This window comes from Cognatilysobacter terrigena, from assembly GCF_004361065.1.
In the GTDB taxonomy this organism is placed as follows: domain Bacteria; phylum Pseudomonadota; class Gammaproteobacteria; order Xanthomonadales; family Xanthomonadaceae; genus Cognatilysobacter; species Cognatilysobacter terrigena.
The window spans coordinates 55,616-111,395 of record NZ_SELT01000008.1; the positions used below are offsets into that span (position 1 = coordinate 55,616).

Annotated in this window: 51 protein-coding genes, 1 pseudogene and 1 riboswitch (2 of these 53 cut by a window edge); of the genes and pseudogenes, 31 read left to right on the forward strand and 21 right to left on the reverse strand. The window is 68.3% G+C overall.

What is annotated here, in order from left to right:
- From rapZ to EVS83_RS06875, 6 genes are all read left to right on the forward strand, one after another.
- On the forward strand, positions 1-85 hold the 3' portion of the coding sequence (gene rapZ / locus EVS83_RS06850; protein ID WP_133500297.1) for an RNase adapter RapZ. The gene continues 800 nt to the left of window position 1, outside the view; 85 of the gene's 885 nt are visible here — the last part of the coding sequence; its start codon lies beyond the left edge, outside the window; the stop codon is at positions 83-85.
- A 55-nt stretch (positions 86-140) separates the two neighbouring features.
- On the forward strand, positions 141-533 hold the full coding sequence (locus tag EVS83_RS06855) for a PTS sugar transporter subunit IIA (protein WP_133500298.1): 393 nt from the start codon (positions 141-143) through the stop codon (positions 531-533).
- 5 nt (positions 534-538) lie between these two features.
- On the forward strand, positions 539-808 hold the full coding sequence (locus EVS83_RS06860) for an HPr family phosphocarrier protein (protein ID WP_133500299.1): 270 nt from the start codon (positions 539-541) through the stop codon (positions 806-808).
- A 4-nt stretch (positions 809-812) separates the two neighbouring features.
- Complete coding sequence (ptsP, locus tag EVS83_RS06865; protein WP_133500300.1) at positions 813-2,525, forward strand: phosphoenolpyruvate--protein phosphotransferase; 1,713 nt, start codon at positions 813-815, stop codon at positions 2,523-2,525.
- 152 nt (positions 2,526-2,677) lie between these two features.
- Positions 2,678-4,039: a magnesium transporter gene (gene mgtE, locus EVS83_RS06870; protein WP_133500301.1), complete on the forward strand. Its 1,362-nt coding sequence runs from the start codon at positions 2,678-2,680 to the stop codon at positions 4,037-4,039.
- A 69-nt stretch (positions 4,040-4,108) separates the two neighbouring features.
- Entirely contained in the window at positions 4,109-5,137 is a 1,029-nt protein-coding gene (locus tag EVS83_RS06875) for an HDOD domain-containing protein (protein ID WP_133500302.1), read from the forward strand.
- A gap of 13 nt (positions 5,138-5,150) precedes the next feature.
- Here the strand turns inward: EVS83_RS06875 and EVS83_RS06880 are convergent, their stop codons facing one another.
- From EVS83_RS06880 to EVS83_RS06895, 5 genes are all read right to left on the reverse strand, one after another.
- The gene (locus EVS83_RS06880) at positions 5,151-6,056 is read right to left on the reverse strand and encodes an aspartate carbamoyltransferase catalytic subunit (RefSeq protein ID WP_208108703.1); all 906 of its coding nucleotides are present in this window, start codon (positions 6,054-6,056) and stop codon (positions 5,151-5,153) included.
- 3 nt (positions 6,057-6,059) lie between these two features.
- Positions 6,060-6,524, reverse strand: a complete 465-nt coding sequence (gene ruvX / locus EVS83_RS15865) for a Holliday junction resolvase RuvX (RefSeq protein WP_208108704.1) — start codon at positions 6,522-6,524, stop codon at positions 6,060-6,062.
- 1 nt (position 6,525) lies between these two features.
- Positions 6,526-7,101 (reverse strand): YqgE/AlgH family protein, encoded by a 576-nt coding sequence (locus tag EVS83_RS06885; RefSeq protein WP_133500303.1) that lies wholly within the window; start codon positions 7,099-7,101, stop codon positions 6,526-6,528.
- 102 nt (positions 7,102-7,203) lie between these two features.
- Positions 7,204-8,373, reverse strand: a complete 1,170-nt coding sequence (locus tag EVS83_RS06890) for a PilT/PilU family type 4a pilus ATPase (RefSeq protein WP_133500346.1) — start codon at positions 8,371-8,373, stop codon at positions 7,204-7,206.
- Between the two features lie 129 nt (positions 8,374-8,502).
- The gene (locus EVS83_RS06895) at positions 8,503-9,540 is read right to left on the reverse strand and encodes a type IV pilus twitching motility protein PilT (RefSeq protein WP_133500304.1); all 1,038 of its coding nucleotides are present in this window, start codon (positions 9,538-9,540) and stop codon (positions 8,503-8,505) included.
- Between the two features lie 118 nt (positions 9,541-9,658).
- Here EVS83_RS06895 and EVS83_RS06900 point away from each other — a divergent pair, with 118 nt between their 5' ends.
- Genes EVS83_RS06900 through EVS83_RS06915 form a run of 4 tightly spaced genes read left to right on the forward strand, consistent with a single transcriptional unit; the run spans position 9,659 to position 11,990 of the window.
- On the forward strand, positions 9,659-10,351 hold the full coding sequence (locus EVS83_RS06900) for a YggS family pyridoxal phosphate-dependent enzyme (protein WP_246022804.1): 693 nt from the start codon (positions 9,659-9,661) through the stop codon (positions 10,349-10,351).
- Positions 10,352-10,354: 3 nt separating this feature from the next.
- Complete coding sequence (locus EVS83_RS06905; RefSeq protein WP_133500306.1) at positions 10,355-10,642, forward strand: hypothetical protein; 288 nt, start codon at positions 10,355-10,357, stop codon at positions 10,640-10,642.
- A 52-nt stretch (positions 10,643-10,694) separates the two neighbouring features.
- On the forward strand, positions 10,695-11,519 hold the full coding sequence (gene proC, locus EVS83_RS06910; RefSeq protein WP_133500307.1) for a pyrroline-5-carboxylate reductase: 825 nt from the start codon (positions 10,695-10,697) through the stop codon (positions 11,517-11,519).
- Positions 11,520-11,528: 9 nt separating this feature from the next.
- Complete coding sequence (locus EVS83_RS06915; protein ID WP_133500308.1) at positions 11,529-11,990, forward strand: DUF4426 domain-containing protein; 462 nt, start codon at positions 11,529-11,531, stop codon at positions 11,988-11,990.
- Between the two features lie 3 nt (positions 11,991-11,993).
- Here the strand turns inward: EVS83_RS06915 and EVS83_RS06920 are convergent, their stop codons facing one another.
- On the reverse strand, positions 11,994-12,800 hold the full coding sequence (locus tag EVS83_RS06920; protein ID WP_208108705.1) for an ABC transporter substrate-binding protein: 807 nt from the start codon (positions 12,798-12,800) through the stop codon (positions 11,994-11,996).
- A complete protein-coding gene (gene pdxH / locus EVS83_RS06925; RefSeq protein WP_133500310.1) occupies positions 12,797-13,399 on the reverse strand; it encodes a pyridoxamine 5'-phosphate oxidase in 603 nt (200 codons plus the stop codon). Before pdxH ends, EVS83_RS06920 begins: the two co-directional genes overlap by 4 nt.
- A 17-nt stretch (positions 13,400-13,416) precedes the next feature.
- On the opposite strand from pdxH, the gene EVS83_RS06930 reads away from it, so the two are divergent.
- The 5 genes and pseudogenes from EVS83_RS06930 to hemE all read left to right on the forward strand — a co-directional run bounded on the left by EVS83_RS06930 (position 13,417) and on the right by hemE (position 17,379).
- Entirely contained in the window at positions 13,417-14,253 is an 837-nt protein-coding gene (locus tag EVS83_RS06930; protein ID WP_133500311.1) for a kinase, read from the forward strand.
- Positions 14,250-14,729 (forward strand): annotated as a pseudogene (locus EVS83_RS16040) (shikimate kinase); the annotation flags it as partial. The gene EVS83_RS06930 and the pseudogene EVS83_RS16040, both read left to right, overlap by 4 nt.
- Before the next feature lie 42 nt (positions 14,730-14,771).
- A complete protein-coding gene (aroB, locus tag EVS83_RS06935; protein WP_246022809.1) occupies positions 14,772-15,881 on the forward strand; it encodes a 3-dehydroquinate synthase in 1,110 nt (369 codons plus the stop codon).
- A gap of 114 nt (positions 15,882-15,995) precedes the next feature.
- The gene (locus EVS83_RS06940; RefSeq protein WP_133500313.1) at positions 15,996-16,247 is read left to right on the forward strand and encodes a WGR domain-containing protein; all 252 of its coding nucleotides are present in this window, start codon (positions 15,996-15,998) and stop codon (positions 16,245-16,247) included.
- 55 nt (positions 16,248-16,302) lie between these two features.
- Positions 16,303-17,379, forward strand: a complete 1,077-nt coding sequence (gene hemE, locus EVS83_RS06945; protein ID WP_133500314.1) for a uroporphyrinogen decarboxylase — start codon at positions 16,303-16,305, stop codon at positions 17,377-17,379.
- Here the strand turns inward: hemE and EVS83_RS06950 are convergent.
- Both EVS83_RS06950 and EVS83_RS06955 read right to left on the reverse strand, forming a co-directional pair.
- Positions 17,366-17,791 carry a TRAP transporter large permease subunit gene (locus EVS83_RS06950; RefSeq protein WP_133500315.1) on the reverse strand — a complete coding sequence of 142 codons (426 nt, stop codon included), beginning with the start codon at positions 17,789-17,791 and terminating at the stop codon, positions 17,366-17,368. The two genes, hemE and EVS83_RS06950, sit on opposite strands and share 14 nt — an antisense overlap.
- The gene (locus tag EVS83_RS06955) at positions 17,788-21,309 is read right to left on the reverse strand and encodes a hybrid sensor histidine kinase/response regulator (RefSeq protein ID WP_133500316.1); all 3,522 of its coding nucleotides are present in this window, start codon (positions 21,307-21,309) and stop codon (positions 17,788-17,790) included. The genes EVS83_RS06950 and EVS83_RS06955 overlap by 4 nt, the downstream gene beginning before the upstream one ends.
- 142 nt (positions 21,310-21,451) lie before the next feature.
- On the opposite strand from EVS83_RS06955, the gene EVS83_RS06960 reads away from it, so the two are divergent.
- Genes EVS83_RS06960 through EVS83_RS06970 form a run of 3 tightly spaced genes read left to right on the forward strand, consistent with a single transcriptional unit; the run spans position 21,452 to position 23,201 of the window.
- The gene (locus EVS83_RS06960; RefSeq protein ID WP_133500317.1) at positions 21,452-22,066 is read left to right on the forward strand and encodes a YceI family protein; all 615 of its coding nucleotides are present in this window, start codon (positions 21,452-21,454) and stop codon (positions 22,064-22,066) included.
- Positions 22,063-22,644: a cytochrome b gene (locus EVS83_RS06965; RefSeq protein ID WP_133500318.1), complete on the forward strand. Its 582-nt coding sequence runs from the start codon at positions 22,063-22,065 to the stop codon at positions 22,642-22,644. The genes EVS83_RS06960 and EVS83_RS06965 overlap by 4 nt, the downstream gene beginning before the upstream one ends.
- The gene (locus EVS83_RS06970; protein WP_133500319.1) at positions 22,641-23,201 is read left to right on the forward strand and encodes a YceI family protein; all 561 of its coding nucleotides are present in this window, start codon (positions 22,641-22,643) and stop codon (positions 23,199-23,201) included. The genes EVS83_RS06965 and EVS83_RS06970 overlap by 4 nt, the downstream gene beginning before the upstream one ends.
- Before the next feature lie 146 nt (positions 23,202-23,347).
- Here EVS83_RS06970 and EVS83_RS06975 read toward each other — a convergent pair whose 3' ends face one another.
- Positions 23,348-23,578: a glutaredoxin family protein gene (locus tag EVS83_RS06975; protein WP_133500320.1), complete on the reverse strand. Its 231-nt coding sequence runs from the start codon at positions 23,576-23,578 to the stop codon at positions 23,348-23,350.
- An 84-nt stretch (positions 23,579-23,662) separates the two neighbouring features.
- On the opposite strand from EVS83_RS06975, the gene EVS83_RS06980 reads away from it, so the two are divergent.
- A complete protein-coding gene (locus EVS83_RS06980) occupies positions 23,663-25,045 on the forward strand; it encodes an L-serine ammonia-lyase (RefSeq protein WP_133500321.1) in 1,383 nt (460 codons plus the stop codon).
- A 60-nt stretch (positions 25,046-25,105) separates the two neighbouring features.
- Positions 25,106-28,195: a ligand-binding sensor domain-containing diguanylate cyclase gene (locus EVS83_RS06985; protein WP_133500322.1), complete on the forward strand. Its 3,090-nt coding sequence runs from the start codon at positions 25,106-25,108 to the stop codon at positions 28,193-28,195.
- 10 nt (positions 28,196-28,205) lie between these two features.
- On the opposite strand, the gene EVS83_RS06990 is transcribed toward EVS83_RS06985, so the two are convergent.
- Genes EVS83_RS06990 through metX form a run of 3 tightly spaced genes read right to left on the reverse strand, consistent with a single transcriptional unit; the run spans position 28,206 to position 31,560 of the window.
- Positions 28,206-29,339 carry a homoserine dehydrogenase family protein gene (locus tag EVS83_RS06990; protein WP_133500323.1) on the reverse strand — a complete coding sequence of 378 codons (1,134 nt, stop codon included), beginning with the start codon at positions 29,337-29,339 and terminating at the stop codon, positions 28,206-28,208.
- Positions 29,339-30,535: a cystathionine gamma-synthase gene (metB, locus tag EVS83_RS06995; protein ID WP_133500324.1), complete on the reverse strand. Its 1,197-nt coding sequence runs from the start codon at positions 30,533-30,535 to the stop codon at positions 29,339-29,341. The genes EVS83_RS06990 and metB overlap by 1 nt, the downstream gene beginning before the upstream one ends.
- Entirely contained in the window at positions 30,532-31,560 is a 1,029-nt protein-coding gene (gene metX, locus EVS83_RS07000; RefSeq protein WP_133500325.1) for a homoserine O-succinyltransferase MetX, read from the reverse strand. The genes metB and metX overlap by 4 nt, the downstream gene beginning before the upstream one ends.
- Before the next feature lie 67 nt (positions 31,561-31,627).
- A riboswitch (SAM riboswitch) is annotated at positions 31,628-31,729 on the reverse strand.
- A gap of 106 nt (positions 31,730-31,835) precedes the next feature.
- Between metX and EVS83_RS07005 the strand changes: the two genes are divergently transcribed.
- On the forward strand, positions 31,836-32,933 hold the full coding sequence (locus EVS83_RS07005; RefSeq protein WP_133500326.1) for an NHL repeat-containing protein: 1,098 nt from the start codon (positions 31,836-31,838) through the stop codon (positions 32,931-32,933).
- On the forward strand, positions 32,930-33,847 hold the full coding sequence (locus EVS83_RS07010) for a peptidoglycan DD-metalloendopeptidase family protein (RefSeq protein WP_133500327.1): 918 nt from the start codon (positions 32,930-32,932) through the stop codon (positions 33,845-33,847). Before EVS83_RS07005 ends, EVS83_RS07010 begins: the two co-directional genes overlap by 4 nt.
- A gap of 6 nt (positions 33,848-33,853) precedes the next feature.
- Here EVS83_RS07010 and EVS83_RS07015 read toward each other — a convergent pair whose 3' ends face one another.
- Entirely contained in the window at positions 33,854-34,942 is a 1,089-nt protein-coding gene (locus EVS83_RS07015; protein WP_246022805.1) for an HDOD domain-containing protein, read from the reverse strand.
- A gap of 184 nt (positions 34,943-35,126) precedes the next feature.
- Between EVS83_RS07015 and EVS83_RS07020 the strand changes: the two genes are divergently transcribed.
- From EVS83_RS07020 to EVS83_RS07035, 4 genes are all read left to right on the forward strand, one after another.
- Positions 35,127-36,731 carry a peptide chain release factor 3 gene (locus EVS83_RS07020; protein WP_133500329.1) on the forward strand — a complete coding sequence of 535 codons (1,605 nt, stop codon included), beginning with the start codon at positions 35,127-35,129 and terminating at the stop codon, positions 36,729-36,731.
- Between the two features lie 50 nt (positions 36,732-36,781).
- Positions 36,782-37,462 carry a PAQR family membrane homeostasis protein TrhA gene (gene trhA, locus EVS83_RS07025; RefSeq protein WP_133500330.1) on the forward strand — a complete coding sequence of 227 codons (681 nt, stop codon included), beginning with the start codon at positions 36,782-36,784 and terminating at the stop codon, positions 37,460-37,462.
- A 73-nt stretch (positions 37,463-37,535) separates the two neighbouring features.
- Positions 37,536-37,964: a hypothetical protein gene (locus EVS83_RS07030; RefSeq protein ID WP_133500331.1), complete on the forward strand. Its 429-nt coding sequence runs from the start codon at positions 37,536-37,538 to the stop codon at positions 37,962-37,964.
- A 7-nt stretch (positions 37,965-37,971) separates the two neighbouring features.
- Complete coding sequence (locus tag EVS83_RS07035) at positions 37,972-39,954, forward strand: AsmA family protein (protein ID WP_133500332.1); 1,983 nt, start codon at positions 37,972-37,974, stop codon at positions 39,952-39,954.
- Here EVS83_RS07035 and EVS83_RS07040 read toward each other — a convergent pair.
- Complete coding sequence (locus EVS83_RS07040) at positions 39,951-40,901, reverse strand: glycosyltransferase family 2 protein (RefSeq protein ID WP_133500333.1); 951 nt, start codon at positions 40,899-40,901, stop codon at positions 39,951-39,953. The genes EVS83_RS07035 and EVS83_RS07040 overlap by 4 nt on opposite strands.
- 37 nt (positions 40,902-40,938) lie before the next feature.
- Positions 40,939-41,658, reverse strand: coding sequence for a monofunctional biosynthetic peptidoglycan transglycosylase (mtgA, locus tag EVS83_RS07045; protein ID WP_246022810.1), 720 nt, complete (start codon positions 41,656-41,658; stop codon positions 40,939-40,941).
- An 80-nt stretch (positions 41,659-41,738) separates the two neighbouring features.
- Between mtgA and hslO the strand changes: the two genes are divergently transcribed.
- The 3 genes from hslO (at position 41,739) to EVS83_RS07060 (ending at position 46,677) form a co-directional block, all read left to right on the forward strand.
- A complete protein-coding gene (hslO, locus tag EVS83_RS07050; RefSeq protein ID WP_133500334.1) occupies positions 41,739-42,647 on the forward strand; it encodes an Hsp33 family molecular chaperone HslO in 909 nt (302 codons plus the stop codon).
- Between the two features lie 101 nt (positions 42,648-42,748).
- A complete protein-coding gene (locus tag EVS83_RS07055; protein WP_246022806.1) occupies positions 42,749-43,585 on the forward strand; it encodes an XOO1806 family protein in 837 nt (278 codons plus the stop codon).
- 176 nt (positions 43,586-43,761) lie between these two features.
- Positions 43,762-46,677, forward strand: a complete 2,916-nt coding sequence (locus EVS83_RS07060; protein WP_133500335.1) for a TonB-dependent receptor plug domain-containing protein — start codon at positions 43,762-43,764, stop codon at positions 46,675-46,677.
- 97 nt (positions 46,678-46,774) lie between these two features.
- Here EVS83_RS07060 and EVS83_RS07065 read toward each other — a convergent pair whose 3' ends face one another.
- From EVS83_RS07065 to EVS83_RS07075, 3 genes are read right to left on the reverse strand one after another with little or no spacing between them, the layout of a single operon-like run.
- Positions 46,775-48,322, reverse strand: coding sequence for a tetratricopeptide repeat-containing sulfotransferase family protein (locus EVS83_RS07065; RefSeq protein WP_133500336.1), 1,548 nt, complete (start codon positions 48,320-48,322; stop codon positions 46,775-46,777).
- A 45-nt stretch (positions 48,323-48,367) separates the two neighbouring features.
- On the reverse strand, positions 48,368-50,167 hold the full coding sequence (locus tag EVS83_RS07070; protein WP_133500337.1) for a phosphoenolpyruvate carboxykinase (GTP): 1,800 nt from the start codon (positions 50,165-50,167) through the stop codon (positions 48,368-48,370).
- Between the two features lie 48 nt (positions 50,168-50,215).
- A complete protein-coding gene (locus tag EVS83_RS07075) occupies positions 50,216-50,800 on the reverse strand; it encodes a TetR/AcrR family transcriptional regulator (protein WP_133500338.1) in 585 nt (194 codons plus the stop codon).
- 208 nt (positions 50,801-51,008) lie between these two features.
- Between EVS83_RS07075 and EVS83_RS07080 the strand changes: the two genes are divergently transcribed.
- Positions 51,009-53,483: an acyl-CoA dehydrogenase gene (locus EVS83_RS07080; RefSeq protein ID WP_133500339.1), complete on the forward strand. Its 2,475-nt coding sequence runs from the start codon at positions 51,009-51,011 to the stop codon at positions 53,481-53,483.
- A gap of 63 nt (positions 53,484-53,546) precedes the next feature.
- Entirely contained in the window at positions 53,547-54,017 is a 471-nt protein-coding gene (locus EVS83_RS07085; protein WP_133500340.1) for a hotdog fold domain-containing protein, read from the forward strand.
- A gap of 3 nt (positions 54,018-54,020) precedes the next feature.
- Here the strand turns inward: EVS83_RS07085 and EVS83_RS07090 are convergent, their stop codons facing one another.
- The gene (locus EVS83_RS07090; protein WP_133500341.1) at positions 54,021-54,875 is read right to left on the reverse strand and encodes a metallophosphoesterase; all 855 of its coding nucleotides are present in this window, start codon (positions 54,873-54,875) and stop codon (positions 54,021-54,023) included.
- Positions 54,872-55,780, reverse strand: partial view of an NTP/NDP exchange transporter gene (locus EVS83_RS07095; RefSeq protein ID WP_133500342.1) — the 3' portion only. 399 nt of this gene lie beyond the right edge of the window; 909 of the gene's 1,308 nt are visible here — the last part of the coding sequence; its start codon lies off the right edge, out of view; it ends in the stop codon at positions 54,872-54,874. The genes EVS83_RS07090 and EVS83_RS07095 overlap by 4 nt, the downstream gene beginning before the upstream one ends.

The window sequence follows — 55,780 nt, forward strand, 5'->3', positions numbered from 1 at the left end:
CGTGTTCCTGGCCGAGCGCATGGCCGAACACGCGCGCGAAAAGGGCTGGCCCGAAGTCGCCGTGCATCATCGCGAACTCGACTAGCGACTGTCCCAACGGCCGCTTCCGGGCGGTCACGTGGCTCTGCTAACGTCGGGCCATGGCCGTCGGCATCCTGCTCGTCACCCACGAAGGCATCGGTAGCGCGCTGCGAGGCGTGGCGGAGCGGTTGCTCACGCCGCTGCCGCTGCGCATCGAAGTGTTCGAGGTCGCGTTCGACGCCGATCCCGATGTCGCGTTGCCGCTCGCGAGCGCCGCACTGCGCCGCGCCGACAGCGGCGACGGCGTGCTGATCCTCACCGACCTGTTCGGTGCGAGCCCCGCGAACGTCGCGTCGAAGCTCGCGCGCCTCGGCACGCCGATCCGGCGCGTGTCGGCCCTCAACCTTCCCATGCTGCTGCGCGTCCTGAACTACGCCGAGCTCGACCTCGATGCAATGCCCGCCGTGGCCGTCGCCGGTGGCCGCAACGGCGTACAACTCGACGACGCCTGACTCCGATGATCGAACGCGACCTCACCGTTTCCAACCGCCTCGGCCTGCATGCGCGGGCCACCGCCAAGCTCGTGCAGACGCTGTCGCAGTACCGCAGCGCGTGCACGCTCCTCGCCAAGGGCCGCGAAGTGAACGCCAAGAGCATCATGGGCGTGATGCTGCTCGCCGCGGGCCAGGGCACCGCGGTGAAGCTGCGCGTCGATGGCGACGACGAACAGGCGGCGGCCGACGCCGTGCAGGCGCTGTTCGAGCGCCGCTTCGACGAGGACAGCTGATCGCATGCGACAGAGCCTGTCCGGTCAGGGCGCGTCGCGCGGCACGGTGCTGGGGCGTGCGCGTGTCCGCCTGCCGCATGCCTTGCAGATCGCCGAGCAGCACATCGCACCGGATGCCGCGGATGCCGAACTCGAGCACCTGCATCGCGCGATCGCCACGGTGCGCGAAGAGATGCACGCATTGCGCGCGCGGCTGCACGGCGCGCTGGCGCAGGAAGTCGGCGAATTCCTCGACCTGCACGCGCTGATGCTCGACGACCCGGAGCTGCTGCATGGGCTCGACGAACTCGTCCGCGATCGGCACTACAGCGCGGACTATGCGCTGCGCGTGCAGCGCGATCGCCTCGCCGCCGTGTTCGAGGCGATGGACGACCCGTACTTCAAGAGCCGCGTCGAGGACATCGACCAGGTCATCGGCCGCGTGCACGCCGCGTTGCATCGTCGCGATTGCGAACTGCGCGGTTTCGCCGGCGAGGTCCTCGTGGCCGAAAGCGTGGCGCCCGCGGAAATGGCGCAGCTGCAGGCGCAGGGCGTGATCGGACTGGTGACGACCGGCGGCAGTCCGCTCGGCCATACCGCGATCCTCGCGCGCAGCCTGCACATGCCGCTGGTGGTCGAGTGCTCGGGCGCGCTGGATCGCATCAACGACGGCGATGCGTTGATCGTCGACGGCGGCACCGGCCTGGTCGTCGTCGAACCCGGCGCCGACGACCTGCGCGCGCATCGCGATCGCGAGCAGGTGCACGTGCGCGAGAAGCGCGCCCTCGCCCGCCTGCGTCGCGAACCTACGCGCACGCGCGACGGCGTCGACATCCGCCTGTTCGCGAACGCGGAATCGCAGGAAGACGTGGCCGAGGCGCATTCGCTGGGCGCGGCGGGCATCGGCCTCTACCGGACGGAGTTCCTGTTCCTGCAGCGTGCCGCGCTGCCGGACGAAGAGGAACAGTTCCGCGCGTACCGCGACGTCGTCATGGGCATGAGCGGTCGCCCGGTAACGATCCGCACGCTCGATGTCGGTGCCGACAAAACGGATCGCACCGGCCTCGCGCTGCGCGACGAACCCAATCCCGCGCTCGGCCTGCGCGGCGTGCGACTGTCGCTCGCGCGTCGCGGCCTGTTCGAAACGCAGCTGCGTGCATTGCTGCGCGCGTCGGCGTACGGCCGCATCCGCCTGCTCGTGCCGATGGTGACGTCGGTCGAGGAAGTGCGCCTGGTGCGCAGGGAACTCGATCGGGTGGCGGCGGACCTTCGCAGCGAGGGCCATGAGCTCGGCGAGGACGTGCCGCTCGGCGTCATGATCGAAGTGCCGGCCGCGGCGCTCGCGCTGCCGGCGTTCATCGACGAGGTCGACTTCCTTTCGGTCGGCACGAACGATCTCGTGCAGTACCTGCTCGCGGTCGACCGCAATCACGAAGGCCTCGGGCGGCTCTACACGCCGCTGCATCCCGCCGTGATCCGTGTGTTGCGCGACACCATCCGCCTCGCCCAACGGCATTCGACGTCGATCGCGGTCTGCGGCGAAATGGCCGCGGCGCCGGACTACGCGCCGCTGTTGCTCGCGCTCGGCCTCACCGACTTCAGCCTGCATCCCGGCACGATGCTGGAAGTGCGCCAGCGCATCCGCGACTGCGACTACGCGCGCCTCCAGTCACGACTGCCCGCCCTTCTGCGCGCCCGCGATCGCGACGCCATCGAACGCTGGCTCGCGACCGCCTGATCGGCCCTTCGCGACACAGCGATTGTGGATCGCGCGACGGCGCGGCGATAATGCGGCGATGAACCTCTGACCTCGGTCGCATATCGCGGCGTTCAACGCCGGCGGGTGCGACTCGCCCACGGACCTTCGAGGTCCCCGCCGGAAATCCGCGCATGGCCGAATCCGTCCGCCACGAGAAGACCGCGCGGCAGCTCAGGCTGCTGTCCGACGCGCTCGACAGCGGGCGTCTCGGGCCGGTGCGTCGCCTGGTCAACACGCTCTCGCCCGCCGAGATCGGCAACCTGCTCGAGTCCCTGCCGCCCGCCAAGCGCACGGTGGTCTGGGGCCTGGTCGATGCCGAGGACGACGGCGAAGTGCTGGTGCACGTCGGCGACGAGGTGCGCGAAGGCCTGCTCGCGGAGATGGACCCCGACGAAATCGTCGCCGCGGTCGAGGACCTCGATCTCGACGACCTCGCCGATCTCGTCGAGGACCTGCCGGACGCCGTGATCGAGCAAGTCCTGCTGTCAATGGACCGCGAGAACCGCGAGCGTCTCGAACAGGTGCTGTCGTATCCGGAGGACACCGCCGGCCGACTGATGAATCCGGACGTGGTGACGGTGCGGACTGACACCACCATCGAGGTCGTGCTGCGTTACCTGCGCCTGCGTGGCGAGCTGCCCGAGCACACCGACCACCTGTACGTCGTCAGCCGGCGGCACCAGTACCTCGGCCGCATCTCGATCGCGGACCTGCTCACGCAGGATCCGTCGACGCCGATCAATCGTCTCGTCGACGACGAGCAGCCGGCGATCCGCGTCGGCGAGACCGCGAACGAAGTCGCGCGCAAGTTCTCGGACTACGACTGGATCAGTGCGCCGGTCGTCGACGAGAACAACATCCTGCTCGGCCGCATCACCATCGACGACGTCGTCGACATCATCCGCGAGCAGGCCGAGCACCAGGCGCTGTCGGCCGCGGGTCTCGACGAGGAAGAAGACCTGTTCAGCCCGGTGCCGCGCGCGACCCGGCGTCGCCTGCTGTGGCTGACGATCAACCTCGGCACCGCGTTCCTCGCGTCGTACGTGGTCGGCGAATTCCAGGGCACGATCCAGCAGATCGTCGCGCTCGCCGTGCTGATGCCGATCGTCGCCGGTATGGGCGGCAACGCCGGCACGCAGGTGCTGGCGCTGATGGTGCGCGGTCTCGCGCTCGGCCAGGTCGGCCTGTCGAACTACCTCGCACTGCTGTGGAAGGAGTGCAAGGTCGCGATCCTGACCGCGCTCGGCCTCGGCGTGATCCTTGCCGTGGTCGTGCAGTTGCGCTTCGGGAACTGGGGGCTGACCGCAGTCATCGCCGCGGCGCTGCTCATCAACCAGGTGGCGGCGGCGATCGCCGGCGTGCTGATCCCGGTCACCATCCGGCGCCTCGGCTTCGACCCGGCGCTGGCCAGCAGCATCTTCCTCACGACGGTCACCGACGTGATGGGCTTCTTCTCGTTCCTGGGACTGGCGACGCTGTTCCTGCTCAAGTGACGGCTGCGCGGGCCGTTACCATGTCCGGAAGCCCGGACTGCGTCGACGGACCGGCGAAAGGGGAACAGGATGCTCAACCGACTGCTGCGGCGGCTGCAAGGCCGTCCGACGTCCGCGCCGATCGCCGATGCGTCCAACGAGGACGTTGCCCCTGCCCCGGCTTTCGCAGCGGATGAGGCTGCGGTCGAAGCGGAGTTGCCCGGCGACGCCGTCCTGCTCACTCCGCACGAGCTCAGCGCCCGTTTCGTTCGCCATCTTCTCGGCGCGCCTGCCGATGCGCCGATCGTCGACGGTCTGGCCGACGACATCCTCGATCGCCTCGATACCCAGTCGCAGCGCCTCGATGTGGCGCGCCTGCCCCGCCTGCCCGCGCTCGTGCCGCAGCTGCTCTCGGCGCTGCGTCGCGACGACGTCGATTCGAATGCGATCGCGGCGCTGCTCGCGCGCGATCCGACGCTGGCGGGCGACGTCGTGCGCGTCGCCAACAGCGCGCACTACCGGCGCGGTAGCGCGATCGCAACGTTGCCACAGGCGGTCAACACCATCGGCAGCGATGGCCTGCGTTATGTCGTCCTGACGACGGTGATGCGGCCGATCCTGCAGGCCGATCCTTCGCAGCAGGCGGCGCAGTCCGGCGTACGTCTCGCCGAACAGTCCGAGGCACGCACGTGGCTGTGCGGTGCGCTCGCGCGCGGCGCCTGCGATGTCGGCGAAGCGCAACTCGCGTCCGTTATCGCATCCACCGGCATCGCCGCGCTCATGCGCATGATGCCGCGCCCGCTGATGACGCAGGCCGCTGCCGACGCCGCGTTCGGCCCGCGTTTTCTCGCGCTTGCGGCCGACGTCTCGACGCGCGCAGCAGTGCACTGGCGTCTCGACGAACCGTTGCGCCAGGCGCTGCAAGCGCTCGCTCGGAGCGACGAGGACGCAGCGCCACTGACGCGCGTACTAACGCGCGCCGACCGGCTTTCGATGCTGCGCGTGCTCCGTCAGATCGACGCGTCGAACATCGCCGTCTCCACCGACAGCGCTGAACGCATGCAGGACACGCGACTTCTAGCGTCGATTCCGGGCCTCGCGGAACCCGTCGCAGCCTGACCGCAAAACCGACTCAGCGGCCGAGCAGACGCTCCAGCACCGCCATGCGCACGGCAACGCCGTTCGCGACCTGACGCAGGATCAGCGAACGCGGCCCGTCGGCCACTTCGTCGGTGATCTCGACGCCGCGATTGATCGGCCCCGGATGCATCACCACCGCGTCGGGCGCTGCACGACGCAGGCGCTCGGCGGTGATGCCGTAATGGCGGTGGTAATCCTCGAGCGAATCGACCAGCCCGTCTTCCATGCGCTCGCGCTGCAGCCGCAGCGTCATCACCGCATCGACGCCGTCGAGCGCCTCGTCCACGTCATGGGTGACATTGCAGTCCGCCAGCGTGCCGTCATCGGGCAGCAGCGATGCGGGCCCGCAGACGCGGATGTCGCCCGTGCCGAGCGCGCGCAGCGCGTGCAGATCCGAGCGCGCCACGCGCGAGTGTTTGACGTCGCCGACGATCGCGATGCGCATGCGCGAGAAGTCGTCGCCCTTCGCCTGCCGCAGGGTGAGCATGTCGAGCAGGCCCTGCGTCGGATGGTTGCTGCGGCCGTCGCCGGCGTTGAGCAGCGCAGTCTCCGGACGTGCGGCGTCCGCGAGTCGCGCGACGGCGCCATCGTCGTGATGCCGGACGATGAAACCGCGAACGCCCATCGCTTCGAGGTTGCGCATGGTGTCGAGCGCGGTCTCGCCCTTGCGTGCGGACGAGGTCGACACGTCGAAGTTCAGCACGTGCGCGCCGAGCCGTTGCGAAGCCAGCTGGAAGCTCATGCGCGTGCGCGTCGACGGCTCGAAGAACAGCGTGCAGACGGCGGCGCCCCGCAGTGCATCGAAATCGCCCGGCGTGTCGGCGAAGTGCTGCGCGCGGTCGAGCAGCCCGACGACGGTGGCGCGGGGCAGGCCGTCGAGCGTGAGCAGGTGATGCATGGTCTATCCGGTGAGGGTGGCTTCGAGTTCGACCGCGTCGGCCGGCGCCGCCAGCCAGCGCTCGACGATGATCGCCGCGGCCATGGCGTCGAGGATCTGCGCGTCGCGACGGCGCTTGCCACCCTGCGCGCGCTCGCCGGCGAACCGCTGCGCGGCTTCGACCGAGGACGAACGCTCGTCGACCAGCATCACCGGCTTGCCGAACTTGCGGCCGAGCTCGCGTGCGAAGGAATGCGCGCGCTTGCGGGCCGGCTGGTCACCGCCTTCGAGCGTCATCGGATCACCCACCACGAACGCATCGGGCCGCCATTCGCGCACCAGTCGATCGATCGCCGGCCAGTCCGGGCCGCTCGCATGCACATCGACGACGGCGACCGGGCGTGCGCCCGTGCCGAACGCGCTGCCCACGGCGACACCGATCCTGCGTGCGCCGACGTCGAAACCGAGAACCGTCGTCGCCGCTGTCATGTCAGGCGTGCCCCGTGTAATCGGCCAGGCGCGAGAGGTCGACGCCGATGCGTCCGGCCGCAGCGCGCCAGCGCTCTTCGAGTGGGGTGTCGAACAGCAGCGAAGCGTCGACCGGTGCGGTCAGCCAGCTGTTGTCGGCAACGAGTTCCTGTTCGAGTTGTCCTGCGCCCCAGCCCGCGCATCCGAGCGCGATGACCGCATGGTCGGGGCCGTCTCCATTGGCCATGGCTTCGAGAATCTCTCGTGAGGTGGTGAGGTAAAGATCATCGCCGATGGCGAGCGTGGAATCCCAGCGTGTGCCGCCGTCGTGGATGACGAAGCCGCGCTCGCGATGCACCGGTCCGCCGTTCAGCACGATCTGCGCGCGAAGCGTTTCGCTGCCGCCGTCGAAGCCCATCTGGCTCAGCACTTCGCCGACGGTGTATTCGGAGGGACGGTTCACCACGATGCCCAGTGCGCCGTCCTCGTCGTGCTGGCAGATCAGCGCCACGCTCTTGGAGAAGCTGGATTCGGCCAGCGACGGCAGCGCGATCAGCAGCTGGTTCGCGAGCGGCGTCGGGCTGTCGGGCAATGACATGGACCCATATTGCCCGGGTTCGCCGCGGTAATGGAAGCGCTGCGGGAGCCGGAAACAACGAAGGCGCCCGCAGGCGCCTTCGTTTCGGGACGGGAGCCCGGTTCAGCGGACGTCGGCCACGCCCACGTCGCCCAGACCCGCGGCCAGCGTACGGGCGTCGCCGCCCTGCGCCAGCTTGATGCGCAGGCGCACCTCGTTCTGCGAGTCGGCGAACCGCAGCGCGTCCTCGTAGGAGATCTCGCCGCCCTGGTAGAGCTCGAACAGCGCCTGGTCGAAGGTCTTCATGCCCAGGTTGGTCGATTCCTTCATGACCTCCTTGAGCTTGTGGATCTCACCGTCGCGGATGTAGTCCTGCACCAGCGGCGTGCCGAGCAGGATTTCCATCGCGACGCGGCGGCCCTTGCCGTCCGGCGTCGGAATCAGCTGCTGCGCGACCACGCCCGTGAGGTTGAGCGACAGGTCCATCAGCAGCTGCGTGCGGCGGTCTTCCGGGAAGAAGTTGATGATGCGGTCCATCGCCTGGTTGGCGTTGTTCGCGTGCAGCGTGCAGAGCACGAGGTGGCCGGTTTCGGCGAACGCGATCGCGTGGTCCATGCCTTCGCGCGTACGCACCTCGCCGATCATGATGACGTCCGGCGCCTGGCGCAGCGTGTTCTTCAGCGCGGCTTCCCACGAATCGGTGTCGATGCCGACCTCGCGCTGCGTGATGATGCAGCCCTCGTGCTTGTGCACGAATTCGATCGGGTCTTCGATGGTGATGATGTGGCCGGTGGAGTTCTTGTTGCGGTAGCCGATCATCGCCGCGAGCGAGGTCGACTTACCCGTACCGGTCGCGCCCACGAACATGATGATGCCGCGCTTGGTCATCGCGAGCGTCTTGATGATCGGGGGCAGCTGCAGCTCCTCGACCGTCGGGATCTTGCTCTCGATCCGGCGCAGCACCATGCCGACCTGGTTGCGCTGGAAGAAGCAGCTGACGCGGAATCGGCCGACGTTCGCGACACCGATCGCGAAGTTGCACTCGTGCGTCTTTTCGAACTCTTCGCGCTGCGCCGGGCTCATCACCGACAGCACGAGGTCGCGCGACTGCTGCGGCGTCAGCGGGTTCTGCGTGATCGGCGTGATCTTGCCGTGGACCTTGATCGACGGCGGCATGCCGGCCGTGATGAACAGGTCGGAGGCGCGGTGTTGCGCCATCAACTTGAGATACGACGAGAAGTCGATCGAGCCGCCTGCAGCTGCAGCAGCGGGCGGAGGGGTGCCGGGGGACATGCTCATCGTTGAATCTCCGGGTGACTGCTCGGGTGGGCCGCTCCGCGGCCGCCATCGGATCCGATCCGTTCCGGCGTGCGCGATGGCCCGCGCGCCGGAACGCCCGCCCGCAGACGGGCGACTGCGCCGTTACTCGAACAGGCGCTTGTCCTTGGCGTATTCGCGGGCCTGGTTCTTGAGGATCAGGCCGCGCATGACCAGATCCTGCAGGTGCTGGTCGAGCGTCATCATGCCGACCGCCTGGCCCGTCTGGATCGACGAATACATCTGCGCGACCTTGTCCTCGCGGATCAGGTTACGGATGGCGGGCGTGCCCACCATGATTTCCCACGCTGCGGTACGGCCACCGCCGACCTTCTTCAGCAGCGCCTGCGAGATCACCGCGCGCAGCGACTCCGACAGCATCGAGCGCACCATCGGCTTCTCGCCGGCGGGGAACACGTCGATGATGCGGTCGACCGTCTTCGCGGCCGAGCTCGTATGCAGCGTGCCGAACACGAGGTGGCCGGTTTCCGCGGCGGTCAGCGCGAGGCGGATCGTTTCGAGGTCGCGCAACTCGCCGACGAGGATGTAGTCCGGGTCCTCACGCAGCGCCGAGCGCAGGGCTTCGTTGAAGCCGTGCGTGTCGCGATGCACTTCGCGCTGGTTGATCAGGCACTTCTGCGAGGTGTGCACGAACTCGATCGGATCTTCGACCGACAGGAGATGCGCGTACTCGTTCTTGTTGATGTAGTCGAGCATCGCGGCGAGCGTGGTCGACTTGCCGGAACCGGTGGGACCGGTTACCAGGATCAGGCCCTGCGGCTGCTGGATCAGCTCGCGGAAGATCGGCGGGCAGTTCAGGTCTTCGAGCGTCAGCACTTCCGACGGAATCGTTCGGAACACCGCCGCCGCGCCGCGGTTCTGGTTGAACGCGTTGACGCGGAAGCGCGCGAGGCCGGGGATCTCGAACGAGAAGTCGACCTCGAGGAACTCTTCGTAATCGCGCCGCTGCTTGTCCGACATGATGTCGTAGACAAGCGCGTGCACCTGCTTGTGCTCGAGCGCCGGAATGTTGATGCGACGGACGTCGCCGTCGACGCGGATCATCGGCGGCAGGCCCGCCGACAGGTGAAGGTCCGACGCCTTGTTCTTGACCGAAAAGGCCAGCAGCTCGGCGATATCCATGCTTGTCCCCGTGTAACGATCGAGCCCCGAATCCATGCGGTGTGGCCGCGCGGACCCCCTCAGGGGCAGTATAGGCCCCCGCTCCGCCCCGGCAACGGCCGGTTTCGAGGTCACCGACGTGCTCGCCGACGCCCTCCGCGAGGTCTCCGACAGCCTTTATAGCGCGGCCACCGCGGCCGGCCACCCCGCGCCCGTGCTGGTCGCCGTTTCGAAACTGCAACCTGCGGCTGCGATCACGGAACTCGCGTCGCTGGGGCAGCGCGATTTCGGCGAGAACTACGTGCAGGAGGCCCTGCGCAAGCGGCAGGAGCTCGATGCCGCCGGCCTCCCCGGCCCTGCGACCTGGCATCTGATCGGCCATCTGCAGAGCAATAAGGCGCGCGAGGCCGCGGATCTTTTCGACTGGGTCCAGACCGTCGACCGTCCTTCGATCGTCGACGCCCTCGCCCGCCACCGCGCCGCCGACCGCCCGCCGCTCAATGTGCTGCTGCAGGTCAACATCGACGACGAGACCAGCAAGCACGGCTGCAAGCCGGACGACGTGCCCGCGCTCGCCGCCGCCGTCGCGGCGCACCCCCGGCTCGCCCTGCGCGGCCTGATGATCATCCCGACGCCGCATCCGGACCTCGACGCCCGGCGCCCCGCGTTCCGCAAGGCCCGCCGCCTGTTCGACGATCTGCGCACGGCGCATGCCTCGGTGGATACGCTTTCGATGGGCATGAGCGACGACTTCGCCATCGCGATCGAAGAAGGCGCGACGATGGTGCGCGTCGGATCCGCGCTGTTCGGCGCACGTCCCGCCAAGGGCTGAACCATGACGCACAAACTCCATCGCATCGTCATTCTGTTCTGGAGCGCGGTCGCGTTCGGCGGCGTCGGCCTGCTGGTGCTCACCGCTTCGATCGCCACCGCATCGATCGGCTTCTCGCACTGCGGGCCGAGCGCGCTCGATGCGATGGACGCCGGCTGTCGCGCCGGCGTGCGCCTGCTGATGGTCGCGTTCGCGATGCTGTCGATCGCACTGGTGCTCGGCGCGGTCAGCCTGACGCTGCTCTGGCGCGAGCGCGCACACCGACGCCGCCTGCAACGCCTCGAAAGCTGATGCGCGCGCCGCCGCGCCGCTATCCTGCCGCCATCCACGCAAGGAGTCGCCGATGACGCACGACACGTCCACCCTCGCCTTCATCGGCGGCGGCAACATGGCGCGCAGCCTGATCGGCGGCCTCGTCGCGCAAGGCCGCGACCCGTTGACGATCCGCGTCGCCGAGCCGGTCGATGCGTTGCGCGATGCACTCGCGAAGGACTTCGGCCTTCGCGTCTTCACCCACGCGACGGACGCCGCGGATGGCGCGTCGACGTGGCTGCTCGCGGTGAAACCGCAGGTCATGCGCAGCGTGTGCGAGTCGCTGGTGCCCGTGGCCGTGTCGAACCCGCTGGTGATTTCGATCGCGGCGGGCATCACCGCGTCGCAGCTCGATCGCTGGCTCGGCGGCGGGCGCGCCGTCGTGCGGGCGATGCCGAATACGCCGTCGCTGATCGGCCAGGGCGTGACCGGCCTTTTCGCGACGCCCGCGGTTTCGGACGCGCAACGCGACACCGCCGCCGCGCTGCTCCGCACCGGCGGGCCGACCACCTGGATCGACGACGAAGCGCTGATGGACGCGGTGACCGCCGTCTCCGGCAGCGGCCCGGCCTACGTGTTCCTGCTCGCCGAGGCCATGCGCGCCGCGGCCGAGCGCCAGGGCCTGCCGACCGATACGGCCGACCTGCTCGTGCGTCAGACCATCGCCGGTGCCGCCGCGATGCTCATCCAGGCCGGCGAAGCACCGGACGTGCTGCGTGCGCGCGTCACGTCGCCGGGCGGCACCACGCAGGCCGCCGTCGAAACGCTGCAGGCCGGCGGTTTCGAAACGCTGCTCGACCGCGCGATCACCCGTGCAACCGAACGCGGCCGCGAGCTGTCCGCTGCCAACGACTGAGGAATCGCCATGCGCACTGTCGTTTTAGCTCTCGCCCTCGCACTGCTCGCCGGCTGCGGTCGCGACGCCCCACCGATCACTGCGTCGGCGGCAAGCAGCACGCAGCAAGCGCAGGCGCGCATCGGCGACGTCGTCGTGCACGCGAGTGTGGTGCAGACCTCGACGCTCGACGAAGCGGTCGCGCGCGAGTACGGGCTCGAGCGTTCCGACCGCACCGCGATGCTGCTGATCAGCGCTCGCAATGCGAATGGCGATGCACCGCCGTCGGCGGTCGACATCACGGCGACGGTCGCGCCGGTGAACGGCGTTCCGCAGCCGATCGCACTGCGAGAAGTGCATGTCGGCGATCTCGTCGACCACGTCGGCACCGTCGACATCGCGCCGCCGGAAACGCTGAAGTTCGACGTGACGCTGCGCTACGGCAGCGCGACCTCGAGCATGCAGTTCACGCGCGACTTCTTTCCGCGCTGACGTTCAGGCGCGCTTTGCCGCCCAGGCATGGACGATGCGTGCGATCTCGCGCACGCCGTCGGTCAACGCCGCGGGGCCCGGCTGCAGGATCAGCGGCGACTTGATCTCGTGCAGCTCGCCGTCGCGCACGGCGGGCACGTCTTGCCAACCGGCGCGTGCCATCACGCGTTCGGGCCGGAACTTCTTGCCGCACCACGAGCCGATGATGATGTCCGGCGCGGCGTCGATGATCTCGCGGTCGTCGGCGATGATGCGGTTCTTCGCCAGCGGCTCGATGGCGCGTGCGGGCAGCAGGTCGATGCCGCCGGCGATCTCGATGAGCTCGGCGACCCAGCGGATGCCGGTGATGATCGGCTCGTCCCACTCCTCGAAGTAGACCTTCGGCCGCACCGGGAGCGCGCGCCCGGCTTCACGGATCGTGTCGAGATCGCGAGCGAGCGTGTCCGCATACGCATTCGCGTGATCGGCGACGCCGACGAGCGCGCCGAGGCGACGGATGTAGTCGAGGATGCCGTCGACGCTGCGGTGGTTGCTGATCCACACCTCGACACCGCGACGGATCAGCTCCGATGCGATGTCGGCCTGGATGTCGGAAAACCCGACGACGAAGTCCGGCTCCAGCTTGAGGATCTCCTCGATCTTCGCGCTGGTGAACGCGCTGACCTTCGGCTTCTCCTTGCGCGCCTTCGCCGGCCGCACCGTGAAGCCGCTGATGCCGACGATGCGGTCGTCCTCGCCCAGCGCGTACAGCGTCTCGGTCGGTTCCTCGGTCAGGCAGACGATGCGCTGCGGGCCGGTCCGCGTCGTCACGGATAGAGCATCCGCTTGCTCCAGTCGCCGGCGGCGTCGCGCTCGTAGAACCAGCGCTCGTGCAGGCGGTACTGCGCGCCGTACCAGAACTCGATGCGTCGCGGCTTCACGCGGAAGCCGGTCCAGCGCGCGGGACGCGGTACGTCGCGGCCGGTGAATTCACGCTCGGCCTGCTGAAGCCGCAGCTCGAACGTCTCCACCGAATCCAACGTTTCGGACTGGTGCGACGCCCAGGCACCGAGCTGACTGCCGCGCGGGCGCGACGCGAAATACGCATCGGCTTCCTCATCGGTAACGGTCCCGACGTCGCCTTCGATGCGCACCTGCACGCCGTTGCGCAGGCGCGGCCAGTGGAACAGCAGCGCAGCCTGCGGATTGGCCTGCAGTTCCAGGCCTTTGCGACCGTCCATGTGCGTGTAGAACACGAAGCCGCGCGCGTCGTGCGCCTTCAGCAGCACCATGCGCAGCGACGGACGCGCATCGAGCGCGGCGGTGGCGACCGCCATCGCGGTGGGATCGGGCTCGCCGGCCTCGGCGGCCTGCACGAACAGGCGCTCGAAGGTGGCGAGGGCTTCGGCAAGGAGGGGGTGCGTGTCCATCGCGCTATTGTGGGGCGATGCAGCGCGTGCCGCACGTGCAGGGTCCGGATCCCGCATTCGTCGAGCGGGTGCTCGATATCGCGCTCGCCTCGGGACGCGTGTTCGCGATCGCCGGTGCGCAGGGCTGCGGCAAGTCGACGCTCGCGACGCGGATGGTCGAGGCGGCCCGGTCGCGCGGCGTGCGGGCGGTTTCCGTGTCGCTGGACGACGCCTATCTCGATCGGCCGCAACGCCTCGCGCTCGCACGCGCCGTGCATCCGTTGCTCGCGACGCGGGGCCCGCCAGGCACGCACGACGTCGGGCTGATGGTCGAGATGCTGGATGCGCTGGATGACGGCCGGCCCGTCGCGCTCCCGCGATTCGACAAGCTCACCGACCGACGCATACCCGCGCGCGACTGGCCGCGCGTCGACCGATGCGACCTCGCCATCGTCGAAGGCTGGTGCCTGAAGGTGCCGGCCGAGGACGACGCCGGGTTGCTGACGCCCCTCAACGCGATCGAACGCGACGAGGATGCGCATGGCGTCTGGCGGCGCTGCTGCAACGACGCGCTCCGCCTGGACTACCCGGCACTGTGGTCGCGACTGCCGCGCCTGCTCTATCTGCAGCCCCCATCATTCGACGTCGTGCCGCAGTGGCGTTGGCAGCAGGAATGCGAGGCCCTCGCCGCACGCCCGGGCACCACGGGGATGAGCCGGCTGGAGGTCGACCGTTTCGTGCAGTTGTTCGAGCGTGTGACACGCCGCGGAATGGCGACACTGCCTGCGATTGCGGACCACGTCGTCCGTCTCGACACGCAGCGTTTTCCGGATCCGGACGACGTGGCGCGCCTCACCCCTACACTCGGCGCATGACTCGTTCGCGCAACTGGGTGCTGGTCGGACCGACCGGCGCGGGGAAATCGACCGTGGGCGCGCTGTTCGCCGCGCGACGCGGCCTGCGTTTCATCGATCTGGACGCCACCATCGAAGCGCAGGCGGGCCGACGCGTCGCCGAAATCTTTGCTGAGGATGGCGAAGCGGCGTTCCGTGCACTGGAATCGCAAGCGTTGGCCAACGCGCTGTCGGACGACGGCGTAGTGATCGCAACGGGCGGCGGCATCGTGCTCGATGCGGAGAACCGCCGACGCATGCGCGAATCCGCGCTTGTCGCGCACCTGCATGCGGACGTCGCGACGCAACTCCATCGCCTGCGCGACGCGACGGATCGACCGCTGCTCGCGCGCGGTGATCGGGATGGGGTCCTGCACGCCATGGCTGCGCAGCGCACGCCGCTCTATGCGGGCGTGGCACACGTGCGGATCGATACGACGTCACGCGATGCCGCAGACGTCGCGGATGCATTGCACACCATCACATTCGATCCACCATCAATGCACGCTGCACCGCGACGTCTCGACGTCGACAGCCCGCGCGGTGCGTACCCCATCCATATCGGCGCGGGCCTGGTCGCCGATGGCACCGCGCTGGTCGATGCAGTGCGCGGCCGCCACGCGCTGATCGTCACCGACGCGCACGTCGCGCCGCTGTACTTGCCCGTGCTCGACGCAACGTTGCGCCGCCTGCGTCCGGATCTGCGCATCGGCACCCTCGTGCTGCCGCCCGGCGAATCGGAGAAGACGCTCGATCGCTGGCGCGAAGCCGTCGAGGCCCTCGCCTCGCTCGGCGCGACGCGCGACGCGACCCTCATCGCGCTCGGCGGCGGCGTGATCGGCGACCTTGCCGGTTTCGCCGCGGCCTGCTGGATGCGCGGCATCGACGTGGTGCAGGTCCCGACGACGCTGCTCGCGATGGTCGACTCGTCGGTCGGCGGCAAAACGGCGGTCGACCTGCCCGCCGGCAAGAACCTCGTCGGCGCGTTCCATCCGCCGTCGGCGGTGATCGCGGATACGTCGACGCTGGCGACGCTGCCGCCGCGCGAACTGCGCGCGGGCCTGGCGGAGGTCGTGAAGTACGGCGCGATCTTCGATGCGCGGTTTCTCGACTGGATCGAGCCCAACGCCGCCGCGTTGCTCGCGGGCGAGCCGGGCGTCACCGCCGAGGCGGTCGAGCGCTCGTGCGCCTACAAGGCGGCGGTCGTCGCGCGCGATCCGTTCGAACGCGGCGATCGCGCGCTGCTCAACTTCGGCCACACGTTCGGCCACGCCATCGAGACCGAACAGGGGTACGCCGGCGCGACCGGCGGGCTGGTGCACGGCGAGGCGGTGGCCGTCGGCATGATGCTCGCGGCGCGGCTGTCGGCGGCAGTGGGTCGTGCGTCCGTGGCGGATGCGGATCGACTCGAACGCCTGCTCGGCTCGCTCGAGCTGCCCACGCGCATACCGTCGGGTCTCGATCCGGGCGCCCTGCTCGACCGAATGCGCCTCGACAAGAAGGCCGACGCGTCCGGCCTGCGCTTCATCCTGTGGGACGGCATCGGCCAGGGCCGCATCGTGCGCGACGTGCCGGAATCGCTCGTGGTCGAGGTTCTCGCCGCGCGCTGAGCGGGCCGGCTTGGCGTCCCGGACGCCCCCTTGGAAGCGCGTCCCGTCGCGCGCAGCGGCGCGGTCGACGGGATCGCGGCCGAATATCTACGCGGCGCGGCTACAATTCCGCCGATGCGATTGCTCCTGCAACAACGCCCGGAAGGCCGCGAGGCGCCGCGCTTCGTCCAGCTCATGCTCCAGCCCGATCTCCTCGGCGGGTGGACGCTCGTGCGCGAAACCGGCCAGATCGGCGGCAAGAGCACGGTGCGTCGCGAGCAGTTCCTCGACCAGCAGGCCGCGGTCGCCGCGCTCGAAAGCGCGCGCGACGCGCAGATCAAGCGCGGCTTCCAGCTGATGTTTGCCGAAGGCGCCGCCCCGCGCTGAACCCCCGGGGCTCGCCCCACCCGCCTTCCACGACGCGACGTTCGAGACGACGCCCATGTCCTACGCCCCCCTCCAGAACGATCGCTTCCTGCGTGCGCTGCGCCGCGAGCCCGTCGACCGCACCCCGGTCTGGCTGATGCGCCAGGCCGGCCGCTACCTGCCGGAATACCGCGCCACCCGCGCACGCGCCGGCAGCTTCCTCGCCATGGCGAAGAACCCGGAGCTCGCGTGCGAGGTGACGATCCAGCCGCTCGAGCGTTTCCCGCTCGACGCCGCGATCCTGTTCTCCGACATCCTCACCGTGCCGGACGCGATGGGCCTCGGCCTCTACTTCGTCGAGGGCGAAGGCCCGAAGTTCGAGCGCCCGGTGCGTACGGCGGCGGATATCGAGAAGCTCGCAGTGCCCGACGTCGGCACCGAGCTGCGTTACGTCACCGATGCGGTTTCGCTGATCCGTCGCGAACTGAAGGGCCGTGTCCCGCTGATCGGCTTCTCCGGCAGCCCGTGGACGCTCGCCTGCTACATGGTCGAAGGCGGCGGCAGCAAGGACTTCGCGCGCGTGAAGTCGCTCGCGCTGAACGACCCGAAGGCGATGCACCGCCTGCTCGACGTCACCACCGACGCCGTCATCGCCTATCTCGACGCGCAGCGAATCGCCGGCGCGCAGGCCATGCAGGTGTTCGACACCTGGGGCGGCGTGCTGTCGCCGGCGATGTACCGCGAGTTCTCGCTGCGTTACCTCAAGCGCATCGCCGCCGAGCTGCCGCGCGGCGAAGGCGACGAATCCGCACCGCTGATCCTGTTCGGCAAGGGCAACGGCGCGTACGTCGAGGATCTCGCCGCGACGGGCGCGGAAGGCGTGGGCGTCGACTGGACGATCGATCTCGGCGATGCCGCGCGTCGCACCGGCGGACGCGTCGCCCTGCAGGGCAACCTCGACCCGGTCACGCTGTATGCGTCACCCGACGCGATCCGGGCCGAAGTGGGCCGCGCGCTGGATGCGTACCGCGACGGCAACGGCGGCTCGCGCGACGGCCACGTCTTCAACCTCGGCCACGGCATGTCGCCCGACATGAATCCCGAGCACGTCGCGGTGCTCGTGGACGCGGTGCATACGCTCAGCGCGCGCTAAGCGTCAACGCGCGTACGTAGGGCCAGAACATCAGGCCGCAGGCGGCGACGAACATCAGCATGGAACCGACCTGCGCGCGACGCCACGCGCGCAGGAACGCCTGCGGCACACCGGCGTCGCGCATGCGGCGGTAGCCGCGCTGGGCCGTCAGCACCGAGCCGAGGACCAGCAGCACTGGCGTCGCGGCAACGATCGGCGCGCGATGCTCCGGACGCGCCATCTGCATGAGCGCGAACAGCGCGGCACCCAGCAGTAGGACCGGCAACGTCGCCACCAGTGGGCTCTGCCCCGCACGTTCGATATGCACCAGCGTGTCGCCGTCTAGCCCGCGCCGCGCACGCGCGATCACGGAGGCAGCGAGCAACATGCTGCCGATGAGCAGGCAGAGGCCGATCAGTTGTGTGGTCGTCATGCCGGTAATCCTGCGGTCGCGCGTGACAGCGTGGCGGCGAGCATCGCGCCGCTGACGGGTTTGCGGACGAAATCGTCGAAGCCCGCTTCGCGCGCACGCGGTTCCGATTCGGCATCCGCGCGCGCCGTGACGGCGACCAGCGGTGCGCTGAAGCCGTGCGCACGCAGCTGGCGCGCGAGCGCGAAGCCGTCGAGCCCCGGAAGATCCAGATCGAGCAGGCCGATGTCGAATTCCGCGACGCCCGCTTCCGCGAGTGCGGCCAGCCCATGCGGAACGTGCTGAACGCGGTGACCTTGCGCGCGCAATAGCCCGCACATGACTTCGGCGACGGTGGGATCGTCTTCGACCAGCAGGATGGACAGCGGGCGCTGCGACGGACGCGCGACATCGTCGTGCATCGGCGTTTCGGGGAGCGCGGTCTCCGGCAACGGCAGGTCGACATGGAACGTCGAGCCTTCGCCCGGGACGCTCTCCAGCCCGATGCGCCCGCCCATGGCTTCCGCGAGTTCCATGCTGATCGCGAGACCGAGGCCGCTGCCGCCGTAACGTGCGGCGGTGCGCGCGCCGTCGGCCTGTTCGAAGCGACGGAACAGCTTGGCGCGCTGCTCCGCTGAAAGCCCCGGTCCCGTGTCGATGACGCTGAAGCGGATGCCGCCGTCGCGACGCTCGGCTCGCAGCGTCACGCCACCGCGCTCCGTGAACTTTTCGGCGTTGCCCAGCAGGTTGAGCAGGATCTGCCGCACGCGATTGCAGTCGCCGCTCACGCCGCGGGGGACGTCGGCCGCGATGTCGAGCACGAACGTGCGATCGCGACGCCGCACCAGCGGGCCGACCAGTGATGCCACGTCGTGCAGTAGACCGTGCAGATCGAACGGTGCATCCGTGAGTTCGAGGCGTCCGGATTCGATGCGCGCAAGATCGAGCGCGTCGTTGAGCAGGCGCAGCAGGTGCTCGCCGGCGCCGCGAATCGCGCCCACGTAGCCGCGCTGCCTGGTGTCCAGCGGCGTGTCGAGTAGAAGTTCGGTCATGCCGAGCACGCCCGTCATCGGCGTGCGGACCTCGTGACCGAACGTCGCGAGGAAGCGCGTCTTCGCGGTCGACGCTTCTTCCGCCAGCAAGCGCTCGTGCTCCACGCGCTCCAGCGCATGGCGACGGCGCAACCGCGCGCGATAATTCAGCGCGAGCGACAGCGCGACGAATACCGCGATCAGCGCGAACGCGCCGCGCGCCCACCACGTCTGCCACCACGGCGGGCGCACGGTGAAGCCGATCTCGCGCGGTGCGGACCAGACCTGGTCGGCCGTGCGCGCGATGATCTTCAACCGGTAGTCGCCGGGGGGAAGTTGCGAGAACACGCGCTCACCATCCGCGCCGACGTCGACCCAGCCGCGATCGAACCCGACGAGCCGGAAGCGGTAGGCATTCGCGCTGGCGTTGTTGAACGCCATCAGGCGTGCACGCACGCGCAGGTCACGGTCGTCGTGCGCGACGACGATGCGCGTCGCCGGGTCGAGTGCGATGCGCGTGCCGCCATGGTTGACGTCCACCGCTTCGAGTTGCAGCCGCGGTGCGCGCGTTTCCGGTCGCACGACAGCGGGATCGAACACGACCAGGCCTTCCGGCGACCCGAGCAGGATGCGACCGTCGCTCGGGCGCGCGACCGGCGCACCCGCGAACTCCTGGCTCGGCAGCCCGTCGTGTACGCCATACACGCGCGTGCGGCGCGACACCGGATCGACGCGCACGAGCCCGCGCACGGTCGTTGCCCAGATGCGCCCGGCGGTGTCGACCGCGAGCCCGCTCGGCGCCACGCGCGGGAAACCGACGTCGAGGCCCAGATGGTCGACGCGCACCGGTCGTGTGCCCTCGACGCGGTAATGCTCGACGCCGCCGAATCGCGCGAGCCACGGGTCGCCGCTCGCATCGAATGCGACGCCCTGCACCGCGCCGTCCCCGACGCCGACGACGCGCGTGGCCTTCGCGCCCCGCACGTCGATCGCGTACAGGCCCGTCGACGCCGCGACCCAGATCGCGCCACGCGGTCCACGCACCACACCATTGACGACGCTGCCCTGCGGCAGACCGCGACCGTCGCCCGGTGCGAGTGTCATGCGGACGCGGCCCTCGGGCTCGCGCGCCTGTACGCCGCCCTCGCCCGCGCTCCACACGAGTCCGTCGTCGCCCTGCAGCAGCGACGGCGACTCGCCGGGGAGCGCGCCGTCGTGCATCGCCGCGACCCAGCGCTGGATGCGATGCGTGGCGGGATCGAAGCGTGCGATCCCGTCGAAATACGTCACCCAGACGCGGCCATCGCGGTCCTCGAGCACGCCGTTGAGGATCACGCCCTGTGCGACGTCGTTGAACACGTGGTCGACGGTGCCGGTCTCGCTGTCGAAACGATCGAGCACGCCACCGCTGCCGACGAGCCACATCGATCCGTCACGCGACGGGGCGATGCCGCGCACCTGTGCGTTCGCCAGCGATGCCGGATCGTCGAGTCGCCGCGCCAGCACGGAGAACTGACGCCATCGCGGCGGCAGGTACCACAGGCCATTCGTGTTGCTCGCGAACCACAGGCCGCCTTCGTGGTCTTCGCGCGCATCGACCCACGCCGGGCGCACCAGCCCCTGCGACGCCGCGCTATACAGCGACACGGGTGCGACATTGCCTTCGCCCTCGACACCGAGGCCTTGCGGAATGTCGAACCAGTGCGTGCCCGCGCGGTCGCGCAGCAGCATCTGCAACAGCTGGCCGCCGCTCGACGACCACGTCGGTGCGCTCACCCGACCTTTCGCATCGCGCGCGACCAGTCCACGCGGCGTGCCGATCCACAGCACGCCGTTCGTATCGGACGACAGACCGTTGACCACCGGGAACGGCAATGCATTCGCGTCGTCCCGTGCGAAGTCGCGACCGGTCCAACGCGCGATGCCGTTGCCCGTGGCGATCCACAGCGCGCCGTCGTTGTCGACCAGCAGCTTGCGAACATCCGGCGCCGGCAGACTGCGTGCGTCGCCCGGGACCGGCATGAAGCGTTCGACCTGTCCGCCGTGCAACCGGTTGAGGCCGGCATCCGCTGTCCCGAACCAGATGCTGCCGTCGAGCGTCGACGCGATCGACCAGATCTCGACGCCGCCGACGTTCGGTGTCGAACGGTCATACCAGGTGAAGTGCTCGCGCGCGGCGTCGAGCATGGCGAGCCCGGCCGTGCGCGTGCCGATCCAGACGCGATCCTGCGCATCGACGTGCACCGCCCAGACGAAGTTGTCGCGCAGGCCCTGTTCGACACGCCAGACGCGGAAGCCGACGCCGTCGAAACGCGCGAGTCCGTCGCTGGTCGCGATCCAGAGGTAGCCGGCGCGATCCTGCGCGATGCCGTTGATGCGGTTCGACGGCAGGCCGTCGGCGACCGTGTACTGCCGCGGCCGCGGCGTTTCCGGCAGGCCGGCGCGCACGACGCCCGACATCGTCGCCAACGCGACGAACACACCCACCACGACCATCCAACCGCTGCGCATCCTGCACCTCCCCGCTGTCCCCGCGCGAAGGGTCCTCCATCGGGTGGCGGCCGGCAACCGGCGTGGAACATCCCGTTGCGCCGGCCTCGACGGCGGCTCACGGGCGGCGTGCCTAGAATCGATCGCCCCTTCGAGGACCGCCATGCTCCGTCGCCTGCTGCCCGTGCTGCTGCTCGCCCCGACGGTCGTGTCCGCCGAGACGCTCGCCATCGATCCGGTGCACACGCGGGTGATGGTCGCGGCCTCGCACGCAGGCTTCTCTCAGGCGATGGGCGTGGCGTCCGGATCGCATGGCCAGGTCGATTACGACGACGGCTGGGCGAACGCGAAGGTCGACGTCACCGTGCGGATGCAGAAGCTGGATTTCGGCGACGCGGGCTGGAATCGCGCCGTGCTCAAACTGCTCGACGCCGACCGCTTCACGGAAGCGCACTTCGTCTCCGAGCGCGTGACGCCGCGCGATGCGAACCATGCCGAGATCTGCGGAACGCTCACGCTGCACGGCGTGTCGAAGCCGCTGTGCATGGACGCGACGCTCAACGCGCTCAAGCGCCATCCGATGCCGCCGTTCCGCCGCACCGCCGGCTTCTCCGCCACCGCGAAACTCGATCGCTTCGACTACGGCATCACCGAGTGGCCGACGGTGATCGGTCGCGAGGTCGAACTGCGCATCGAGATCGAAGCCAGCCGCGGCATCGGTGCGCCGAAAGCCGACACGCCCTCCGAACCCGAACCCGTCGAGACGCCCACGCCATGAGTCGAACGCCGTCGCTGCTGCCCGAACGCTGGGGTCCCGTCAGCCAGCTGTTCCACTGGACCTGCGCGGCGCTGATCATCGCGCTCGGCACGATCGGTCTTTACATGACGGAGCTGACCAGCCCGGTCGCGAAGATCCGCTTCTACGCGCTGCACAAATCGCTGGGCCTGACGTTGCTCGCGCTCGTGCTGCTGCGCCTGCTGTGGCGCTGGACGCACAAGGTGCCCGGCCCGGTGCCGGGCATGTCGCGGCATCTGAAGCTGGCGGCGGACGGCATGCACGGCTTTCTCTACGCGATGATGATCGCGATGCCACTCACCGGCTGGCTCATCAATTCGACGGCGGGTTATCCGCTGCAGTGGTTCAAGCTCGTCAACCTGCCTGCCATCGCGGCGAATAACGAGCACCTCAACGGCATCGCCAAGAACCTGCACGAGTTCGGCTTCTGGCTGCTCGCGCTGCTCGTCGTCGGCCACGTCGGCGCCGCGATCTACCACCATGTCTTCCTCGACGACGGCACGCTGCATCGCATGCTGCCGTGGCGTCGTCGCCTGCCCCCGCCGGAGTCCACGCCGTGATCCGCCTCGCCCCGCTCGTCCTCGCGCTCGCCGCGCTGCCCGCTTTCGCCGCCGACTACGTGCAGGCGCCGGGCTCGACGCTCACCTTCGCCACGAAGTACCAGGGCGAAGTGTTCACCGGTCGCTTTCCGCAGTTCGCCACGAAGCTCACGTTCGATCCGGCGTCGCTCGCGACGTCGAAGCTCGACGTCACCATTCCGCTCGCCGGCGCCGCGACCGGCGACAAGGATCGCGACGAGAACCTGCGCGGCAGCGACTTCTTCAACATCGCGAAAGTCCCGCAGGCGCGTTACGTCGCCAGCAAGTTCCGCGCGCTCGGCGGTAATCGCTATGCGGCGGATGGCCAGCTCACGCTGCACGGCGTGTCGAAGCCGGTCACGCTCACGTTCACCTGGACGCCCGGCGCTGCACCGGTGCTCGCAGGCCAGGCGACGGTGAAACGCCTCGACTTCGGCGTCGGCGTCGGCGATTGGGCGGATACCAGCATCATTCCGAACGAAGTCGCGGTGAGCACGAAGGTCGTGTTCGCGCCCGCGAAGGCCGGCGCGGCAAAATAGCGCTTCCCTCGCCCAGCACGGATGCTGACCATGGCTCTCATCGATCGCGGCCCGCACCGTCGCCTGCGGCAGGCGCGCCTGCTGCTCCGCATCGTTCTGCTTGCAGGAATCGTGCTGCTGATGGTGCTCGCCGCGCGTGCTCGGTCTCAGCCGGCGGCGAGTGCGCGGACGCGCGCGCTGTCGAACGGCCAGTCGAGTTCGGCGCCGGCCGCGGCGTCGCGCAGCACGGGCACGCGCGCGCCATAGGCCGCCTCCAGCGCGTCGTCGTCGTCGATGAAGACGCTTTCGAAGTCCGGCAGGCGCGCGGCGGCGAGTACCTCGAGCGCGAGGTCGCAGAGATGGCAGTCGTCGCGCTGGAAAAGGATGAACCGGCTCATTCGGATGCGCTGCAGTACGGAAAAGCGAGGGGACGTACGGCCGTAGAATAGCGGTCTCCCCACGAATTCCCGGCTGGAGCCGCAGTGGCCGTCAGCACCTTCGACCTGTTCAAGATCGGCATCGGACCGAGCTCCTCGCACACCGTGGGCCCGATGCGCGCGGCCGCGCGCTTCGTCGAGCGCTGGCTGGTGGAGAACGGCGAGCTCGCGCGAACCGCGCGCGTCCGCGCCGAAGTGTTCGGCTCGCTCGCCCTCACCGGCCGCGGCCATGGCACCGACAAGGCCGTGCTGATGGGCCTGGAAGGCCATTGGCCGAACCAGATCGACCCCGACATCATTCCGCCGGCGCTGGAACGCATCCGCGCGACCAAGCGCATCCGCCTGCACGGCGAGCACGAGATCGGCTTCGACGAGAAGCACGACCTCATCATGAACAAGCGACAGAAGCTGCCGTTCCACACCAACGGCATGCGCTTCACCGCCTACGACGCGAACGGCGACGTGATCGCGACGCGCGATTACTACTCGGTCGGCGGTGGCTTCGTCGTCAACCAGGACGAAGCCGCGGAGGACCGCATCGTCGCCGACGAGACCGAGCTGCCGTATCCCTTCTCCACCGGCGACGAACTGCTCGCGCAGTGCGAACGCACCGGCATGTCGATCGCGCAGCTGATGTTCGCCAACGAACAAGTGTGGCGATCGCCGACCGAGATCGAAGCGGGCCTCGACGAAATCTGGAACGCGATGCAGAGGTGCGTGACGCGCGGCATCCGCGAGGGCGGCACGCTGCCGGGCGGTCTGCATGTCGCGCGTCGTGCGCCGGCACTGCACGCGGAGCTGTCGGGCAAGCCCGAAGCCGCGATGCGCGATCCGCTGACGACGCTCGACTGGGTGAACCTCTACGCGCTCGCGGTGAACGAAGAGAACGCGGCGGGCGGTCGCGTGGTGACGGCACCCACGAACGGCGCGGCCGGCATCATCCCGTCCGTGCTGCACTACTACGACCGCTTCATCTCCGGCGCGAACATCGCCGGTGTGCGCACGTTCCTGCTGACGGCCGCGGCCGTCGGCATCCTCTACAAGGAGAACGCGTCGATCTCGGGCGCGGAAGTCGGCTGCCAGGGCGAAGTCGGCGTCGCATGTTCGATGGCGGCCGCCGGACTCACCGCCGCGCTCGGCGCGACGCCGGGCCAGATCGAGAACGCCGCCGAGATCGGCATGGAGCACAACCTCGGCCTGACCTGCGACCCGATCGGCGGCCTGGTGCAGATTCCGTGCATCGAGCGCAACGCCATGGGCGCGGTCAAGGCGATCAACGCAAGCCGCATGGCCATGCGCGGCGACGGCAAGCACAAGGTCTCGCTCGACAAGGTCATCAAGACCATGCGCGACACCGGCCGCGACATGCAGGACAAGTACAAGGAAACCAGCCGCGGCGGCCTTGCGGTGAACGTGATCGAGTGCTGAAAGCGCGACGTGGATCGCCCTCAGGCTCGGGCGATCCGGGCCGTTAAGACAGGCAATGGCATGTCCGTCCGTGGGGAAGCGGCCGTACCGATGCGCGTATTCGCCCTCCTTGTCCTGCTGATCGGCCTCGCGCTGGCGCCGGCCGCGCGCGCGCTCGAGCCGGGCAAGGCATTCCACCATTACGTCCGCGACGACTGGTCGATCCAGCAGGGCCTGCCGCAGATCAGCGTGCTGGCGCTGACGCAGGATCGCGCCGGCTACCTGTGGGTGGGCACGCAATCGGGCCTCGCGCGCTTCGACGGCATCGAGTTCCACACCTACACGCCCGACAACACGCCGGGGCTGCCGGGTCCGTGGATCCGCGCGCTCTATACGGGCCGCGACGGCCGCGTCTGGGTCGGCACGTACAAGGGCCTGTCCGTATACGACGGCCGCACGTTCACCGCGGTGCCCGGCCCGTCCGGCGCATCGTCGCTCGACATCACGGGCATTGCCGCCGATGCACAGGACGGCATCTGGGTGACGTCCGCGACCGGCGTGTTCCGCGTCGCGCGCGACCACCTCGAACCCATCGCCGGCGCCCCGCAACCCGCGCAGGCGCCGCTGATCCGCGACGACGGCCTGTGGATCGGCGGACGCGGCGCGGTCTGGCATCGCCTGCCGACAGGCCGCTGGGAACGCCTCCCACTGCCCGATGGCGCGATCGACGCACAGGTCAATCGCCTGCTGTCCGCCCAGGGCGCGCTCTGGGCCGCGACGTCGCAGGGCCTGTATCGCCGCGTCGCCGACGGCTGGGTGGCGTACGACGAGGACGCGACGCTCGCGCACGTCCCGGTCGACATGGTGTTCGAGGACCGCGACGCGAACCTGTGGGTCGGCGGCGACTTCGGGCTGGCGCGTCTGCGCGACGGCCATGTCGCCGAGATGCTGCCGGTACACGGCCCGGGCGGCGTGCCGGGCCTGCGCTCGGCCTACGAGGATCGCGAGGGCAACCTCTGGCTCGGTAGCCAGTGGGAAGGCCTGGTGCGCGTCTGGAGTTCCTGGACGCGCCGCTACAGCAACGCCGAAGGCCTGAGCGATCGCATCGTCTGGTCGGTGGCGAAGGATCCGGACGGCCGCGGCTTGTGGGTCGGCGGCAACGACGGCGTTAGCCTGCTCGCGAACGGGCACTTCCGCCACGTCGTCGCACCGTCCGACCTTCCGCATCCGCACGCCTACAACCTGCTCGCCGAATCCGGCCGCCTCTGGATCGGCACGCGCGGCGGTTTGCGTGTGCTCGACCGCGGCGATGCGAAACCGAGGGCGCTGCCTGCACTCGCGCTGATCGGCGGCGCGCAGATCAACGCGATCGTCCGCGCGCACGACAATGCGTTGTGGGTCGGCACGCCCGAAGGCCTGTTCCGCTGGAAGGACGACAGGCTTCGCCGCTTCGATGCACACGACGGCCTCGCCGACGCGCGCGTGCGATTCGTGCTCGACGGCGCCGACGGCATCCTCGTCGGCACTCAGGACGGCCTTTTCCTGCAGCGCGGCGATCGCTTCGTGCAGGACCGTGATCCCGGTCTACCGGCGACGCTCGACGTCACCGCGATGCGTCGCCTCGGCGACGGTCGACTCGTCATCGGCACGCTTACCGAGACGAGCTACGTCAAGGACGGTCATCGCTGGTACGCACTCGGCGCGGCGAATGGCATGCCGGCGAACGCACCGTTCTTCTTCGCCGAGGATGACGGCTATCTGTGGAGCGCCGGTCTGCGCGGCATCTCGCGCGTGTCGCTTTCGGATCTCACCGACTACACCTCCGGCCGCGCGAAACGCGTCAGCGGCGAGATGCTGCTGAACGAACGCGGCGACCGCCAGGCCGGCCAGCAGGGCTACTGCTGCAACGGCGCAGGCACCTCGAAAGGCGTGCTCGACGGCAACACGCTGTGGCTGCCGACGCGCGACGGCGTGGTCGCGATGGACACACACGGCATCCGGAAGAACGCGGTGCCCCCGGGTGTCGTCGTCGAGCGCGTGCAGATCGGCGGCAACTGGCAGGACGCCTGGCGTTTGCAGAATCACCCCTTCCCCGAAGGCGCGCGCGACGCCACCTTCGAATTCACGGCGACGTCGTTCGTCGATCCCAAGAGCGTGCAGTTGCGCTACCGGCTGCGCGGCTACGACGCCGATTGGGTCGATGCCGACACCGGGATCCGTCGTGCGCGTTACACCAACCTTCCACCGGGCCATTACGTCTTCGAAGTGACCGCCAGCAACAACGCGGGCGTGTGGGCGAGGTCGCCCGCGACGCTGTCGTTCTCGGTGCCGTCGCGCTTCGTCGAAACCGGCTGGTTCATCGCACTGTGTGTCGCCGGCCTCGCGCTGCTCGTATTCGTCGGCTATCGCATACAGCGCTACCGTTACCAGCGCCGCCAGGCAGCGCTCGAAGCGATCGTGCTCCAGCGCACCGAAGCGCTCGCGCAGGCCAATCGCCAGCTCGAGGAAGCGAGCCACACCGATCCGCTCACCGGGCTGCGCAACCGTCGCTACATCGGCACGCAGTTGCCGGCCGACCTGTCGTTCTACGACCGCCAGCTCACCGGCGGCCCGGTCAACGACAAGGCGATGCTGTTCGCACTGGTCGACATCGACCACTTCAAGCAGGTCAACGACCGCTACGGCCACCGCGCGGGCGATCTCGTGCTGCAGCAGTTCGCGCAGGTTCTGTCGAGCCTGGTGCGCACCGGCGACTACGTCGCGCGCTGGGGCGGCGAGGAATTCCTGCTCGTCTTCCGACCGATGCCCGAGCGCAACGTGTCGACCATCGGCGAGCGCATCCAGCAGGCCGTCGCGTCGCATCCGTTCGACCTCGGCAACGGCATGGTGCTGCCGGTGACGTGTTCGGTCGGCCTGTCGCAGTACCCGATCGTGCGCGACGACGGCGCGCGGTTCGGCTGGGAAGCGATGATCGAACTCGCCGACCAGGCGCTCTACTACGTCAAGACCAACGGTCGTAACGGCTGGGCGTCGTTCCGACCGACGCCTTTGACCGACCTGCGCGAGCTGATCGAAAACATGCACGCCAACTTGTCGGCGATGCTCGCGCGCGATGCGTTGCGAATCATCGGACGGATCGCGGGTCGGCCCGTCGGCGCAACAGTCGACTGAGGCGCGGCGATCAGTCCTCGCCGCGCACGATTCGCAGCACGTCGTCGAGCAACGCCGCTGCGGTGACGCCCGCGCCGGCGCCCGGCCCCTGGATCACGAGCGGCTGCGCGTCGTAACGATCGCAATGGATCGCGACGCGGTTGTCCGTGCCCTGCCCGGCGGCCAACGGATGATCGGCCGGCAACGATTCGACGCCGACACGCGCGCGGACACGCCCGTCGACGACATCGAGCCGCGCGACATGGCGCAACTTCTCACCGTGCTTGTACGCCTGCTGGAATCGGTCGCGCAGTGGTCCGTCGAGCACACCGAGCGAGGCATCCACATCGCCGAGCGTGCAGGTCGCGAGTGGCTTCGGCACGAGCGAGTCGACCACGACGTCTTCCGCCTCCAATGCGAAGCCGGCGGCGCGCGCAAGGATCAGCAGCTTGCGGCGGACGTCCTCGCCCGACAGGTCTTCGCGCGGATCCGGTTCCGTGTAACCCGCATCGCGCGCCTGTCGCACGAAGCCCGAGAATGGCCGCAGGCCGTCGTAGGCGCCGAACAACCACGCCATGGAGCCCGACAGCACGCCGGCGATGCCCGTGATCGCATCGCCGCCGTCGCGGAGTGCGCGCAGGCTGCGCAGCAACGGCAGGCCCGCACCAACCGTCGCGGCGTCGCCGTAACGCGTCCGCCCCGCGCGGCAGGCGGACTGGATCGCCTGCCAGCGCGCGAGCGACACACCCTGTCCGAGCTTGCTCGCCGTCACCACGTGCACGCCCTGTGCGAGCCAGTCGGCGTGAAAAGCGGCGACGGACTCGTTGCCCGTCGCGTCGATAACGATGGCGGGTGTCGAACCGTCGAATGTGCCGAGCGGATTGACGCCCGACGACGTCGCTACCGTTTTGCCCACGACATGCGCCGCGCCCGCGGCATGCAGCAAGTGATCGCGTGCCTGCGACGGCTCGAGACCGTCGGCATCGCGAATCGCAGATCGCGAATTCGCCACGTGCACGACGCGCAACGCGGGCACCACACCGTGCAGGCGATCGATCCGCTGCAACAACGCGCCCCCCACCGTTCCGACACCGAGCAACGCGATCTCCGCCGCGACCGCCGCCCGTTTTCGCGGCGCTTCGAGCGTCCGTGCGAGCGCTTCCATCAGGCGACCGCCGCTTCGCGTCGACAGACGCGGCGCACGCGCGCGAGACCGGCGTCGATATCGGCAAGCAGGTCATCGACGTGCTCGATGCCGACCGACAGTCGCACCAGCCCATCGCCGATACCCGCGGCGCGGCGCGCTTCGGGCGACATCGCCGCATGCGTCATCGTCGCCGGATGCGCGACGAGGCTTTCGACACCGCCCAACGACTCCGCCAGCGTGAAGCATTGCAGGCCATCGAGAAACGCGCGCACGCCCACTTCGCCGCCTTCCAGCTCGACGCTCAGCATCGCGCCGAAACCCGACTGCTGGCGGGCTGCCAACGCATGCCCCGGATGCGCCGCGAGTCCCGGGTAATGCACCGCGCGTACGGCATCGTGATTCACCAGCCGCGCGACGAGCGCGTCGGTGTTTTCCTGGTGGATGCGCAGGCGTGCGTCGAGCGTGCGCAGGCCGCGCAGCGTGAGGAAGCTGTCGAACGGCGCGCCGGTCAGGCCCAGCGCGTTCGCCCACCAGGTCAGGCGTTCGTGCACGGCCGCGTCCCGCGCGATGACCGCACCGCCAACCACGTCGCTGTGGCCGTTGATGTACTTGGTCGTGGAATGGACGACAACGTTCGCACCGAACGCGATCGGCTGCTGCATCGCCGGCGAGAGGAAGGTGTTGTCGACCACTGCGAGCGCGCCGACCGCGTGCGCCGCGTCGATCGTCGCCTGCAGGTCGGTAATGCGCAGCAGCGGATTGGAGGGCGTCTCGATCCACACCACCGCCGCACCGTCGGCGAGTGCGGCGTCGCGGGATTCGGCGCGCGTCAGATCCGCCGTGACGAGCTCGAACGCGCCCTTCGCCGCCAGCGCGTTGAACAACCGCCAGCTGCCGCCGTAGGCGTCGTGCGGGACGACCAGTCGCCCGCCGGCCGGCACCAGCGCGTGCAGCACCAGCGTGATCGCGGACATTCCGGTCGACGTGATCGTGCCGCCCACGCCACCTTCGAGTTCCGCAAGCGCCTCGCCGAGCAGATCTCGCGTCGGGTTGCCGCTGCGCGTGTAGTCGTAGGCGCGCTTCTCGTTGAAGCCGGCGAAGGAGAAATTTGACGACAGCACCAGCGGCGGCGTCACCGCACCGAATGCGGTGTCGCGATCGATGCCGGCACGCACCGCGACGGTCGCGCGACGCGTCGGACGCACGGCGCTCATGCCGCCACCTCCGCGGCCAGCGCTTCGTCGAGGATTGCGGCGATCGCGTCGTGTTCCTTGAGGAACGCATCGTGGCCGTAGCGCGAGCGCAGCACGCGCAGGCGGGTCTCGCCGCGCAGGCGCTGGGCGAGCGCATAGGCGTCAGCGAGCGGCACGAGCCGATCCTGCTCGACGGCCACCAGCGTCACCGGCGTCGCGATGGATTCCGGCGCGACGTCCTGCAGGTCGATCGATTCGGACAACCGCAGGAACGCGTCGACCGGCGTACGCGAGGCATAGCTTTGCCCCGCGTGATCGAGGTAATCCTCGGCCGGCACGTGGACGCGTCCTTCGCGCACTTGCGCGGCGCCGAAACGCTCTTCGAATTCCTCCGGCGTGCGATAGCTCAGCAGCGCGAGCTGGCGCGCCAGCACGAGCCCGTCGACACCATCGCACTGCAACGCACCGAGCTGCACGGCACGGCGTTGCAGCGCGCGCCACGCGCTCGAATACGGATGCGCGCGGTGCACGCCGCTGATCGCCACGAGCCGCTGCACACGTGCGGGATGCCGCGACGCAAGCTGCAGCCCCACCATCGCGCCGTACGAGCTGCCGACGAAGGCATGCAGGCGGCGGATCTTGAGGTGATCGAGCAGCGCGACGATCGCATCGGCCTGGTCCGCCGGGTCGATGGGCGCGTCGAGCGTGCCGTCCGCGCCGATCCAGTCGAACGAGACGACGCAGTGCGCCGTCGGGTCGATCGAACGGTCCGCGCCGACCTGCGACTCCCACCAGCCGCGCGACGCATCGGCCGCATTCGCGAACACGTGGCGATGCGCCGAGATGCCGCCGGCGACGAACACCGCCGGCGCGCTGGCATCGCCCGCCACTTCGTAACGGAGCCGCACACGGCGTGGGCCGGCATGACGCAGCGCGAGCGCGACATCGACTTCGCCACGGCGCGCGATCGGCAACAAGGATTCGGGTTCGACGTCGGCGGCCTGCAGTGGCAGGTCGACGGTACAGACGGAAGAAACGAGGCTCATGGCAAGGCTCCGGCGGAATACGGGGCCATCGAGCCTGCGACGCCCGCCCACACGGGCAGGATCAGCACGACCATCTTCCGGCACGACGCCGCAGGAGTTGGCACCTGGCACTCGCGTGCTGGTTGCCCCGGCGTCAAAGGGCCTGTCCCTCAGCCGGTCTCGATGGATGGCCGCAGTCTGCACAGCGATTCCGGGGTTGTCAATCGCTTCATTGGGATGAAGCGATGGATGGTTTGCTCAGGTGCCGGCCGGGTTGCCGCCCGTACACTGCCGCCATGCGATTTCCCGCCCTCGTCCTCGCCGCCCTGCTGGCGGCCCTGACCGGCTGCGCGACGACGCGCCCGACCCCGCCACCCGCCGAACCGGCCGCCAAGGCACGGCCTTCGGCCACGGTGGTTCCCGAGCGTTTCGTCTCGGTCGAAAGCCCCGACGACGAACTCGATTCGCCGGCCGCGTGGACCACAGAAGACGGTCACACGTGGGTGATCGTCACCGCCAAATCGACGCACCGCCTCGTCGTCTACGACGGCGACAGCGGCGAGCGCCTGCGCGAAGTCGGCAGCCGCGGCAGCGCACCCGGCCAGTTCAATCGGCCGAACGGCATCGCCGTGCACGGCGACCTCGCCTTCGTCGTCGAGCGCGACAACCACCGCGTGCAGGCGTTGTCGCTGCCCGACCTCAAGAGTGTCGCGACGTTCGGCGACACCGACCTGCGCAGCCCGTACGGCATCTGGGTCGATGAAACCGAGCCGGGCGATCTCGATGTCTACGTCACCGACAACTTCATGGACGGCGCGAAGTTCGACGTCGTCCCGCCGCTGCCGCAACTCGCGCAGCGCGTGAAGCGTTTCCGCGTCAACGTCGATGGCGACGACGTGCACGCGCGCCTCGCCGGCACGTTCGGCGACACGACGGAGGCGGCCTCGCTGCACATCGTCGAATCCATCGCCGGCGATGCCGCGAGCGATCGCCTGCTGATCGCCGACGAGGACACGAACCGCCCGTCCACCCTGCGCGAATACGGGTTCGACGGCCGCTACACCGGTCGTTCGACGGCGCCGGGCGCGTTCTCCGCGCAGGCCGAAGGCGTTGTGCTGTGGAGTTGCGATACCGATGTCGGCTACTGGATCGGTGTCGACCAGCTCGCGCCGCGCACCGTCTTCCACGTATTCGATCGCACCACGCTCGCGCGTGTCGGTTCGTTCGAAGGCGCGGCGACGTCGCATACCGACGGCATCGCACTGCATGCCGCCGCGACGCCCAGCTTTCCCTACGGTGTGATGTACGCCGTGCACGACGACCGCGCGATCACTGCATTCGACCTGCGCGACGTCGCCACGGCGCTGCACCTCTCCGAGCGCTGCACGCAATGAACGTCGTCGGCCGCGCGCTCGTCGCCATCACGCTCATCGCTGCGTTGCCGCTCGCGTACGCGGGCAAGGTCTATCGCTGGGTGGATTCGCGCGGCGTCGTGCATTACGGCGATCACGTGCCGGATCCGAAGGCCGCAACGCCGTCGGGCGTCACGGTCATTCCGGTGATCGCCGAACCGTCGGCGATCGCTTCGCTGCGCACGCAACAGGTCGGCCGCGCCTATCAGGCGATCGCCGACAACCGCCTCGACGGCCCGGTCGAAGTGCGCCTCGACTTTGCGCGCGCCGACAACGTGCGCGGCGACCCTGACCTGCCCACGCGCACCGTCGTTCCGGCGCACGGCCACACCGTCGTCAGCCTGCTCGACACGGTCGACGCCACGCAGCCGGGCGGTTTCGAACTGCGCATGGACGTGGTGCCCGGCGATCCGCGCGCGCGACCGCAGGACGTCGAATATCTGCTGCCCTTGCGCATGAATGGATGGCGCATCGACCAGGGCTTCGGCGGCGGCTTCAGCCACGACGACGAACAGAACCGCTACGCGATCGACCTCGCGGCGCCGATCGGCACGCCGGTGCTCGCGGCGCGCGACGGCGTCGTCATGGAAGTCGAATCGGATTTCTCGAGGGCCGGTTTGAATCGGGAACGTTATGCAGGACGCGCGAACCTGATCCGCATCCTTCATGACGACGGCACGATGGGCGTCTACGCGCATCTCAAGGTCGACGGCATGCTCGTACGCGCCGGCCAGCGCGTGCGCGCCGGTCAGACGATCGCATTGTCGGGCAACACCGGTTTCACCACGGGGCCGCACCTGCACTTCGCCGTGCAGGTGAATCGCGGCATGCGGTTGGAGTCGATCCGGTTCCGCATGCGCGGCCCGCAGGGGCCGCTCAACCTCGCCGGGAACTGACCGCCGTCAGGCCGGAACGGCCGCGAGCTTCTCGGCCTTCTCGCGCCATTCGGGCAGGCGCTCGAGCTGGTACGTCGCGCGCAGGTATTCCTCGTCGAGCGGAAGATCCGACACGAGCGCGCAGGCGACGTGCACCGCCCCCGGCACCCAGAAGCCCGACATGCGCACCGCGCCCGGGCGATGGTGATACGCCACCGCTTCGACGATCGGCATCGGCAGGCCCCAGAGGCCCAACAGATACGCACCGGCTTCCGCGTAATGCGGGCCGCTGTCGTCGGGCCCGCCGCGATTCACGCCGGGCAACAGCTTGCCGACTTCCGCCAGCAGCGCTGCGGTCGCCGCAAGTTCCGCGCTCGGACCCGTGAGCAATTGGCTGGCGAGGCGCGACGTGCGGAATGCGCGCTCCTGCATGGCTTCGCGTTCGGCCGGACTCATCGTGCCTGCACCGAGCGCTTCGGTGGTCAGCACGAGCCGCTGGAGAATCTTGGTGCCCAGGCGCGTGACCGCCGTGCGCATGTCGGTGATCGCGCGGCCCGCGGAGAAGTACGCCGAATTGCACAGGCGCAGCACCTTGGCGACGACCGCCGGGTCCTGCGAAATAAGCGTCGCGATCTCGGCCGCGCTGACGTCCGGATCCTGCATCAGGCGTTCGAGTTCGAGGTAGAGCTTTGGCGGCGGCGGCAGCGAACTCACGAGCCCGATCGTCTGCACCAGCGTCGGATTGGTCAGCAGGTCGCGCAGTTCCTGCACGCTCTCCACCGCTTCGATCAGCTCGCTCGCGTCGAGCGGCTTGCGCAGGAAGCGGTGCGCGATGTCGAGCGCCTGCATCGCGTCGCTGCTGTGCCCGCGGTCGAGCAACAGGATGCGCGCGGCTTCCGGGTGCAGCGTGCGCACCTGTTCGAGCAGCGCCGCGCCCTGCATGCGGCCCACCTGCATGTCGCTGACGACGACGTCGATGCGGCGATCGGCGGGCAGCGCCACGGCATCGCCGGACCCGCTCAACCAGTCGACCTTCCAGTCCAGGCCGAAATCCTGCAGCGCGAGCTGGAGCTCGCCCGCACGCCCGCCTTCCTCACCGACGATCACGATGTACACCGACAGTCCCTCGACGCTTGTGGTCTGGACGCGGTAACGGCCGCCGCCCCGCATTCTTCATCTACCTGAGCCGGCGGATGTGGGGACTGGGACGTAGGGCGCGTTTCCGCGGTCGCGATGGCGCCGCCGGCTATAATCGCCGCCCTCCCCGATCCTGCTGCCGCGCGCCGAGCGCGCCGACGCCATGTCCGACGTTTCCCTCGAGGCGCTGCGCCGCCGCACCTTCGCCATCATTTCGCATCCCGACGCCGGCAAGACCACGCTGACGGAAAAGCTGCTGCTGTTCGGCGGCGCGATCCAGATGGCCGGCTCGGTCAAGGGCCGCAAGGCCGCGCGCCATGCGACGTCCGACTGGATGGCGCTGGAAAAGGAGCGCGGAATCTCGGTCACCTCGTCGGTGATGCAGTTCCCGTATGAAGGTCGCATCGTGAACCTGCTCGACACCCCCGGCCACGCCGACTTCGGGGAGGACACGTATCGCGTGCTCACGGCGGTCGACAGCGCATTGATGGTCATCGACGTCGCGAAGGGCGTCGAGGAACGCACGATCAAGCTGATGGAGGTGTGCCGCCTGCGCGACACGCCGATCATGACCTTCATCAACAAGCTCGATCGCGAGGGCAAGAGTCCCATCGACCTGCTCGATGAAGTCGAAAGCGTGCTGAAGATCCAGTGCGCGCCCGTGACGTGGCCGATCGGCATGGGGCAGCGCCTCAAGGGCGTCGTGCACCTGCTCACGGGCGAAGTGCACCTGTACGAGCAGGGTCGCAACTTCACGCGCCAGGATTCGACGATCTTCAGCTCAATCGACGATCCGGAACTGGAAGCGCGCATCGGCTCGCAGATGCTGGCCGAGCTGCGCGACGAGCTCGAACTCGTCGAAGGCGCGTCGCATCCGTTCGATGTCGACAAGTACCTCGCGGGCGAGCAGACGCCGGTGTTCTTCGGCTCGGCGGTCAACAACTTCGGCGTGCAGTTGCTGCTCGACTTCTTCGTTGAACATGCGCCGGCGCCGAAGCCGCGCGCGACGACGGGCCGCCCCGTCGAGCCGGTCGAAGACAAGCTCACCGGCTTCGTGTTCAAGATCCAGGCGAACATGGATCCGCAGCATCGCGACCGCGTCGCGTTCATGCGCATCTGCTCCGGCGAGTTCAAGGCCGGCATGAAGGCGTTCCATGTGCGCAGCGGCAAGGAACTGAAACTCGCGAACGCGCTGACGTTCATGGCGAGCGACCGCGAAATCGCCGAAGCCGCATACCCCGGCGACGTCATCGGCATCCACAACCACGGCACGATCTCGATCGGCGACTCGTTCACCGAAGGCGAGGCGCTGAGCTTCACCGGCATTCCGAACTTCGCGCCGGAACTGTTCCGCCGCGCGCGCCTGCGCGATCCGCTCAAGCTCAAGCAGCTGCAGAAGGGCCTCGCACAGCTTTCCGAGGAAGGCGCGACGCAGTTCTTCCGGCCGCTGATGTCGAACGACCTGATCCTCGGCGCGGTCGGCATGCTGCAGTTCGACGTCGTCGCGTATCGCCTGAAGGACGAATACGGCGTCGATGCGAGCTTCGAGCAGGTGCAGGTCGCGACCGCGCGCTGGATCCGCTGCGACGATGCGAAGAAGCTCGAGGAGTTCCGCGAGAAGAACGCGATGAACCTCGCGATCGACGCGGCGGGCGAACTCGTCTATCTCGCGCCGACGCGCGTGAACCTGCAGCTCGCGCAGGAACGCGCACCGGCTGTTCAGTTTCTGGCGACGCGCGAGCACGCGCACGCGGTCGGAATCGACTGACCGACGACCGGTGTTGCCATCCATTCGCATCCGTACAGTAGGATGCGGGCATGGACGCTTCCACCGGCCTTGACCCCCGCACGGCCGCTGCACCGCCCCTCACCGGCGGCCGCCGCACCGCGACGCACGAACTCGCCAACGCGCTGACGCACGGCCTCGGGGCCATTGCGGCGCTCGCGGCCGGTTCCGTGCTCATCACGCTCGCCGCGGTCTGGGGCGACGGTTGGCAACTCGCCAGCGCGATCGTGTTCGGCGTCTGCCTGCTGCTGCTCTACCTTGCGTCGACGCTCTATCACGCGATCCGCAATCCGGTCGCCAAGGCGCGGCTCAAGGTCTTGGACCACTGCGCGATCTACCTGCTGATCGCCGGCACGTACACGCCGTTCACGCTCATCGACCTGCGCGGCCGCTGGGGGTGGAGTCTGTTCGCTGCGATCTGGACGCTCGCGATTGCCGGCATCGTCTTCAAGCTGTTCTTCACCGGACGCTTCAAGCGCACGTCCACCGCGCTCTACGTCGCGATGGGTTGGCTCGCGATCATCGCGATCCGTCCGCTGGTGCAGGCGGTGGATGCGACGACGCTCGGATGGCTGCTCGCCGGCGGCGTTGCCTACACGCTCGGCACCGCGTTCTACCTGCGCGATTCGCGCTATGCGCACGCGGTGTGGCATCTGTTCTGCGTCGCCGGCAGCGTCTGCCATTACGTCGCGGTGATGCGACAGGTGATCTGAACCGCCTGCAACGGATTCACCGGTCGTCGACTGCCGGCCGGAGAATGTGCGCCCACCTCTGTTGGACGCACCCATGGCGAATCCGTCGCACCGCACTTTCGCTGTCCTCGCGCTCGGGCTCGCACTCGCGGCGTGCTCGCAGGAGAAGCGCGATGGCGAACCGCGCATGCCCGCGGACGAGCCGGAAGCTGCCGAGCATCCGACCGGCGTGAGCGCGCAGGAGGCCTACAAGGCGCAGGGCGCCGCGGTGAAGCCGTCCGATATCGCCGAGGCGCCGAACCCGCGTGCACCGGCGTCCTTCACGTGCGACAACGGCAGCAAGGTCGACATCGCCGATCTGGTCGCGGTCGTCACGCTCAAGGACGGCCGCACCGTGCAGATCGCGCGCGATCCCGATGACGCATTCCACTTCCAGGGTGAAGCGCTGTCGTTCCGCATGAAGGACGGCCAGGGCGAACTGGCCCAGGACGAAGGCGGCGCGTCCCGCTGCAGCGGCGGCTGACGGCGAGATGGCGACGACCGCGTCCACACCGGCCGACACGCCACCGCCCAAGCACGGCGGATCGCCCCTCGGCGCAATCCTGCGTCACCCCTTCCGCACGCTGCTCGCGCTGCTCGCCATCGCGATCATCCTGCTGATCATCTTCTGGGACTGGAACTGGTTCCGTCGCCCGATCGAGAAGATCGTGCACGTGAAGACCGGTCGCGAGCTACATATCAACGGCAATCTCGACGTCAAGCTCGGCTGGGTGCCGACGATCAGCGCCGAGCGTGTGACGTTCTCGAACGCGACCTGGGCCAGGCGCCCTCTGATGGCGCAGACCGACAAGGTCACCGCGCGCGTCGAGATCAAACCGCTCTTCAAGCGCCACGTTCGCATTCGGGCGATCTGGCTCGAGAAGCCCGTCGTCAATCTCGAAACCGGCGTGCACGGCGGCAACTGGGTCTTCGACAAGAAGAGCACCAGCAAGACCGACGTGCAGTTCCGCAGCTTGTGGGTCAACAGCGGTCACTTCGAGTTCCTCGACGTGCCGAAGAAGACCGACATCAGCGTCGCCGTGCAGAGCGAAGCACCCAAAGGCGGTCGTCCACCGCCGTTCACTGCGAAGGGCACGGGTCACTGGCAGGGCAATCCGTTCACCCTGACCGGCCGCGCGGAATCACCGCTGGAACTCGCGAATCGCGAGTCGCCCTACCACGTGGACGTGCGCGCATCCGCCGGACGCACGCATGCGCATGCGCGCGGCACGCTGCTCGATCCGCTGCGGTTCGCGGACTTCAACCTGCAGCTTGCACTGCAGGGCCAGAACCTCGACGACCTCTACCCGCTGCTCGGCATCGCCCTGCCGCCGACCCCGCCCTACTCGCTAGATGGTCGCCTCACCCGCGACCTCGATGGCAAGCGAACGTCGTGGCATTACGGCAACTTCAAGGGCCGCGTCGGCGACAGCGACCTCTCGGGCGACGCGACCTTCGTCACCGGCGGCAAGCGTCCATTCCTGAAAGGTCGTTTCGTCTCGCGTCGCCTCGACTTCGACGACCTTGCCGGCTTCATCGGTGGCGCGCCGCAGAGCGGCGGCGGCGAGAGCACGAATCCCGAGCTTGCCGCGAAGGCATCGCGCAATGCCGGTCGTTCGCGCCTGTTGCCCGATGAGCCCTACAACCTCGACAAGCTGCGCGCGATGGACGCCGACGTCACGCTGAAGGCGACACGCATCAACGCGCCGTCGCTTCCGCTCGACGACATGAATGCGCATCTCAAGCTCGATGGCGGCCTGCTTCGCCTCGAACCGTTGAACTTCGGCGTGGCCGGCGGCGACATCCGCTCCAACATCCGCATGGACGCGCGCGAGTCGCCGATCCGTACGCGTGGCGACGTCAGCGCGCGCGGGCTCAACCTCGGTCAGCTGATGCCGCGTGCCGAGCTGGCGAAGGAAGCCGTCGGTAACGTCGGCGGCCATGCGACGCTCGCTGGCACGGGCAATTCGATCGCGGCGATTCTGGGCTCATCGGACGGCAGCGCGGCCGTCGGCATGGGTGCGGGCCGCATCAGCAATCTGGTGATGGAACTCGCCGGACTCGACGTGCAGGAATCACTGAAGTTCATGCTCACCGGCGACAAGCAGATCCCCGTGCGCTGCGCGTTCGGCGATTTCGGCGTTAACAAGGGCGTGATGAGCGCCAAGTCGCTCGCGTTCGACACGACCGACACGGTCATCATCGGCGAAGGCACGATCAGCCTGCGCGACGAAACGCTCAACCTGAAATTGCGCCCACGCCCGAAGGATCGCAGCCTGTTCTCGTTCCGCGCACCGCTCTACATCGACGGCACGTTTAAGCAGCCCCACTTCCGTCCTGATCTGAAGCGCGTCGGCCTGCGTGCCGCGCTGGCGATCGCACTTGGCCACATCGCGCCGCCCGCAGCGCTCCTCGCCACGCTGGAACTCGGCGGCGGCAAGGACGCGAACTGCGGCGGACAGTACGCGCGTTAACCGCCGTCGGCGTCGGCCGGGCGGAATTCATCCACGAGATACAGCGGGCGCCGCTTCGACTCGTCGTAGAGACGCCCAAGATATTCGCCGATCAATCCGAGCGCGATCAGCTGCACGCCGCCGAGGAATAGGATGACGGCCATCATCGTCGGCCAGCCGGCGACGCGATCGCCCCACATCAGCGCCTTGAAGATGATCCACACGCCATAGACGAAGGCGACCACCGCGGTCGCGAGACCGAGGTAGGTCGCCAGACGCAGGGGCGCGGTCGAGAAGCTCGTAATGCCTTCGATCGCGAAATTCCACAGGCGCCAGAAGTTGAACTTGCTGCCGCCGGCGATGCGCGCATCGCGCTCGTACGGAATCGAGACGCTGCGATATCCCACCCAGCCGAACAGCCCCTTCATGAAGCGATGCCGCTCGCGCAGCTGTCGGAGTGCCGCGAGCGAACGTTGCGACAGCAGGCGAAAGTCGCCCGTGTCGGCAGGAATCGGCGTTCGCGAAAGCCGTCCGATGACGCGGTAGAACAGATGCGCCGTCGCGCGCTTAGCGATGCCCTCGCCTGCCCGCACCGTGCGCGTGCCGTGCACGTCGTCGAAGCCTTCGCGCCATTTCGCGACGAAAGCGGGAATGAGTTCCGGTGGATCCTGGCCGTCGGCATCGAGGATCAAGGCGCCACCTTCGTCCACCGTGTCGAGGCCGGCCGTCAGCGCGGCTTCCTTCCCGAAGTTGCGCGACAGGCGAAGCAGCGACACCCGCGGATCATGCGACGCGATGTCGGCCAGCACGCGCCACGTCGCATCGCTGCTGCCGTCATCGATGTAGAGCACGCGGCCATCGAGATCCGGAATTTCGTCGAGCGCGGCGACGATCCGCGGATGCAGCAGCGGCAGGCTGTCAGCCTCGTTGTAGGCGGCGACGACGACGGTCAGGCGGTCGGTGTGCATGCGCGCATCCTAATCGTCATCGCGGGCGATGCCGCGGTCAGTCGAGCCGGTCGAGATAGTTGCTTCCGCCGATCATCGCCATCTGGTGCTGGATGGCGCGGGCGCGGCGCGCGACGTACGGCCCCGGCCGCGCGACGCTGTAGCGCTTGGGTGCGGGCAGCACGGCGGCGAGGCGCGAGGCCTCCGCCGGCGTCAGACGCGACGCATCCTTCCCGAAGAAGCGACGCGACGCCGCCTGCGCGCCGTACACGCCATCGCCGAACTCCACGACGTTCGCGTACACCTCGATGATGCGCTGCTTCGGCCACATGGCTTCGATCAGCAGCGTGTACCACGCTTCGATGCCCTTGCGCACATAGCTGCGCCCGCCCCAGAGGAACAGGTTCTTCGCGAGTTGCTGGCTGATGGTGCTGCCGCCGCGCATCCTGCGCCCGCGCGCGTTGTTGCGCTCGGCCTTCTCCATCGCCTGGAAGTCGAAACCGAAGTGGTCCGCGAAGCGCTGGTCTTCCGCGGCCACGAGCGCCACGGGCAGCGTCGGCGAAATGCGATCGAGATCGCGCCAGTCGTACGCGGTCGAATAATGGAAATCGCCTTCGCCCCAGGCCTCGAACTGGCGGATCATCATGAAGCTCGAGAACCACGGGTCGACGAAGCGCATCGTCGCGACCTGCAGCACGGTGAACGCCACGAGGACGACGGGCAACCACAGCAGTCGACGAAGCCAGCGTCGCCGACGCGTGCCCTTGCCTTGAGTCATCGCCACCGTGCCCCCATGTCGTCGCATCGCCTTGCAGCCCCGATGGGCATTATCGGCCAAGCGCCGCTTCGACGATCCCTATGACCGATCCCAATTCCGACGCCGGACGCGATCACCTGCTCCGCTTCCTTATTAATCGCGCCGGCGTGCGCGGCGTCCACGTGCGCCTTGACGACACGTGGCGCCAGATCCGCGAGCGCGAGCAGTACCCCGCCGCCGCGATGACCATGCTCGGCCAGGCCTGCGCGGCATCGGCGCTCTTTACGGGTCATGCCAAGGTCGATGGACGCCTGTCCGTGCAGATGCGCAGCGATGGGGCGATCCGCACGCTCTTCGCCGAATGCACGGCCGCGGGCACGCTGCGTGGCATCGTGCAGCTCGCGGACGAATCGACGACCGAGGTGTCGTCCGACCTCCGTGACCTCGGGCATGGCGGCATCCTGGCGATCACGATCGAGAACCACGGTCCGGACGGCGAGCCCGTGCGCTATCAGGGCCTCGTTCCGCTGGAAGCGCACCGCCTCGATGCCGCGTTCGAGGACTATTTCCGCCAGTCCGAGCAGCTCCCGACGCGTCTGTTGCTGGCGGCCGACGGCCAGACCGCGGCGGGCCTGATGGTCCAGAAGCTCCCGGGCGACGAAGGCGACGCCGACGGCTGGAACCGCGTCGGCGCGCTGTTCGACACGCTGCCCGAAAGCGAGCTGCTCGCGACCGATGGCGCCTCCCTGCTCCACCGGCTGTTCCATGAGGACGGCGTCGACTTGCTGGCGGACAAGACGTTGGCCTTCGGCTGTTCCTGCTCGCGGGCTCGCGTCGAGTCGATGCTGGTGGCGATCGGCGAGGACGAGGCCCGTCTCGCGGCGGAAAGCGGCGAGGCCCGGGTCCGCTGCGAGTTCTGCGGTCAGGCCTACGTCTTCACGCCCGCTGAGATCGACGCCCTGTTTGAAACGGCCGGTCGCGAGCTCGAGGCCCCTGACCGGCCGCAGTGACGAGACGACGAGCGGATTGTTAAAGATTGATAAATCACCTATAGTCGAACTGTCCCTTCACACGCCCGGAACTTTCCGGATTCGTATCGGTCGCAATCCCCGTGACGTCCCGAGCCCGCCCCTTCCGCCGCATCCTCGCCGCCGGCCTTCTGGTCGCGACGGGCATTGCGTCCGCGCAGGTGGCGAAGCCGCGTCCGCAGGCGCTGCCGGTGTGGAACCAGAACAGCGGCAAGGTGGAGGCGGTTCTCCTGCTCGAGCCGGTGTCGACCGCCACGTGGCAGTTCGGCAACACCCGCCTCGACAGCGCGCTCGGGGTCGGTACAGGCGACACGCTCGGCCTGCTCTGCGACCACAAGTCCGGGCTCGGTAGCGCGATCGGTTCGCTCGTCGACAACTGCCTCGTCGCATCGGTCGGCAACTCGCACAACGCCAAGCAGGCCAGCGCCGGTGCGACGCTGTCGCGCAAGAATGTCCGCGTGGGTGTCGGGCTGAACAACACGCACGACACGCTTCCGTCGTGGCTGACCTCCGGCCATGCGAATTCGCGCGTCAACCAGAACACGTTGACACTGATCGGCGAAAAGAACATCGGCCGCGAGGCCACGGTGTCGATCGCAGGCACCCTCGCCCGCGCGCGCCTGGTGTCGCCGGACGCCGTGCCTGAGCTCGCTGATCGCTGGGACATCAAGACGCTGAGCGTCGGCACGAGTGTGGGCCGCTTCGGCGCGAACGTCATTGGTCGCGTCGTCGACTCCCCGATGCAGCCGGGTCGCTGGGAAGGTCTGGACCTGGGCCTGAGCTGGCGCACGCCGTGGAGCGGCCAGCTCAGCGTCGGCGCCGAGAACGTCGTGACCCGCGGTCGCAATCCGTTTGCGCCGGGTAATGGGGATCAGGAAGAGGGCGCGGTCCCGTACGTCCGGTACCAGCAGGATCTCTGACGGCCGAGAAGCCCGTCCCAGAAGGCCGCCCAGACCGGGCGGCCTTTTTTGTTAACGACACTTTAATTTCCTGAAAGGCCTCGCTACTATCGGCCCGACCTCCCGGGTTTGCGCGCTGCATTGGGCTCGCCTGGAGGTTCCCATGGGAATTACCAAGACTCACTTGGAGAGAGAGAATGACCTTTAAGACCACGAGGCTCCGCGACGCGATTTCGATCGCGATCGCAATGACCTCTGTCGCGGCGGCCGGCTCGGCCTTCGCGCAGAACACCACCGCTACTCCTGCGCCGCAGAGCGGCGAAGCCCAGCAGCTCGATCGCATCGAAGTCACGGGTTCGCGCATTCCGCGCGCGGACGTCGAGACGGCGCAGCCGATCATCACGCTGAGCCGCGATCAGATCCAGGCGCAGGGCTTCACCTCGGTTGCCGACATCCTGCAGAACCTCACGTCTGCAGGTTCGCCGGCGATCTCGCGCGCTGATGCGCTCGCCTCCGGCGAGAACGTCGGCGGCTACTACATCGACCTGCGCAATCTCGGTGCGGCGCGCACGCTCGTTCTCGTCAACGGCAAGCGTCTTGGCATTACCACCTCGGGCCTTCAGGATCTGAGCCAGATCCCGGTGTCGGCCATCCAGCGCATCGAAGTGCTGAAGGACGGCGCGTCGGCGATCTACGGTTCGGACGCCATCGCGGGCGTTGTCAACGTCATCACCCGTCGCAACTTCGACGGAGCGGAAGCGAACGTCTACCTCGGTAGCTTCGACCAGGGCGACGGCTTCAAGCAGTCGTACGACGTCACGCTGGGCGCTACGGGCGACCGCGCGAGCGTCACGCTGAGCGCCGAATACACGAAGGAAGATCCGGTCTTCGCGAAGGATCGTGAGTTCAGCAAGTACGGCAATTCGGGCAAGGACTTCCCGTTCTCGGGTTGGAGCGCGATCAGCCAGAACGGCGTGTGGCTGGGCAACGTGTCCCCGGGCGGCGTGTTCACGGCGCCGAGCTGCGCCAGCGGCCTCTGCACTGTCAACGCGGGCCAGGATCCGCGTAACCCGGCGAACTACCACAGCCTGACGCCGGCCGAGCGCGCGAATGCCAATCTGGAAATGATGCTGCAGACCGGCATCGAGCGCCGTTCGGTGTTCGTCAGCAGCACGCTGAACATCACCGACAACGTCAAGGCCACGGCGGACATCGGTTACACCAACCGCAGCACGCAGCAGCAGATCGCCGGCTATCCGTTCAACTACGGCTTCGGTCTGGTCTCGTCGCAGAGCTATTTCAATCCGCGCCCCGCAGCTGGTGATGCCTACTTCTACCGCCGCCTGTGGGAAGTGCCGCGTCGCACGCGTAGTGAGCTCGACACGCTGCGCGTCAGCCTCGGCCTCGAGGGCGTGCTGAACTTCGGCGACAAGACGTGGGATTGGGACATCGGCTACCTGTCGAACCGCAATACCGTCAACAAGTACGCCACCGGTGATGCGAACACGCTCGCCACCGCGAAGGCGATGGGCCCGTCGTTCTTCAACGCCGCCACCGGTCGCGTCGAGTGCGGCACCGCTGCCAACCCGAGTCCGTACGGCAGCAACTTCGGCAGCGGCCAGTGCATTCCGTTCAACCCGTTCCTGCCTTACGGCCAGGCGGGCCAGGGTTCGCTGGGTAACCCGGAGCTGCAGGCTTACCTGTTCCCCGAGTACCACGACGCGGGTCTGACCACGACCACGATTTACAGCGCCAACATGGGTGGCAGCCTCTTCACGCTGCCCGCGGGTGACGTGGGCGTCGCGTTCGGTGTCGAGCACCGCGAGGAAGACGGTCGTTTCGTTCCGGACGCGTTCGCGCAGGCTGGCCAGAGCACGGGCCTGCCGGCGACGACGACGGCTGGCGCGTACAGCCTCAACGAAGCCTACGTCGAGTTCGAAGTGCCGGTCCTGGCTGACGTCGCGTTCGCGAAGGAACTGACCTTCAACGTCGCGAGCCGCTACTCCGACTACTCGAACTTCGGCAACACGCTGAACAGCAAGTTCTCGATGCGCTGGCGTCCGATGGACGGCCTGCTGTTCCGCGCGACGTATGCACAGGGCTTCCGTGCACCGACGATCAGCGACCTGTACGGCGGTATCGGCGGTAGCTTCGAGTCGTACACCGACCCGTGCGCCGCGGGTCAGCCGGGCGCGGGCGGTACGGCCTGTACGGCGGCCGGCGTGCCGGCGACGTACGTGCAGCTCGGCCAGGCGAATCAGCCGTGCACCACGACCCCCTGCCAGACGAACTTCCAGTTCCTGAGCGGTTCGAACCCGAACCTCAAGCCGGAAACTGCGACGTCGAAGACGGCGGGCGTGGTGTGGAGCCCGAAGTGGGTGCAGGGTCTGGACTTCTCGCTTGACTGGTACAACGTCAAGATCGAGGACACGATCGTCTCCGACTCCGTCGATGCGATCCTCACGGACTGCTATGTCAACAACATCTCGTCGCGCTGCGCCGGCGTCGTTCGTAATCCGACGACCCATGTCATCACGGACATGTTCTTCGGTCTGACGAACCTCGGTGCGATCCGCACGGAAGGCTACGACTTCGGCGTGATGTACCGCGTGCCGGAAACGTCGTTCGGCAAGTTCAACGTCAACTGGCAGAGCTCGTACGTCAGCAAGTACGACACGCTGGCCGACAACAACCCGGACACGCAGTGGCAGGGTTCGGTCGGTTACCCGGGCTACTTCCGTCTGCGCTCTAACCTGGGCCTGACGTGGGAGAAGGGTGACTTCGCGGTGTCCTACATGGCTCGTTACTACTCGGGCATGAAGGAAGCGTGTTCGGTCAACGCCGCTGGTCTGCCGACGCGTTGGTGTAACGACTTCAACCACAAGGACCAGTTCGGCAACGCCGATCCGCTGAACCGCGTGGGTTCGAACACGTTCCACGACCTGCAGGCCTCGGTGAAGCTGCCGTGGAATGCGACGGCCGCCATCGGTGCGAACAACATCACGAACCATCTCGGTCCGATCATGTTCACCACGCCGAACAGCGACTTCCCGTACTACGGTGGCTTCGACATCGGTCGCGTTTGGTACCTCAAGTACCAGCAGCGCTTCTGATCGAACGCTTCATCGATGCAAGACAGCCACGGCCCCGAAAGGGGCCGTGGTTTTTTTGTGCGCCACCCTTCTTGCTGCTGGTAGCCCGACGTGCGTCTCAGCTGCAGCGGTCGTCGAGCAGGTTCCGCATCTCGACAAGCTCATGCTCGTAGGGCCGCCACGCGCCGCCCCGGTTGCGAAGAATGCCTTTCCCGACATCCGCCGCGCTGGCGGTCGTAGAACGCGGCATGGATAGTGTCTTGTGCGGCGACGCCGGCACTGCGAGTCCGCATGCTTCCAGCAATCGCGCTGATTCCACGTCCGGATTCGCGACGAACGCGGAGTACTCGACCTCGACGATGCGTCCTGGCGCCTGCTCAGACCAATGCGCCATCAAGGCATCGTAGGCGCAGTAGTAACGCGCCATGTCGACGGGCGAATTCGAATACGGTGCCGCGCCACGGAAATACGTCCGCAGATTCGAGAAGCAGGTATCGATCGGATCGCGCCGCAGATGGACGATCGTCGCGCTCGGAAGCGCCCGGAGAATGAAGGGGACGTTGAGGAAGTTCGCCGGCAACTTCTCTGTCAGCACCGGGCGGCCCGCTGCGCGCCAGCGCGCATAGTTCATGAAGCGCACTCGCACCTGATCGAAATCGACCGCATGCGCTCGACGCACGAGTTCGAGATCGACCGGTCCGCGACCATCGCTGTCCGCCGCCTCACGGAATGCAGCCGTGAACTGATACGTCTCCCCGCCGTCGACGACGTCCGGATGAGTCGTGAGCACGCGCTCGATGAGCGTGGTGCCCGAACGGAACATTCCGACGATGAAGATCAGCCGGGGCTCGCCATCGGTGCCGCTGGGCACCTTTGCCGGCATCGGCACGTCGCGTAGTGCGGCGAAAAGCCGCTCGTCAGTGTCCGGGTCGTAGGGATCGATTTGACGCACGACGCGCCAGCCCGCCTCCAATGCGGCCCACGCCTCGCGATAAAGGCCGAGGTCATGCAGGCGCCGGTGCAACGAGAAGTGCAGATAGGCGGCGTTCTCGGAGACGGGAGCAACGCCCGGGAGCGCTCCACGCATTGCATCGACGTGTGCGGACGCGCCGTCGACATCGTCCTGCATCGCGACCAGCCAATGCGCGTTGCCCATGCGCGGTTCGATCGTGAGCGCTTGCCGCAGATGGTCGAGCGAGCGATCGCGGTCGCCGTCGAACATCGCGAGCAGCCCAGCGACGTAGTGCGCATCCGCGTTCTGCGGTGCGTCGTGCATCGGCTCGCGGGCGATGCGCGCCGCATGGTCGAACAGCGACGCGGAACTGGCGAGGATCGCCATTTCCGCGGCCAGCGAAGGTGGCCAGCGGACTGGTGCCTGGGTATCGAACAAGTGGCCCAGCTCAGGGGACAGCTCGAGACGGCGATACAGCCGGGCGATACGGGCGGCTACGATCGGATCCAGCGGCGCGGTCATGTGCTGCGCTGACTGCCTCGCCAGATCGCAAGCTTCCGCATAGGCGCCGAAGCGCAACGATACTTCCGCGGCCAACGCGAGCAGCGGCGTCGAAGGTGTGGCCGCAAGCGATGGCGCGAGTTCGCGCGCGGCTTCGGCCCAGCGATCGCTGGCGATCAGCTGGACCGCTCGTGCATAGACGTCCTGGGTCATCGCGCCACGGTACGCGTGGCGCGCGACGACGTCACCGGTCGACCGTCACCCAAGCTGTGCGGCGATCCGCTGCTGCTCCTCATGCAATGCCTGCGGCATGCGCGGGCCGTATTCGCGCAGGTAGTCGCCGATGCTCGCGAACTCCGCCGTCCAGCCGTCGCGGTCGAAGCCGAACAGCTTGGCGCGGGCCTCGTCGGAGAGCTGCACGCCGTCGAGGTTGAGGTCCTGCTCCCGCGGCAGCGCGCCGATTGGCGTCTCGGTCGCATCGGCCTGCCCTTCGACGCGCTTGATCATCCACTCGAGCACGCGGAGGTTGTCGCCGAAGCCCGGCCACAGGAACTTGCCGTCGTCGCCCTTGCGGAACCAGTTGACGTGGAAGACTTTCGGCAGCCTGTTCTGGCCGTTGTCGAACGACAGCCAGTGCGCGAAGTAGTCGGCGAAGTTGTAACCGCAGAAGGGCTTCATCGCCATCGGGTCGCGACGCATGACGCCGACGGCGCCCGTCGCCGCGGCCGTGGTCTCCGAGCCCATCGCGGCACCGACGAGCACGCCGTGCGTCCAGTCGCGCGCTTCGAACACCAGCGGGACGAGCGAGGCGCGACGGCCGCCGAACACGATCGCGCTGATCGGCACGCCGGTCGGATCTTCCGCGTGCTCGCTGTAGCTCGGGCACTGCTTGGCCGACACGGTGAAGCGCGCATTGGGATGCGCGGCCGGACCCTTGTTGAAATCGTAGTCATTTCCGCGCCAGTCAAAGGCGGGCGCGCCTTCGTCGAGGCCTTCCCACCACGGCTGGCCATCGGCGGTCAGGCCGACGTTGGTAAAGATCGTGTTCCTGCGGATCGTCGCGAGCGCGTTCGGGTTCGACTTCTCCGACGTACCCGGCGCGACGCCGAAGAAGCCCGCTTCCGGATTGATCGCGTAGAGGCGGCCATCGGGACCGGGGCGCATCCAGCAGATGTCGTCGCCGATCGTCCAGACCTTCCAGCCGTCCTGGCGATACCCTTCCGGCGGAATCAGCATCGCGAGGTTGGTCTTGCCGCAGGCCGACGGGAACGCCGCGGCGACGTAGTGCGTCTCGCCCTTCGGGTTCTCGATGCCGAGGATCAGCATGTGCTCGGCGAGCCAGCCTTCCTGGCGCGCCTGGTGCGAGGCGATGCGCAGCGCGTGGCACTTCTTGCCGAGCAGCGCGTTGCCGCCGTAGCCGGAGCCGTAAGACTTAATCGTCAGCTCTTCCGGGAAATGCATGATGAAGCGGCGGTTCGGGTCGAGTTCGCCGGTCGAATGCAGGCCGCGCACGAACGTGCCTTCGCGCTCGATGCGCTTGAGGGCGGCCTCGCCCATGCGCGTCATGATGCGCATGTTGGCGACGACGTACGGGCTGTCGGTGATCTCGACGCCGCAGCGCGAGATCGGCGAATCGATCGGACCCATGCAGTACGGGATGACGTACAACGTGCGGCCTTCCATGCAGCCGTCGAACAGCGCGTCCATCTGGGCGTGGCCGTCGGCCGGCGCCATCCAGTGGTTGTTCGGGCCGGCGTCGTCCTGGTTGGACGTGCAGACGAAGGTGAGGTGCTCGACACGCGCGACGTCGTCCGGATGCGAGCGGTGCAGCCAGCTGCCCGGGTTCGTCTGCTCGTTGAGGCGGATCAGCGTGCCGTCCTTCTCCATCTTCGCGACGAGCGCGGCGTTCTCGGCATCGCTGCCGTCGCACCAGTGGATCGCGTCGGGACGCGTCAGCGCGGCGACGTCGTCGACCCAGCGACGCAGGCTGTCCAGCGTGGTTCCGCGGCCCTGCACCTCGGGGGTGCGTTTGTCGACGTCCTGGACGAGGGCGTTCATACGGGAACCTCCTTCAATTGCGAATGGGAAAGCGGGTGCGGCGATCCTCTACGGGATCAGCGTGGCCATCATGTGCTCGACGAACGCCTCGAACTCGTCGCGCGGCAGGCGCGTCTGGTTGAGCTGGAGGTTGAGCTGCAGGAAGCCCACGTAGGCGGCGTATGCGAGGCGCGCGCGGTTGAGCGCGGCGTGCGGGTCGAGTCCGGCCTGGCGAAAGGAGGCGGCCAGCCATTCGAGGCGGCGCTGCGAGACGCGGCCGATGACGGGCGCGACGATCGGGTGGTCCAGCGCCTTGAGCAGCGCCGAATAGATGATGTGCGAGGTGACCTCGTGCGCCACGACGTCGAACAGCTGGCGAAGGCGCTGACGGGGGTCGGCGATCTGCTCGAGCTGGCCGAAGATCGCCTCCTGCTCGGTCTTTTCCCAGCGCTCCAGCGCGGCGACGAGCAGCGACTCGCGCGACGGGAAGTGCCAATAGAAGCTGCCCTTGGTGACGCCGAGGCGGCGCGCGAGCGGTTCGACCGCCACCGCGGCCACGCCCTGTTCGGCAATGAGGTCGAGGGCGGCCTGCGCCCAGTCGTCGGCGCTGAGGCGCCCCGTGCGATCGGACTTGGCCGGCGATTCGGTCGTCATGTGGGCAGTGTATCCGTACGGGTCCGGCCGGGACAGTATGCGGACAACAATCGGACATTTCGGCCGCGAAAAGTCCGTTGACAGCGGTCGGGAAACGTTACCATACTCGCCCGTATGTCGGGCGTTTCATGCTGCCGTTTGAATCCGGCGCCCGACCGCCACCGCCCGCCCGAAACCCCGCGCGGACGCCCGTCCGCTGGAGCGCTCCATGAGCATCGCCGCACCTTTCCTCGTCCTGCTGATCCTCGGCGGCGTGGCCGCCTACCACCGCATGCGCCTCGCGCCGTGGGTCGCGATGTCGGCCGTGGGCCTCGTCGCCTGCTGGCTGCTCAGCGCGAACCGCACGGCGACCATCGTCGCCACGGTGATCTTCGCGATCGTCGCAATTCCGCTCCTGATCGCTCCGCTGCGCCAGGCGCTGGTGACCAAGCCGCTGTTCGGCTTCTACAAGAAGATCCTGCCGCCGCTCTCGGAGACCGAGCGCGTCGCCCTGGAAGCCGGCACGGTGGGCTGGGAAGGCCAGCTGTTCTCCGGCAAGCCCGACTGGAACGTGCTGATGTCGCAGCCGAAGCCGACGCTGCGCGACGACGAGCAGGCCTTCCTCGACGGCCCGGTGGAAGAGCTGTGCCGCATGGTCGACGACTGGTCGATCACGCACGTGCACGCCGACCTGCAGCCGGAGCTGTGGGACTACATCAAGCGCAACAAGTTCTTCGGCATGATCGTGCCGAAGGAATACGGCGGCCTCGGCTTCACCGCGCTCGGCAACCACAAGGTGATCGAGAAGCTCGCGTCGATCTCGTCGGTGGTGAGCTCGACCGTCGGCGTGCCGAACTCGCTCGGGCCGGCCGAGCTGCTGATGCACTACGGCACGCAGGAGCAGAAGGACTACTACCTGCCGCGCCTCGCCGACGGCCGCGAAGTGCCGTGCTTCGGCCTCACTGGCCCGTGGGCCGGTTCCGATGCGACGTCGATCCCCGACTACGGCATCGTGACGATGGGCGACTGGAACGGCGCGCGCGTCGTCGGCGTCAAGCTCACCTTCGACAAGCGCTACATCACGCTCGCGCCGGTCGCGACGCTGATCGGCCTCGCCTTCCGCATGTACGACCCGGACAAGCTGCTGGGCGACAAGGAAGACATCGGCATCACCCTCGCGCTCCTGCCGCGCGATACCGCGGGCGTTGAAATTGGTCGCCGCGCGATGCCGCTCAACTCGCCGTTCCAGAACGGCCCGATCCGCGGCAAGGACGTCTTCATCCCGCTCAGCCAGCTCATCGGCGGCGAGGCGTATGCGGGCAAGGGCTGGCAGATGCTGGTCGAGTGCCTGTCGATCGGCCGGTCGATCACCCTGCCCTCGACGGCCTCGGGCGGTTCGCGCATCGGTGCGCGCGTGACCGGTGCCTATGCGCGCATCCGCAAGCAGTTCGGCCTGTCGGTCGGCCGCTTCGAAGGCGTCGAGGAAGCACTCGCGCGCATCGGCGGCAACGCGTACACGATCACTGCGCTGGCCGAGGCGTCGGCTGCGGCGGTCGCACGCGGCGAGCTGCCGGCGGTGCCGTCGACGATCGCGAAGTACCACTGCACGGAGATGGGCCGCGAGCTCGTCAAGGACGCCATGGATATCCACGGCGGCAAGGGCATCATCCTCGGCCCGAAGAACTACCTCGGCCGTGCGTGGCAGGCGTCGCCGATCGGCATCACCGTCGAAGGCGCGAATATCATGACGCGCTCGCTGATGATCTTCGGCCAGGGCGCGATCCTCTGCCATCCGTGGGTGCTGCAGGAGATGAAGGCCGCGAACAACCCGGATCGCGCGCAGGGCCTGCGCGACTTCGATTCGGCGCTGTTCGGCCACATCGGCTTCGCGATCAGCAACGCGGTGCGTTCGCTGTGGTTCGGCATCACCGGCGCGACGATCGGTGCGGCGCCCGGCGACGACTACACCAAGCGCTACTTCCGCAAGCTCAATCGCTACTCGTCGGTGCTCGCGCTGATGGCGGACACCTCGATGCTGCTGCTCGGCGGCAAGCTGAAGTTCAAGGAGTCGCTCTCGGGCCGCCTCGGCGACGTGCTGAGCCAGCTCTACATCTCGAGCGCGATGCTGAAGCGCTATCACGACCAGGGCGCGCCGACGGCGGATCGTCCGATGCTCGCGTGGGCATTCCACAACTCGATGCACAAGCTCGAGCTCTCGCTCTCGGCCGCGTTGCGCAACTTCCCGGTGCGTCCGGTGGGTTGGCTGCTGTGGGCGCTGGTGTTCCCGTTCGGCCGCCGCGCGGTGGCGCCGAGCGATCGTCTGAGCCGCAAGGTCGCGTCGATCCTGATGACGCCGGGCGAGGCGCGCGATCGCATCGGTCGCGGCGCGTTCCTGACGCCGGGGCCGCACAACCCGGCCGGTCGCATCGACAGCTACCTGCCGGCCGTCGTCGCCGCGGAGCCGATCGAGCGCAAGTTCCAGAAGGCGCTCAAGGGTCACGAGGTCGAAGCGCACGACTTCGCGTCGCAGCTCACGCTCGCCGTCGAGCGCGGCTGGATCACCGCGGACGAGCGTCGCCAGCTCGAACAGCTGCGCGAGATGACGATCGACACGATCAGCGTCGACGACTTCGAGGCCTCCGAGCTGCGCTCGTCGGGTTACGCCGCCGTGGTGAATCCGGAAGGCCAGCGCGTCGCCGCCTGATGGCATCGGCATGTTGAATCACGACGGCGGGCTCGACCCGCCGTCGTCGTATCGGGAGTTCGCATGAAGCTGCTCGACCTGCACCGCCGCATGACACGCTGGCCGCTCGGCACGTGGATGTTCTCGCGCGCCGTCTGCTTCAAGGCGCCCTACTTCGCCAGCATCGCGCCGCGTATCGACGCGCTCGATCCGGGCCGCTGCGTCGTCTCGTTCCGCCATCGACGCGCGGTGGCGAATCACATCGGCACGGTCCACGCGATCGCCCTATGCAATGCCGCCGAGCTTGCGGCTGGACTCGCCATCGAAGCCGGCCTGCCGCCGACGCTGCGGTGGATTCCGAAAGGCATGCAGGTCGAATACCTGCGCAAGGCGACCGGGCGCATGACCGCCACGGCGACCGTCCGCGGCATCGTCGACAGCCGGCGGACGGGCGACATCCCGGTGGTTGTCGAAGTGCGCGACCCGCAGAACGAGGTCGTGGTCCGCGCGGTGATCGGGATGTGGGTGTCGGCGCGACCGACGCGTGAGGCCTGACGCTCAGCGCGTGGCGCGCAACGTCAGCCGCGAGATCTCCGGCGGTACGCCCAGGCGCATCGGCAGGATGCTGGTGCCGATGCCGGGCGACACGAACAGTTCGCGCCCGCCTTCCGCGTAGAAGCCGCGGATGTAGCGGTTCTCGGCCTTGCCCCACTTCGCCGGCTGGCCCACCAGCGGCAGCGATATCTGCCCACCATGCGTGTGACCCGCCAGTACGAGCGAGGCGCGCAGCGGAAGGTCGGGAAGGATCGCCGGGTTGTGCGTCATCGCGATCACGGGCGCGTCGTCATTGACGCCCGCAAACGCCTTGCGCACGTCGTGCTTCGCCGTCCACAGATCGCCGACACCCACGATCCACAGCGGGCAGCCGCGAATCGTCGTGCGTCGCGATTCGTCTTCGAGCACGACAACGCCAGCGGCTTCCAGCTCGCGTCGCACTTCCGGGCCGCCCTTCCACCAGTCGTGGTTGCCGAGCACCGCGTAGACCGGCTTGCGCGCGGTGAGTGCACGAAGGTGCGGCGCACTGACGGACGCGGGAATGTACTTGCCGCCGAGCACGCTGAGGATCACGTAGTCGCCGGTCATGATGACGACGTCCGAATCGCTCGCGATGAGCCGATCCACCACGCGATCGAGGTTGCCCAGTCCGTTGTTCGGCGAGCCGGTGTGCACGTCGCTGATGTGGTCGATGCGCAGGCCTTCGCACGTGGCCGGCCAGTGCGGAATCGCGATCGTGTAGTCGCGCTCGACCAGCCGTCGCGGTTCGACGAACACGCCGTACGCGACGGCGGCGAATGCGAGCGCCACCCACGCGAAGAACAGGCGTCGCGCCCAATGCCGCCAACCCGGCCTCATGTGCGGCGCGACACCGGCGAATGCAGGTCACGCACCTTCGAGAGCCGCCAGCCGATCGCCGACGCGATCGCCGCCGCGGCCATGCCGATCGACGCGACGCCGCCGACCGTCGCGCCGAGGGTCTTCATGCCATTCATCGTGAGCGCCACCAGAAGGTCACCGAACCGCCACACCGCCGTATCGACCGCGTTCTGGCCCTTGTAGCGTTCGCTGCGCGCGACCTGCGTGAACAGCGCATGGCGCGACGGCTCGGCGAGGCCGTAGCCCAGCGCTCGCGTCACGATCGCCGCGAGCGCGACCGCGGGCATCGTCCCCACGATCGGCGCGTACGCATCCGGTGCGAACACGACCAGTGCGAGTGCGGCGGTCGCGATGCTCGCCCACAGGATCAGCACGCGGCCGGCGCCGATCATCGGCATCAGCCACCACGTCACGCCGACCTGGAACACCATCGTGAGGACGTTCGATGCGAAGTCGACGGTGGCCGCGAACGCCGTTCGCGACTCGCTCGTCGCGAACGTCGCGCCGCTGTAGTCGGCCAAGAGTGCGTAGTTGATCGTGCCGATGCCGTCGGCAAGCACGAGCAGCAACGCCATGTTGCGCATGAAGGGGCTCGCGAACACCTGCTTCAGGCCGTCGAGCATGCCGCCGCCCAGCGGTGCGTCGTCATGCGTCTCCGGGCGCTCGTCGCGCGCCCAGCGGCCGAGCACGACCGAGCACGCCGTCGCGAGGGCAAGCAACGTTGCCGAGACGCCGAGTAGCGGCGCGATGCCGACCACGCCGACGAGCGACTTCGTGATCGCCGGCCCCGCGAGCGCGCCCGCCGTGCCCGCGAAGCCGATCAACGGGAACAGTCGACGCGCCTGCACCGGCGACCAGATGTCCGACATGAACACCCAGAACAC

Excerpts from the sequence above, each read along its gene's own strand:
- EVS83_RS06890 (WP_133500346.1), bottom strand. The coding sequence starts at position 8,373 with ATGTCCCCCGGCACCCCTCCGCCCGCTGCTGCAGCTGCAGGCGGCTCG.
- hemE (WP_133500314.1), top strand. The coding sequence starts at position 16,303 with ATGTCCTACGCCCCCCTCCAGAACGATCGCTTCCTGCGTGCGCTGCGC.
- EVS83_RS06875 (WP_133500302.1), top strand. The coding sequence starts at position 4,109 with ATGCTCAACCGACTGCTGCGGCGGCTGCAAGGCCGTCCGACGTCCGCG.
- pdxH (WP_133500310.1), bottom strand. The coding sequence starts at position 13,399 with ATGGACACGCACCCCCTCCTTGCCGAAGCCCTCGCCACCTTCGAGCGC.
- EVS83_RS07030 (WP_133500331.1), top strand. The coding sequence starts at position 37,536 with ATGGCGAATCCGTCGCACCGCACTTTCGCTGTCCTCGCGCTCGGGCTC.
- hslO (WP_133500334.1), top strand. The coding sequence starts at position 41,739 with ATGACCGATCCCAATTCCGACGCCGGACGCGATCACCTGCTCCGCTTC.
- EVS83_RS07070 (WP_133500337.1), bottom strand. The coding sequence starts at position 50,167 with ATGAACGCCCTCGTCCAGGACGTCGACAAACGCACCCCCGAGGTGCAG.
- EVS83_RS06975 (WP_133500320.1), bottom strand. The coding sequence starts at position 23,578 with ATGAGCCGGTTCATCCTTTTCCAGCGCGACGACTGCCATCTCTGCGAC.
- EVS83_RS06950 (WP_133500315.1), bottom strand. The coding sequence starts at position 17,791 with ATGACGACCACACAACTGATCGGCCTCTGCCTGCTCATCGGCAGCATG.
- EVS83_RS06880 (WP_208108703.1), bottom strand. The coding sequence starts at position 6,056 with ATGCATCACCTGCTCACGCTCGACGGCCTGCCCCGCGCCACCGTCGTC.
- aroB (WP_246022809.1), top strand. The coding sequence starts at position 14,772 with ATGCACGCTGCACCGCGACGTCTCGACGTCGACAGCCCGCGCGGTGCG.
- proC (WP_133500307.1), top strand. The coding sequence starts at position 10,695 with ATGACGCACGACACGTCCACCCTCGCCTTCATCGGCGGCGGCAACATG.
- EVS83_RS06930 (WP_133500311.1), top strand. The coding sequence starts at position 13,417 with ATGCAGCGCGTGCCGCACGTGCAGGGTCCGGATCCCGCATTCGTCGAG.
- EVS83_RS07065 (WP_133500336.1), bottom strand. The coding sequence starts at position 48,322 with ATGACCCAGGACGTCTATGCACGAGCGGTCCAGCTGATCGCCAGCGAT.
- EVS83_RS07010 (WP_133500327.1), top strand. The coding sequence starts at position 32,930 with ATGAACGTCGTCGGCCGCGCGCTCGTCGCCATCACGCTCATCGCTGCG.
- EVS83_RS06990 (WP_133500323.1), bottom strand. The coding sequence starts at position 29,339 with ATGGAAGCGCTCGCACGGACGCTCGAAGCGCCGCGAAAACGGGCGGCG.
- EVS83_RS06895 (WP_133500304.1), bottom strand. The coding sequence starts at position 9,540 with ATGGATATCGCCGAGCTGCTGGCCTTTTCGGTCAAGAACAAGGCGTCG.
- EVS83_RS06860 (WP_133500299.1), top strand. The coding sequence starts at position 539 with ATGATCGAACGCGACCTCACCGTTTCCAACCGCCTCGGCCTGCATGCG.
- EVS83_RS06940 (WP_133500313.1), top strand. The coding sequence starts at position 15,996 with ATGCGATTGCTCCTGCAACAACGCCCGGAAGGCCGCGAGGCGCCGCGC.
- EVS83_RS06955 (WP_133500316.1), bottom strand. The coding sequence starts at position 21,309 with ATGCGCAGCGGTTGGATGGTCGTGGTGGGTGTGTTCGTCGCGTTGGCG.
- trhA (WP_133500330.1), top strand. The coding sequence starts at position 36,782 with ATGGACGCTTCCACCGGCCTTGACCCCCGCACGGCCGCTGCACCGCCC.
- EVS83_RS07020 (WP_133500329.1), top strand. The coding sequence starts at position 35,127 with ATGTCCGACGTTTCCCTCGAGGCGCTGCGCCGCCGCACCTTCGCCATC.
- EVS83_RS06905 (WP_133500306.1), top strand. The coding sequence starts at position 10,355 with ATGACGCACAAACTCCATCGCATCGTCATTCTGTTCTGGAGCGCGGTC.
- EVS83_RS06915 (WP_133500308.1), top strand. The coding sequence starts at position 11,529 with ATGCGCACTGTCGTTTTAGCTCTCGCCCTCGCACTGCTCGCCGGCTGC.
- EVS83_RS06855 (WP_133500298.1), top strand. The coding sequence starts at position 141 with ATGGCCGTCGGCATCCTGCTCGTCACCCACGAAGGCATCGGTAGCGCG.
- metX (WP_133500325.1), bottom strand. The coding sequence starts at position 31,560 with ATGAGCCTCGTTTCTTCCGTCTGTACCGTCGACCTGCCACTGCAGGCC.
- EVS83_RS06985 (WP_133500322.1), top strand. The coding sequence starts at position 25,106 with ATGTCCGTCCGTGGGGAAGCGGCCGTACCGATGCGCGTATTCGCCCTC.
- EVS83_RS07075 (WP_133500338.1), bottom strand. The coding sequence starts at position 50,800 with ATGACGACCGAATCGCCGGCCAAGTCCGATCGCACGGGGCGCCTCAGC.
- mtgA (WP_246022810.1), bottom strand. The coding sequence starts at position 41,658 with ATGACTCAAGGCAAGGGCACGCGTCGGCGACGCTGGCTTCGTCGACTG.
- ruvX (WP_208108704.1), bottom strand. The coding sequence starts at position 6,524 with ATGACAGCGGCGACGACGGTTCTCGGTTTCGACGTCGGCGCACGCAGG.
- EVS83_RS07035 (WP_133500332.1), top strand. The coding sequence starts at position 37,972 with ATGGCGACGACCGCGTCCACACCGGCCGACACGCCACCGCCCAAGCAC.
- EVS83_RS07090 (WP_133500341.1), bottom strand. The coding sequence starts at position 54,875 with ATGAGGCCGGGTTGGCGGCATTGGGCGCGACGCCTGTTCTTCGCGTGG.
- EVS83_RS06965 (WP_133500318.1), top strand. The coding sequence starts at position 22,063 with ATGAGTCGAACGCCGTCGCTGCTGCCCGAACGCTGGGGTCCCGTCAGC.
- EVS83_RS07040 (WP_133500333.1), bottom strand. The coding sequence starts at position 40,901 with ATGCACACCGACCGCCTGACCGTCGTCGTCGCCGCCTACAACGAGGCT.
- EVS83_RS07005 (WP_133500326.1), top strand. The coding sequence starts at position 31,836 with ATGCGATTTCCCGCCCTCGTCCTCGCCGCCCTGCTGGCGGCCCTGACC.
- EVS83_RS06960 (WP_133500317.1), top strand. The coding sequence starts at position 21,452 with ATGCTCCGTCGCCTGCTGCCCGTGCTGCTGCTCGCCCCGACGGTCGTG.
- EVS83_RS07060 (WP_133500335.1), top strand. The coding sequence starts at position 43,762 with ATGACCTTTAAGACCACGAGGCTCCGCGACGCGATTTCGATCGCGATC.
- metB (WP_133500324.1), bottom strand. The coding sequence starts at position 30,535 with ATGAGCGCCGTGCGTCCGACGCGTCGCGCGACCGTCGCGGTGCGTGCC.
- mgtE (WP_133500301.1), top strand. The coding sequence starts at position 2,678 with ATGGCCGAATCCGTCCGCCACGAGAAGACCGCGCGGCAGCTCAGGCTG.
- EVS83_RS06885 (WP_133500303.1), bottom strand. The coding sequence starts at position 7,101 with ATGTCATTGCCCGACAGCCCGACGCCGCTCGCGAACCAGCTGCTGATC.
- ptsP (WP_133500300.1), top strand. The coding sequence starts at position 813 with ATGCGACAGAGCCTGTCCGGTCAGGGCGCGTCGCGCGGCACGGTGCTG.
- EVS83_RS07080 (WP_133500339.1), top strand. The coding sequence starts at position 51,009 with ATGAGCATCGCCGCACCTTTCCTCGTCCTGCTGATCCTCGGCGGCGTG.
- EVS83_RS07085 (WP_133500340.1), top strand. The coding sequence starts at position 53,547 with ATGAAGCTGCTCGACCTGCACCGCCGCATGACACGCTGGCCGCTCGGC.